The sequence below is a fragment of the Acinetobacter sp. FDAARGOS_559 genome, assembly GCF_003940475.1.
GTDB lineage: Bacteria > Pseudomonadota > Gammaproteobacteria > Pseudomonadales > Moraxellaceae > Acinetobacter > Acinetobacter baumannii.
The window spans coordinates 1,441,788-1,499,458 of record NZ_RKJG01000005.1; the positions used below are offsets into that span (position 1 = coordinate 1,441,788).

A 57,671-nucleotide genomic window follows, 5' to 3' on the forward strand; every position below is an offset into this window, starting at 1 on the left:
GCGGATGAATTTATTGGTTTTCAGCCAGGTGCGCAGTTCATTAAAGAACTGTTTATCATCTGCCAGTTTAAACAGCACTTGTCCTTCGGCCTGAGTACTTTTACCAATACAGTAAGCTTCAGTGTAGAGGTTGTATTCCGTATCCAGTGGAGAAATGATTTCAACTTTCAAATCGCTCTCATACTTGCCATCCAGGCTATGACCATCCAGAAAACGACCAATCTGATAGTCCATCTTGTTGGCTTGATGGCGGTATTTGTTCTGATCGCGCAGTAAATCTTTAAAGATCAGGTTGGCTAACTCTTTATTTTCTTCTGAAGCTGCTAAGTCAGTGGCTTTAATTTTGCGGGTAATGTCCCGCTCTTCATTGGTCAGGAACAGGAACTCATCGCCATTCCTCGTAATCAGGCTCTCTTTTTCTAGACGCTGCAGGCTCTCTTCAATCCGCTTGCGCAATGCCAGCTTATCTTCATCAATTTTCTCAATCGATAAAGTCACCAGGTTATCCAGCGTACCTTTGATGATATCGACATAGCGGATCATGAACAGGGTACGCAGCATCTGCACATCAAAACCATCCAGGGTCTTATTCTGCCCTGCCTGGTCGATGGTACGCTTCACTGCAGTATCCAGGAAGCCTTCGACTGAAGTATAGAAGCGGTGGAAAGGAACCAGGGCACCGACTTCATCGGTGGCAATCGCATTCGCGGCCATCTGGAACGCATCCAGCATGGACCGTTCACCATAGGCCAGATGTGCACCAGTCGCACCGACTTTACGGATTTCTTCAAATACTTTTTGCACCAGCTGGAAATGGTACGGCGCAAAAGGATAGTTATGAATAAAACTGTCTGGCCCCTCATAGTTCTTGAGGGTTGGGCCTGAACGGTCAAAGGTAATCTGATTTTTTAAGATATCGCCCTTTTGCTCAAACACCGATCTGAGCAATGCTTCTGCTTCTGGGGTTTTACGTAATAAACGTTTCTGGATGACTTCATCGGTATTGGAACTTGACAGTGATAAACGGGTTTTAAAACGTCCAGCAATCTTGGAGAAGTCATTGGCTTTTGAAGAAGACATCTCACCTAAAACAGCATCGATGTCTGCCTGCGAGGTGACGATAATCCAAGCGCGGCCTTTACAGATCGTACCCAAGTTTTCAGTAATGGTTTGCAGTGTCAGCATCAAGCGGGTATCACTGCCAATAAACTGCCCCACTTCATCAACCAAGAACAACATGCGTTGCTGGGGTCCTTTGCTGTCCAGGTATTCTTTCACCCACTGACAGAAGTTTTCCACCGAAACACTAAAGGTCTGCTCAGAATCCTCAAACCATTTATGCGCAGCTTCAGCAGATAAGTTGAGGGCTTGAGAAATCGCGGTTTCGACATCATCCTGATAGAACTGATAGCCGTCACGCTCCTCTAGCCAGGACATGCCGCTGGATTCCTCAAACGCCTGTTTAAAGCGCTCATACACACCTTTCTGACTCAGGTGACGTTCCATATGGGCAATATGTGGATGGTCAGCACTAAACCCCTGATATTCGTTAAACACGCGTAAAAACACATTCAGAATCGGATTGCCATCATCATTGGAGCTGGCTTTACTGTCGATGTTAAATAGGATGACATCGGCATGATGGCTAACGGCCTTGCCAATATCCGCACGGATAAACGCATCCCGGATTTTGCTTTCATCAAAGAATTCTGCAGCACTGCGTTCGTTACCTTCCGCGTCACGTGCCACTTTATTGGCCAGAATATACGATAAGGTTTTCAGGAAGTGTGATTTACCTGAACCAAAGAAACCTGAAATCCACACACCGACTCGGTTGGCAATGGAAGGATCGCTCAGGTCTGTGCCATAAGACTGGAAAAAGTCCCGAAAATGCTTTTCCAGCTCATTGGTGACCACGTATTCATCGAGTTCCTGATATACCGTAGTATTGTCATTCTGGTCTGCCTTGACCACCCCGTTTATCGCACGATCTAATGGCTTGTAAAAAAGTTCTTTAATGTTCATCTCAATTCATTCCCCCGAATTCTTATTTCTATTTGCCGTGTTTAAGGCACTAATCTGAATGCTCTGTAGTAATTGTTGCTTGGAATTTTTCCAAATAAACTCATCGCTTGACCGTCGTAATAGCCTGGGTAAAACAGCACCACTGGCTTATGTCCCAGTAACGAATGCAAACTATTCAATAAGTGATGGGCACGTAACAGTGGCCAAACCGACCCTACCCCAGTCATCAACACAATATCTTGCGCATTGGTGGCATATTTACTCACCAGATACGGCGCGAACTTATCCATATGCAGTGGGCCCTTTAAGGCTTTGAGCAGCGCTTCATCGCCTTTGGCTTTTTGCATTTGAATGGCTTTATCGATGAAGTTACGCTCAGCCAGATAATCCACCACGGCTTGCAGCAGGTTGATATTCACCACCTTCAGCTGACTGTGTTTTTTCTCCAGCATCCCGTCTAGAAAATGCAGATATTCGCGCACTTTCAACTCATCTTCAGGTGCATAATCAAAAATCCAGAAGCCAATTTCATTACCCAGTCCTTGACCGGTCAGAAATTCGGTTGAAAGAATTCGCTCTGGAATCTGGTTCAGACGCTCATGTATTGTTTGACTCATTACCGCCCCTCTACAACTAACGCGTCCATACCGACACTTCCATAGATCTTTTAATGCGTTGTTTATAATGTTTTTCCAACAGGCTACGTAGCTCTGCTCTGACGATCACACGCTGCAACTCCAGCTTACGGGTACTTTTTAAGTAACCAGCTTCTGTCAGCATGCGAAAGACCACCTGCCCCATTTTTTTCTTGCTGGACTCTTTCCATTCACAGATATCCAGATCTCGTTGTGTACGTTCCTCCAAAAAGTCGGACCAGATATAACTGTCCAAGTATTGAGCCTGAGAGATATAAGCTTCTCTCATCACCGTTTCCATAAACTCAAGCAGCAACAGGTTGCGTTCCAATGCACCACAAAAAGCCACCTGGGTCGCCAGCTCATCATCGCCATCACGCACAGCTTTCCAGAAATCAGGTTCTAAACGCTCCAGACGCTTGCGAATAGCGGTGGCATTACGTTGCGCCGAAGCCGCAGTTCTTTTTTGCAGAATATTGTCCACCTGAATCGCCTGATGCCATTGCTCTGTTGTGGCTTCACGCAATAACAGATCCGCGATTAACCGACTTTCACGCACCATCAATGAACCACCAATCAGGTCACTGTCATAATGAAATTGCTCTAACATGGCCAATCTCCTATGAGGTCTGATCAAACAGATAAGACGACAGCTTTTCGGTATCTGAACGTTGTAAAACCAGTGGATATTTCAAGGCATCTTCCGCCTCAGCCAGCGTGATTGCGGTCTGATAGCGCTGCAAGGTATAGTGAGCCAGGGCTTTTTTCACCGGAATCTGTAATCTGCCATCTGGCATGCCAAAGTCTTTTTCGACAAGAGCTTTTTGAGCTGCATTCAATTTTGGATTCGGGATCAGCGTCAGTACAACTTCTTCATGCCATTGCTGATCCTGAGCTGGGTCTACTGGCTCAATCGCCATCACAACAGGTGTGCGATCAATTCTGGAGAGTAAAAAGTCCTTAAACTGCTTGCTCTGATGGCAATAGGCGCGGACATGCCAACGGAACCCGGTATACACTAGAGTATGTGGAGAAATCACCCTTTCATGCCAAACCGGATTATTCATGGAGGCATAAATAATTTTTAAAGTGCTTTGTGTTCGGCAGGCACGGAGCACTTCGCGGAGCACTTCTGGGCGAACACTACGATCGGGTAACTGCACCGCTGAAAGGTGGGCTTCTGGAGTGGCTATTAGGGCATGTGATTCACTCACCAAACCTGAAAGCATATTGAGATATTCATTGATATGAGTTGTGGTCAGCACTGGTTGGAAACTGGCTTTAGGTACATAGCCCTTGACAGAAGGATCATGAAACAAGGCATCAGGGTTATATAACGTATTGTAGCGTTTGATATCCGCAGAGGCTTGCTGGCGACTGAGTCCAAACCAGTTCATTAAACGCGTGGTGATTAAACGTCCTTCCCAATACGCCAGTAGCTCAATGGCTCGCATTCTGAGAAATACTTCATACTTATCTGTCGTCATATACAATCAGTCAATAAATAGTGGCTCAAATATACCCCACAACAAATTTACAGTAAACATGTTTTACAGTAAATTCAAATAATCTTTTATATCATCTCAAGATTTAATAATTTGCTTATTAATACTCCCCAAGAGCATCATTATTATAAATCTAAGCCGTAATCGACCACATTTTATTAAAGACAGACAAGATTATCTATTTTAAGATGCAACATTCGTAATTAGCACATTAATAAAGTTTTATTTTGGGATATAGTACGCAAAGAGGCAACACACTGATGTGAATGGAATCAGGAGCAGTGGTGATTTGAAAAAATCGAGCACAAAAAAAGAAATGATCTTGTCAACAGCAATTCAACTGTTCACTAAAGAGAGTTATATCACTGTTGGCGTGGATAGAATTATTGATGAATCTCAGGTTGCCAAAGCGACCTTTTATAAGCATTTCTCATCTAAAGAAAATCTAGTCATTGCCTGCCTACAACGTTTGAAAGATGAGATTCGAGTCAGTGTAGAAGATCGTATCTTTAACCTATCGACACCATTAGCAAAACTATATCAGCTTTATATGTGGTATATCGACTGGATTGATCAAAATGGTGGTAAAGGGTGCCCATTTCATAAAGCACGAATGGATGTAGCTGAGTTATACCCACCTATTTTAATTACGCTAGATGAATATCGGAGCTGGTTATTCCAACAAGTATCATTGCTATTTGAACAATTAGAAGTTAATGATCCCCGAATGTTAACCAACCTATTTATTCACATTTTAGATGGTGTAATCAGTGATTCAGCTATAGATGAAAGCCTACTTCAACCTCAAAAAACATGGGTATATATCAGAACATTAATTGAGCTTGAAATGGAAAATTTTAAATAAGTATTTTGTATAGCATTTCTCCACGCACTGATAGTTTTACACATTGATAACAATTAAAATCCGGATAAAAAATAGACAAAAACTTCACTCTTATAGTAATTTTTAATGTGTTCTGAGATCAGTCAGTTCACAATTAAAAAGGAAGGGATTCTTATGTTCGAAGACTTTTTAGTATCATCAGATACAGCCGCAGTTCTCAGCTTCATTGCATTTCTCATCTTACTTTTCATTGGTTCAAACAATAAAAATATTGGAATTTTCCACAGTGTTTTTAATGTTTATCAATACCTAAAAAACCGAAAAATAGAATATCTGAAGAATCAATTGGCCTCCCCCGTTGTTGAGGAAGAGGATAAAAAAACATATCAGAATGAGTTAAGCGTTGTGACACTACAAAAAGAACTCAATCTCAACGAAAAAGACTTACAGAAGCTGCGCTGTATCAAACGTAAAACCGACAGTGAATTTACTGCAAGACTCTATAAAAACTGTAGTTCGTTGCTTGTATTTGATTATGTTACTAATCAATTCAAACTCGCTAAACCAATTGACCCTAAACGAGCTAAACAACTTGAGAAGATCGGAGTATGTCTTTTCTTTACGTCTGGACTATTCGCCTACGGGTTCTTGCTTTATATGCTCTATATCTACGATATGCCACTCCACAATACGAGAGATATTTTAGCTTGGGCTGGTATCAATTATTTTCTGATGTTTGCAATCGTTTTCATAGGAACTCGGATATTAAAATTCTTTATGAAACAATCAAATGCTTTAAGATTTATTGAATTATCTGAAAGAAATTTGACTCCCCAACAAGAACTGCTACATACGACACAAAAAGAACAAAAATAAAAAGTCGTACCACAAGGTGCAAGAAACCCTAAGACTTCTTGCACCTGATCTAATTCACCGCCCTAACACTCTGTGCCAATCCCTTTTGCAGCGATCTAACATCTGTATGAACACCCTCAGTTTGGCTCTGTTGCTCCTGCTCATCACTGTGATAGAACTCTTTAACCACATCTAATCCCTCCTCACTCTCCACTTCAAACTTGGCATTAGCATAGCCTTGTCGTGCCACCTCATCTAAAGCCTCTTGATAAAATCCAGCCTGCCTGCTTTGCTCATCAATCTGTTTTGCCGTTGTAATCGCTTCTTGTAGACTCGTTCCATCACGCAAAGTTAAATCCACGTAATAGATTGGGGTACGATAACTTTGCGTGGTGCTTTTACCACGCAGGGTAAGTTGCAATGGCAAGCATGAAAGCAGCTTGCCCGAAGCAGCATGGTAATAAGCTAATCGGGCTGCCAAGGTTCGAATACTATTAAAACCTGTAGTTCTAAAGATGAACGTACCGAACTCATCATTGTCATCCAAATTGACATAAAGCCGACCATAAGGTTTGCATAAGCCACCTTGTGCTAATGAACAGAGGCCTGGTGATGGGCAAGGATGCTGTTCAATACCCTGCTGTCCTGATCGTTGACAGGTTTCACCATTACCGATACAGATGGGACGTCCAGTCTGCCGATCGAATAAAGTGTATTCAGCTCGTAGGTTGAGTTCAGGATCATTAAAAATCATGCGAACTGGAATACTACGAAGTTTATTGTTGCTAGACTTCGTTCGCAGGGTTTCATCCAATGGATGTTTCACCCAACCATCTTTACCTTGAATTTGGCTGGTAATGGTAAATTGATCATCTTTTTCAGGGAGTCGTTTGCCGTTCTTTTCGATGACTTTGCCAATACTGATACGCCCCAATATTGGTGGTGTGATAGCTAAACCTTTAATCATATTTGGCCTCATTATGTTCGTTAAATAAAAATCCCATGCTGTTTAACGGCATGGGATCATGGGCGGTATAGGTTGAATAAGCGGTATGATGTAATCCGCTTGCTGTGTTGTTTAAAGTTAACGACCATTCGGATAAATCTGAAAACGCCGTGTCCCTGCTTTAGTTTGTGGAAATTGCTCTAAGTATTCTGGATGCTGTTTCAATAAAGCTTTACTGTTTAAGCCGATTGAATCTTGTGCTTTCTTCCACGTCACTGATCCCTCCATAAATACTACTCGTTCGGCATCTTTCATCAGAATTTGTATCCGATGTTTCAGCTCATCAAATAGTTGTTGATGGGTTTCAATCTTACGTTTTTCCGCCAGTAATTCTCGAAACAGGGTATTCGCTACATTATTATTGGTTAGGTCTTCAGTCAGTAGCGGAGTCTGCTCAGGATAAAGTGCTTGTAAGGCTTTGGCTGCTGACTCGGATGCATCCACGGCTGGAGGAATGTCATTTTCCACACATTGCCAGAAATGCCGTTCCGCATGAATGATGTGTTCAATCACACTCTCGCTTCGTGTCACTTTATAGATTCGGGTTTCATGCCCACAAAACAGTACACAAACATGAGCTGCCTGTTTACCTGTCACAGCCAATTGATGTTGTACCTGACACAATACGTAAAGTGGTACACCATCTCGCCAGAGTTTGGAACCATACTCACCAACGGTTTTGCACTCCAGCACCTGTACTTCATCAGAACCTACAATGGCATAATCAAGATTAGCCAGCATAAAGGCTTTGTCTTCATCAGGATGCTGCAACACCGCATTGACTCGACGAACTTTATTGTTGGTATGCATGCTGTAGTATTCAGCAACTAAGGGTTCTAATTGTTTGCCCCAGTACAGTGGCGCATAGCCTGTGCTTTCATCTTCAATATTTTGTTGCATCCGACCTGTTTTGATCATCCACAGTTCTAGCATCGACATGTGTGGGTTCAATCCACAAGCTGTTGCGGCATCACTGCTACCAATGCCCTGCTTACGGATGTGTAGCCATTGTTCACGGCTCATCTGCTTCGTTTCAGCCAATCGTTTGGCTTTGTTACCACGTCGGCTATGACGTGAATAAGTTTTTGATCCAGCAAGTGGCCCTATAAAAGATTGCTGTTGGTGGGTTATTGCTTGTCCCATAATCTGCTCCTACATTTTTAAAGGCATAAAAAAACCACATCCGAAGATGTGGCAAGAGGAAAAGTTAAATTGAGTTTTGAGCGAAGGTCATCGATAAACTTAGGCTAATTACGTCGGCTTAAATCAAACTGAAGAATATGATGATCTATTCGATAGCCAACCTTGATTTCTTCAGGGGTAGCCAATCGAATAAAGTCAGTGTGATAGATGTGCCGATATCCATCTAAAGCTACATATTGAGGATGAGGGGTTTCATCGACTGTTCTCACCACCATGTCCTTGATTGGGTAACGTAAAACCACCAAATTCCCAATTTTAAATGGGTTATTAAAACAATGATTTGTCATAACATCATCTGCTTGTACTTAAGACACCATGCGTAAAGCTTGTTCCAATCCACGTTGTTTAATGTTGGCTCCGGCACCGAACCATGCTGAATCCATACGGTGATCAGTGGAAATGGCTCGGCGCTCGTGATCTACAAATTCGGTGATACTGCATAACAAACCATAAGCCGTATCTTTAGCTGAAGCCAGCTCTGCCCCACGTCCATGTCCGTTAAACATGGTCATGACTTTAGACATGGCACGGGCATTCGGTTCAGTCTTATTGTCATTACTCGGAGTAAATGGATTGAAGTTACTGTTACGGTTAAAACGAATAATATTGTCTTGATAAGCTGGATTACTGTTGGCATTAAACACCTGATCAAAGAAAGCTGCTGCTTCCTGCTGTGTCACTTTTCGTTGTGCCAGTTGTTTCATTTCATACATGTGTTCATCCCATGCACGAACGGAAATGCCGAGTTGTTGTTTGATTTTGTCTGCATCAAACTTGGTACTATGCGGAACTTTCACGACACCAGAACTACTGTTCTGACCTTTCAAGGCAATGGCTAAGGTGTTATTACACACCACACGAATCGAAGTAAATTGTGCTGTGGTCGCCAATGTGCCATCACAAGCTGTTGCCAATAGAATATAGCCATTGCTGACATCTTTGCCTTTTAATGCAGTTGATTGCCCTGTTTTAGCCAATGCCCAGAATTTCTTTCCGCCTTTGAGTACCCCTGCTGTTTCCAATTCAAAGCCTGATTGTTCCGTGAGGTCTCGGTAAAATTCTAGAATCTGTTTGGGCTGGACTTCCTGATATCGTTGACTCACCACCGATAACGGTGCATGTGTATCAGAACGATACAGAACACGTTGTTCAGAGAAAGGCATGATGATGTTTTGCCCTCGTTCATTTTCTGCCATATAGCTGACATCGGATGATTCGATTCGCCAGTCCATACCCGCCTGTTGTGCCCAAACTTCAATAGGCTGGTTTTGAGTAAGTTGGTTGCCTAAGCCATGCCATGGGGTTTGACCAACATAAGCCATTGTTTCTATTTGATGTGCCATTTTTTAACCTCTACTTTGACAAATGTATTCATTTCCGAAATAAAAAAGCCTGCTATCAAAACAGGCCAGATTGGTATACAGATTGTAGTTCTGTAATAGTTATCGATTAGATAATGTAGATCTGAAAAAATTTAGAACTTTGTACCTCTTATTTGATGTTTAGGGACTAGATTACATCCCCTGTTCGAAGTATGGTTAGCAGTACTATTCTAAGTATTACTAATTACAAACTGGGGATGTAACAAATTGGATTTACAAAGAAAAAAACTTGCCGTTTTAATTGATGCAGATAACTCTTCAGTCAACTCTATTGATCTGATTCTCGAAGAAATTGCCAAATATGGAATAGCAAGTGTTAAACGAGTATATGGTGACTGGAGCAGTGAAACCCTCAATAAATGGCGTGATATTTTATTGCCACATGCCATTACACCTGTTCAACAATTTGCCTATACCGTTGGTAAAGATGCAACGGATATGGGGCTCATTATTGATGCAATGGATTTACTCTATAGTGGTGCTCTAGATGGATTTTGCATTATTTCCAGCGACAGTGACTTTACACCACTCGCGTCACGTATCCGGGAAAGTGGATTAGTTGTCTATGGTGTAGGCCGAAAACAAACTCCCGAGGCATTCCGCAAAGCATGTGACAAATTTATCTATGTTGAAAATCTGATTGAAGAAGATAAAACCTCTACTGAAAATAAGAGTCACACTGAAACCAAAGACTCTGCCAAAGAACCGGTAATCAAACCATCAGAAAAAGAAACGGCTCTGAACATTGATAGAACAACATTGAATCTGATTTATAAAGCGGTTAAAGATAATTCTGATGAAAGTGGATGGGCAAACCTCTCTGTTGTTGGGCAATATATCAATATGGTTCGCCCGGACTTCGATTCACGTAATTATGGACGTGCCAAATTATCTGGCTTGATTAAAATGCTCAATCTATTTGAAACCAAAATAGAAGGTAGCCAAATGTATCTGAAGAAAGCAAAAAATAATAAGCAAACGGGTCAAGTATGCTAATGATCTCAACTCAAGGATTGAATTATTCTATATTGGGCCGATCTGTGCTGTGCTTTTTAGATCATTAGGCTTTAACCAAGTGTATAACCGTTCGATTATCCACTTGGTCATTTTTAGCAACTCTTAAAGCCATATCTACCTTGTTCATACGACAAGGCAAAATGATGCTCACATTCCAAACATTGATATAAGGTTTGTGGTAATGGTGATTCTTTTAGAGTTGAATCAGGTGTCTGTTCATGAACATGATTTAATAGGCAGGCTGCACAGCCAATCGCTCCTCCGACCAAAGCGCCAATCACAAAAATAATGGGGCGTTGTCCCCGAATCATACGAGCACCGGATGCTCCCATTGCGGCATAGTTCACCACATAGTGCAGAAGACTTTGCATCGGTGGTTTAGGGAATGGCCTTCGCTGCGTGGTGGTTTTAGTTGGATTATGTTGATCAACAATTGTAACTTCATCACTACCACAGATCGGGCAACAAATTCTGGACATGGGGTCCTCCTTAAATAATGGGCATAAAAAAACTCCATAGGCTTTAGAGCCTATGGAGTGATAATCAACACGGAATTTAACTGAACCTTTGAAGTATCTAAAATGGGAATGGCTTAAATCAGAACAAAAAGTTCTTATTGAATATCAATACTTTTGATAAAATTAAGAACCTATTTTATTTATTGAAATTAAATTATTAAGGTGCTATAAAACAGTTAGAACAAACTATTTTAAACTGTATACACTTATAAAATCGAAATGTCATTTGTTTGGAAGGTCCAAGATTTTCAGGCCTGTGGCCTTCACCGCCCATCATTTTATCAAACAATAAAATGATGGTTTTTTTTATCAAAGCCTTTCTTATCGTCTAAAGCGAACATTTATCTAATACCTGATAAAATAGGCATAATCGCTAAAATATTTTTACTACTCACTTTATTTAAAAGAGTAAGTTACATTTCCCCGATCTGTCTCAATGTCCACTTTCACGACTGAATCGTAAGAACAATATAGATAGAGATTCTTTGCTTGCCCAATCTGTAGCTGAATTGGAAATTCGATAGGGCGATAAAAGAAACTTGCATAACGGCATTGACAATCATTTACTGCAACACTATTAATTGTGATTGGTTCTGATTCTAATGACCGAATGGTAAGTTGTGGTTGCCCCGAAGTATTGTGAGGCACACTAAGATGAACCTCCATTGAAGGTGGTTGAGTCTGATCACATCCCGATAAAACCAACGATGAAATCATTAAAACTGGCAACATAAATTTCGTAAATGTACCCATGATAATTTTCCTTTTATAAATGTTTCTTCAGTTGACCTGTACAAACCATGCTTGCGTTGCAAGGTTGTACATCTCTCTTAGAAGTAATATGTATTTAAATTTTCTTTATTTTTTATATTTTTAACATGCTCTTCCTGACTAGACACAACCTGTCAACCCACCTCAATACACTCGACTAAACACAGTTAATAATGATTACAACATCATCATGGGGTCAATATGAAAGGCATTGTTCTTGATTTTTCTGTCCAAACCAATACTGGAATTATTTCAGGTGAAGATACGAAGCGTTACCACTTCATTGGTTCAGAATGGAAAGAAACCACATCACCACAACGTGGTCAAATAGTCGACTACGACATTAATGAACAAGGACAGGCAGTTGCAATTTATTTTGAGATAAAGGCAACCTCTACCTTTTCAACTCAAACTACAGAGCAATCATCAAAAAATGAAGATGAGTACAACCCATTTGATTGGTTTGCTAAAGGCTTAAAAAATTATGCTAACTTCAATGGACGCGCAAGACGAAAAGAGTTCTGGTTTTTTAATTTAGGGGTTGTCCTTTGTAATATGTTTGCCATGATTTTAGATGCGATCTTCGGAACAGAATTTTTATTTTATGCCTTAGTTTACTTGGCTACTGTAATACCAACACTTGCTGTAAGTAGCCGTCGATTACATGATATTGGGAAATCAGGTTGGTGGTATTTAATTAGCTTAACCATCATTGGTATATTCTTGCTGATCTACTGGTGGGCAAGTGAAGGTTCTTCGAATCGCAACCAATATGGTGAGCCTGCCAAATAAGAAGTTCATGCCCTTTCTATACGAAAGGGTAGTTTTCATTTTTATATCAAATAATACGCATCATAAATATAAAGCTTTATCTTAGGTTATACCATGACTCAATTCTTGAGCATGAATCGCATTAAATATCATCCAATAGAAAATAAATTTACTATCCTGTTCTTAAGCTTGTTCCACCTATTACAACTTAATGCTCGATGAATCCGAAGATTCAAGGGATCAGGGTGATTGGATGGACGGTTTTGAATTTTTGGGTAAAGATAAAGAAATTTTTTGCATTATTTAATCTACTCACTTTTATCTAATTCACTTAACTGCTTACAGGCAATCAGGTTAAGTTCTATAAACTCACCCCACGTATATTGTCTTTTAAAATGTTGCTCATAATAGGTATCTACCCGACAGACGTCAGGACGTTGTTCATAGATAGTACACAAATGTGTACCTGTATCATGATGACGGCAAATGCCGTCACCACGATCAAGATAGATTGTCAATTCTGACAGAGTAACATGTCGGCAACATGCTCCACATTGGGTACATGGGAATGACTTTTGCACTTAGAACTCAATTGATTCAACTTTGGGGTCATTCATTGCTTGTATAATTTTCTCAGCTTCTTTTAATGGAGAAGCTTTAACAATGGTAGTAATGCTCTCCATTGCTAAATTAACCAAATCCATATTTCCAGATTCAATACCTTTATCTAAACGTTCGAACATTTCATCAATTGAATGACGTCTTTCCTTAAAAGTTTCAGCTAAATATGCTTTTAGAAACTCTGTTTGCTGTTCAATTTTTCCAACATTAACATCTCGCCAAGCCTGTATTGCTTCTCGCTTTGTTGTTTCAGTCTGCACAGTCATCTTATATTCATGATGCGCATCAACAAGCATCTTAAAGGACTGAAAAGCCATATCTGGTGATGGTTTTGGAATAACTGTGACATTTTTTAAATTTTTAGCAGCTTTCATAAGTTCTTGTTTAGCCATTATATATCCCTCCTTAAATTTTTAGAAATCCTTGACAGGTATGTCTGATATTTTTAATAGGAGATCCTTCTTCATCTATAATTCTACAATCCAATAAATCTTTTAAGATTTTAGTATTTACAATCATTTGTTTAAATGCTTGTGGGTCTGAATCGTCATTAACCTTCATAACCTCAAATCTTTGAACCAATTCATTTAATGTATCAGTAACTTCATCTACATTTTGTCGGATCCCTATTAAGGCAACACCTAACATATCTAATTCTGCAACAGCTTTATCAACTTGCGCTGCATAATCTACAGCTTTAGTCAAGGCTTCTTCAGCTTTACTTGCTAACATAAAGCCACCTATTGCCAAAGCAGGACCAGCTACAATACCTCCAAGCGCAATCATTCCACCAGCCATTCCAAAACCACCACTAGCAATAGAACCGCCACCAAGCCAAGCCAAAGTTGCATTTGTTGCTGCGACACCTGAAAGCCCTGAAATAGCTGTACCTGTTGAAGCTGATGCTAAGAATCCAACACTACTGTAAGCCCCTAAACCTGCTAATGCTCCTCCTGTTGTTCCAGCTAATAACCCTGCTTCAAGTCGTAATGAGTTAAGAACCATTGCTTCCATTTCTTTAAGTTCATCTATAGAAATAGAGGATTCAAAATTTTCTAGTTTCCCACTAGCCTCTTTAGATTTTTTTATGACATCAATTGTGTGTTTAATTTGGTGAGTAAAAATATTTAACTTAAGACGTCCTAATTCCTCTAATGCACTATTCGTTTTGTCCTTTTCTTCCTCTAATTCATAAAGTGCTAAGTTATATTTACTCTCTGCCTCATTTCCTATTTCTTTGGCTTCTTTTAGGCTGCCTACGGCTTTAGCTCCTTTAAAAACTCCCGTGGCTCCAAGTGCAGCAGCAGCACCCCATAAAATTACTGGTAATGGCATGATTTTTTCCTCTTTCAATATAGATTTAAGCTTTTATGTTGATTAATGGATATTCGAACTCATTAAAATAAAATTTAATAAAACAGTATTTTTAATTAACTAAAATTCAAATACCCTCTCAATTCCCCTTCCAATTCCTCCTGCAATTCAACAGGATTTACAATCTTTACATGTGGAATCCAATAACGAACTAAAGGTAAAATTTGCTGGTAATGGCTAATTTGACTAGAAATTAATAATCCACCATCTTCCAACTGCTTAATCACCTGCTGCTCGGGTAGCAATGCACGTTGTAAAAAATGCATCGCAACCTCAGCTTGAACAGTTAAAATGACTTCTGTTTTTTCTAAACCGAACCAAATACTGTCTTCATTGTCTAAGTGTTGTAATACATTCGCATCATGCTCAAAGATATGGTCTTGAGATATGCTGATATTGCTAATGCGACTTAACCGATACGTTTTGAGTTCTTCTTGCTCAGTAGCTGCTAAATACCAACTACCATGATGATGAATCACCCGATATGGCAGAACATTTCTGCTCACATTTTTATAAAGAAACTGAATTTGTTTTCTTTGCTGTATAGCAGTATTTAACTGTTTAAAATGTTCTGTAAAAAGTGATGTATCCTCGTAGGAATAACCTTTGGCGATATAAGTCGGTGCCTTATTTTGATCCAATATCCCTCGTAAAAAAGGAACATTCAATTTAGGATATAGTTTGTGCACACCAGATATCTGTGCAAAATGAATAATATCTTGCACACCATAATTACCTAAAGCCATCGGGTTTAAATAAACTCGTTTAGTCACTTCATCCCGCACCAGTGGTAATTCTGTAATTTCCAAACGCTCAAAATCACGCTGTATGGTACGTGGGTGGGTCTTAAATTCTTGCGCCAACTCATGTACGCTCAGTTTTTCACCTGAGTTTAATTTAACAATAATTTTAACTAACCGTTCTGCCAATCGCTCATGTGTTGAAAGGCTGCCTTCCATATTTACCCCTATCCCATCTCACTTCATTTTGTTGTTAGATTTTTGATGACGTCCGTTCCATTTTGATTTTAGAAAGTTCGGGGATCATCTTTTATATAAAAGTATCTAACATGTACTATTTTCACCCATCACATTGACAGGTCATGTCACTTTTTCAACTTTTTTGAATCTTTTTTCAAAACAAATAGCTGTTATTTCTAAAAAAATATCAACTACATCTTTATTCACTCCATTTGTACTCAATTTGAGTAATTTAGTCAATGTATCATAAATAAGTGGCATGACTAGAAGCATTCACACAGATGAGATGGTTGCGCTTCGAAATTGGCTTAGAAACCAGCGAAAAGCACAAAAGATGACTATGCGTACTTTAGCTGAACGCATGGAAAGACCACATTCGTTTGTACAACGGGTCGAAGAAGGTGACCGTCGTTTAGATTTAGTCGAATATGTTTGGTATTGCTCTGCTTTAGGCGTTAACCCACAAACAGGATTAGACTTAGTTATAAAAAGTACGTCATTCACGCATTCCTAAAATAGATATCCCATTAATCTACACAACTCATTAGACAGGTTGTGTCTTTGATAAAATTTTTTCATCACGACATATCCTGTCCTCAGCATTATTTATTCTTCATCCATTACCATTGGAATAGAAGAATATGCAAAAACAGTTATATCGAATTTTTATTATTGTAGGGTGTGTACTCACCACAACATTATCTGGTTGTAAATTGCCAATTCCCTCTGAAGTTAGTGAAGCTTTAGCCAATTTTGGGGCTCGCTTTTCGATACGAGCAATTATTGAAAAATGGGATAAAAGTCAAAATAACGAACTACCGTTTAAGCTAAAATCAGGTGAGTTTTATGAAAAAGTCAAAACTCAACAAGATGAATTTTACGTAGTACATCGTTTAAACAACGTAACTGAACACTATTCACTTGATGGAAAATTAAGATGGTCAAGTGCTACCCCTGGAACACCTCTACCGAACCTCGAAGAAGAAGTTTCAGCCTTGAACTGGAATGATGCTCCCCCCTCTAATCTTGATGTTAACCAACTCTACCCGGAGTTAAATTTTCCAGATTTCAGTGCTCCTGGTTATCGAAAATATACCGACCCTGAATTATTAAGACAGATCGATACTGAATATCATGCCGGCATAAATTTAAGCTCAACCCCCAAAGACCACGGGTTAAAACCAATTTCATCTGCACCCAAAATAATCAAAGGAATATCCACATTCATGCATGATAATGGCCCTAAATTCGTCAATCAGGCATTTGGTCGGCCCAATGTGTCCGATGTAGCTCTTTCATTTGATGGTTGGCTAGAGTTGAATGAAAATAAAATACTTTACCGAGCTGTTATCGATTCCGCTCGCTTTCAATGTACGTGGTATCAGGCTGTAGTAGATACTTTAACTGGGCAGTTAATCTATGAAGAGTTTATGCCTTGCTTTGCGGCAGGCGAAGAAAATTTAGATGCAATCTAAAACATAAGCCATAAGACTATCAGGGGATAGTCTTATGGCTTTATCTATTTTTATAATCTACTTAAATTCAACACCCCATACTCCACTTATGAAATGCATGCGTGAATAGTAGTTTTTACCGCCATACACTACCCATTAGAATGTTTTTAATTCACCAATAAAATGTAATTAACTTAATTTAAAACAAATAGTTAAAAATAAGTGTCCACATGATTCCACATACACCTATTTGCATCAATTAACAGAGTTTGATAGCGTTTTACTTGACTTACAAATAGACTCAAAAAATGGAAGAACTGATCTCTGACCGACTTATCGAACAAATAGATCGATATGAAAAAAATGTTCTTGATTCTTTTTACTACACGTCCAATAAGTTCAATCAACTTAAATTCGAAGAAATAACTTCCCCTACTGAATTCGATAATGGGAATCGATACGATAAAATACTTAAAGTTATACCCAGCTGTCCTCCATTGGACTACACCTACCTTCGGGATGAATTGCTGAAGAATCCATTTCAAATAGCATCAGTTGAAAGCACTTATATTTTTTGTCTATGTAAAGATGCCCGTTCAAAAATACATTCATCTTCCTTGATAGAAGCCAATAACATCATACAACTCATTCAAAAAGTTCATGAAACAACGCATAACATCATTAAAGCAGGCATAGAATACACTGCTATTTCTCCCAATATGACATTTTGTATTGATGAAGAGGAAACTGAACAATCGACTTATCAAGATAAGCTTTATTACCTCCCCCATTTTAAAATCCATTTTCTTCAAGCTTTACTAGATGTTAGTCCTGATGATTTCATTGACCGTAAAACCACTCTCACGAATATACGACAAGAGATAGAATCTATTCTACCAGACTACTACAAACAGATTCTCTATAACGAACTTAAAGAGCGCGTTCTAAAAAGTGGAGACAAATGGAAATCTGTTAGCTTTGCAGCGACACAGCTTGAAAACAAAATAAATGAAAAAATATCTGAGCTGATTGACTCTAATAAAGATCATTTCACAAAAGGAAGGAAAAAACTGATTGAGTTTTATCGTAAAATGATCGAACGTTTAAATACAGAAATAAACGATAATATCTGGCTCCAACAAAATACTAAAGATATTTCAAATGCTCAGATCAAAATAGATAAATTAACCAAAATATTATCAATAGAAGAAGAACTTTGCAACAATATAGATAATTTAAAGTTCTTAAGAAAAAAAGGTTACAGTATCAGAACACTCGAAGAATGGATAAGACAAAATATATCAAAACCTGAATGGGAAAGATTATTTGAAAAATAATAAATTTAATATACAAAATATTACACCATTATTTTAAAAGTAGACTCTTCTCAAAAATCCTATCTTCCTTTCATAACCGCCATTTATCTTAATTGATGAGCTATTGATTGTACTAATTCCATCTACAGCTACAATCAATTTTTTCATAAATTTAATATTAATAAAAAGTCAATATCCATATATTACTTTTTTAAACAATTGTGTGTTTTACTAAAAAATCAATATGTATTTGATTTATCATAAATTATATAAAAATACTACAACCACACAAACCTCCAACATTTTTGTTTTCTTCGCAAAAGAATAGTTCTACGCTACCTACTGAGTTAAAAAGATGAGGGGAAATGACTTGCCTTATTAAGGAAAAATTTTCCTTATTTCTTTGCCGTGAAAGTAAATACCTCAAGAGGAGAAACATTAATTCCGATCAAAACCAACAAACTCTAAGTGTTCGCATCATTTTGAAGAGATTTTTATTAAAAATAATCGCTACAGAAGTGATTTTTTAATAAAAAGGAGAAGATAAATATAGGAATTAAAATCTTATTATTAATTATTAATTATTTAAATTAAATACCAATGGTTATCTAATTAATAATAGATTTATGCGTAATTATTTAATTAACAATCTGAGTGTTATTGCTCAACAAATAACACCAGATAAATAAATATTTATTTAGAGAAATATAGACCATGGTAATCAGAAAAAGGAGACCAAACAAAATAAGAGAACCGGTTATTCCGCATCATTTGCTTGCAGCAATGATACGAGAGAGTCAGCTTATCCTGTCACCCACAGATGATGACACCACCCTGATTTTCAGTGATTACCGGATTGACTACATGTTGTTGTGTGGACAAATGGTTGGAGCCATCAAGAGAAATAGATCACCACCAGTAAAGATTATATCAATTGACGAACCCAGCCCCAAAATCATTTTGAAATACTCGAAATGGTTTAAGCCCTATGTCCCATTCTTTGACATGCTCATCGAATGTGACATATCGGACTTTAAGGATTTTGAGGTCTGTGATGAGATTCAGGCTTTTTTTGAAGCAAAAGATAAACTGCAAACCCAGTATCCACAATTGATCGGTCTCTATGAGGGGGTTTTTACATTAGGGAAGGAAACTTACCTAAAACATAGAATCCAACCGCTCAATCAGTTTATCAAGTTGATTCGTGAAGTTTTAAATAGCCCGAAACATAGGTCTGCAATTGCGAAACGAGAACGAAAAAGTAGAGACGAGTTTCGTTCATTAAAAGAATGGATAGATGCTCACTTTGAAGTGTATAGCAAATTACTGGTCATTCGGATTGATCTGGCATTAAAGCCACCGCAATCCAGTCTGATCAATAACAACTTGGTTGATTTTAACAACATCTTTCATTCTCAGCACAACCTGAGCTACCTCAAGAACAGAGTCAAGAGAATTAGACACAACAAAAGCAACAACAAACTGCTCCAGAAGATTGTTGGCTTTGCATATAAGTTCGAACACGGTGTTCGCAAAGCGATGCACGTGCATGCCATGTTTCTGGTTAACGGCCAGTCCCATGAGCGCGATGAGTATTATGCAAATGAAATCAGCAAGTACTGGATCAAACTAACCCACGGTCTAGGATGTACTTACAACTGCAACCGTGAAAAAAAACAGTATGTAAATTTGGGAATAGGTCCAATGGAATACCACGATATTGAAAAGCGCACGAACCTGCTGATTTGTTTGCAATACATGAGCAAATCAGCTCAGTTCTTTATGTTTAAACCTCTTGCAGAAGTCGCTTATCGAGCAATCCAAAAATCAAAAGCTCCACAAAAGCGATCTAAAGCCGGACGTCCACGTAAACATCCTAATCCAGACATTGTACTGCCTAAAACCAAGAAGTGCAGTAAGAAAGGAGGTAAAAAATGAATCTGCTCAATAAATACGGGCAAGCAATGGCATCCCAAAATGTAAGGATAATGCTACAAGAATCCGTACCAAGATTACCACTACCTATTGACTCACCAACTCCTTCAATTGGTGATTTCTATGCCTATTGCGATTACTTTGCAAAATGCAATACAACCGGAGTAATCAAATACGACCATTACTATGGATATCATCCTAAGGCCAGTTTAACAAAACTCGGCAAGAATATTCATGAGTCCGTGATGTTCGCTTTGTACTCACCCATTGCTTCTTTACATATTCAAGGGCTTATATTGCTGTCACCACTCAGTAGTATTGTTCTACGCAAGATTCAAGAACATGCTCTACCTCAAATCAATTTATATGATCCAACAGCGGAGCCTCGGTTCAATAATTTTATTGCCGATATCCACTATACTGTGATGCAAGGCAATATCCGAAAACAACAGAGAAATTGGGAGACTCGCCAAAAGGTTGCGATTTCTGATTTCAAACTTTGGCTCATGTCCGTATTTAAACAAAGTCCAGGTTTCTTTATCGAAACATATGACATAAAAGAACCTGATGAGATGCATCCAAAATCACCCAAAGATAGTCTTCTTTTTGAAACCCACATTAAGTCCATCGTAAAAGAACACAAATGTCGGCCAGAAGTATTATCAATCATTTCAAAATGGACCATCATGCCGTCTGGTCAGTTAATTTTGAAAATTTTTGTTTTGGTTGAGTGCAACGATTCTGATCACTTATTTAGTGAGCCCAATCAACCATCTGGAAAGCTATATATCCCCCAAAAGAATCAAGGCTTCGTTATTATTGAGCGAGTTCCTTTACCCGAGCAAATTCAACCCAATTTCTTTCATCATGATGCACCCAACTTCGGCAATCATATGCAACGCTTGGAATCTTATTTGTGCCATACGGATTATTACCTAAGAATAGGTGACATGAAACCAACAATGAAAGTCCTTTATACCCGCAATGATGAAAAATTACCTGGCATGCATAAGGAGCGTTCAAAATGATCGAAAAACGTTATCGCGTAAAAGAGCTAGTCAATTACCCTGAACGTCCTGCCAAGGACTATATTGATCGTAGTGGCCGTAGACGTCGTCTTTCTCATAAACCAGCGAGTAAGGGCTTACTGAATATTGCAGAGTCAACTTTTTGGAAAATGATTCGCCGTGGTGACTTCCCCCAACCCATCTATTTAACAGCAAGTATGCCCACTTGGACTGAAAGCCAAATCCAAGGTTGGCTTGAAGCAAAGAATCCTAAAGCAGCATAAAGTAAAACAGCCTGTCTATGACGGGCTGTTTTTAAATAGTGAATTAAATTTTAGATAAACATAAGTTAAATTAAGATTTTCTTAATGCAACAGAACCATAAACGTAATTAATATTTGAAATTAACTATATTTTTTTAAGCATTCTGTATAAGAGCGCATGGCATATTTTTCAATAGCATTCTTTTTTAATTCATCATTTGTATACTCAGGAAATATATAATAGGCATACTGTACAATTCTAAAAACCAACTCGTTATTTTCTCTTTTTGAAGTAGATAACTTTTCTGGTGCTGTTTGTAATTTCTTTATCGTAACTTTATATTCAACCCCACTCTGCCTATAAGATTGAGCGTTATAAGCTATTTTTTTCACTATTTCACAGTATGATTCTGGTTCTACTATGGTGGACTCAGAATAACTAGAATTATTCATATAAACAAGACTTAAACATAATACTATTTTTTTCATTTTCATCCGTATGCACTCCAATCAGGCTCTTTTTCAACAAGTTTCTTGAACTCATATTTTGTTAATTCAATCTTGTTTGATGTATTAGTTAAACTAATGATCAAGTTTTTATTTGAATTGGTTAAAAATGAATACAGAACAGGTAAAAATTTTCCATGAGTGACAGTTAACTCCTTCAAGTTTAGATCAGATATTGTTCCTACGATGTAATCAGGTATCCTTATTAGTTCATCAAAATCTTTATTAACTTTCTTTAAAAAATCAATTTGATATATTTTCTGAGGTCTTAATCGGTAAAGATCAGTTCTTATCATGTCAAAAACAAATGGATAAAAAAGGGAATTTTCTGAATAACTCAAAATATCATCTGTATCAGAGCACCATAAAATCTTACATTCAACTTGAGTTGAATCAACAATCAACTTACTTACACTTGAAATCAGAGATGATACTATTTGAGACTGCTTAAAGATTCTTATTTTTGGTTGTCCGTTCAACAGTTTTAAAACCCGGTTAATGTTCCCAATATTCATCTTAGGATTTGGTTGGACAACAGCATAGTTTATGTGATTACCGTAATGTACTTTCACCCCCTCAAAATACCTTTTAAAATATTCTTTTTCATTAATATTTTCATTTTTATAGTAATTTAAATTTTCATCAACTATTAAAGATATATGAAATGCTGGAAGCCATTCAATGAATTTTATAAATGATATATACTTTTCATTTATATATGTTTTTTTAATATCCAAATTTGTTTTCAGCTTACTGAGGTTACAAATAGTTTGTATCCATCTATAGTCTGAGAAAGGAATAATTGTAGCAGTAATAACAGGTTTCTTAGGAAATCTGGGTTTAAAGCTATAATCACTGAATATCATCCAATAGCAATGCTTACGATTTTGCTGTAAAAAAGCAGGAAAATTCTCAGTTTCTAAATATGCATCAACTAAATACTGTGGAATATTTGATATATAGCTCTCATTTTTTAAATCTATCATTTTAAAAAACCCTTATTCAGATTAATCCCACAAAAGACTATTAAAACATCTTTATCGTTCTGACTACTTTCCTCAATTTCACTTTATCTATTTGGAAAATTACTCTATAGCTTTATGAATATGCATCATTATTTAACATAATAAGCGTTTATATAGAATACATAGAGCCAATTAGTAACCAATTGGCTTCAATTTAGACTTCTTTATAATATTCTGCCAAGTAATTTAGTCAAAAGATCATCACTCTTCTAGCTTTTAGTCACTGTGTTCAAGCAATGATCCCAAATAATCTGCCCATTCCTGCATCATCTCACGACGGTTGTTCAAGAATTTTGTGCGATTATAAGCTGTACCATTATTGTCTTTCACCTTATGGGCCAACTGATGCTCAATGAAATCCACACGTTGCTCCAGAATTTCATCTAGCATTGTTCGTGCCGTTGCTCTCAAACCATGAGCCGTTTGCTTTCCACCATAACCTAGCCGTTTAAGCGCCGTATTCACCGTATTATCTGAAAGAACTGTTTTCCCATCTCGCCCGACAAAAATGTATTCACTGTTCGGGTATAGATCAATAATCGATTCAATTAACTCAAAAGCTTGATCAGACAAAGGAACTATATGCAACTGCCCTGTCTTACTCGCTGTAAATTTAAAACAGCGCTCATCTGGGTAATAATATTCCTTTTTAAGTCGACGTATCTCTCCAGGTCTTTGAAATGTCAGAACTGATATCTTCAAAGCCACTTGTGTCGTAATCAAACACCGTTCATGGGTTTTTGAATAATTCCAGATTTTAACCAGCATCGGAGCTAGGTCTTGTTCTTCTGTTACTGCTGCGAAGTTTCCCCTTTGAGGATTCGGTAATTCAATATCCTCAACTGGGTTGTACTGAACCAACTTCTTTTTACGAGCTGATTTAAAAATTTGATTTAAATCTGACTTTAAACGCTTCGCAACAGATAAAGCACCACGATCGATAATACGTTGAAAAATTTTAACCTCAAGCACTTCTAGCGTCAGTTGCGGAAAAGTCATATCTCCAATATAAGGTAATACATCGTGATTTAAACGACGGATAGTCTCTTCATCCTGCTTACCCTCTAGCTCTCTTTTTTTGAGCCAATCTGCACTCACCACCCGAAAAGTATTTTCAAGTTCTTTGTGCTTTTGACTCTTAGTTTCAAGCCGTACCATTGCAGGATCAAGCCCTTGCTTTATTAACTTTTTATATTCATCACGGATACGACGCGCATTCTCAAGAGTGACTTCAGGATAGGTGCCCAAGGACAAATCATTGCGCTTACCAATATAAGGTCGAGTATAGTTAAAGATCCAGTACTTACTGCCATTCGTATCAATACGCAAATAAAGATTACCACCATCTGGAAGCTTATACATCTTCTCAGAATTGGGTTGGGCTTTTTTAACCTGTAAAGCCGTTAGTTTATTGATTCCACGTGTAGTCATAACGTACAAACAAAAAAAATGCAGTAAGAAAATATCTTACTGCATTTTTTACTACTTTATAACTGCTCATTCACATCGTGTGTCATGAACTGTCATATCGTATATTTCCAACTTTAACCTTATAAATCAAATATTTATATAGCGTTAAACAGTGTCAGAAATATGAATATGGCGGAAGCGGTGAGATTCGAACTCACGGAGGACTCACACCCTCGTCGGTTTTCAAGACCGGTGCATTAAACCGCTCTGCCACGCTTCCAACGAGCGCTATAATATAAACAAAAATGCAAGTTGGCAAATCTTTTATTTAATTTTTAATTCAAACGCTCAAAATAAAAACAAATCTATCTAAATTTCATCATTTTTAGGTTTTTCATAGCGAATTGCATTGATATACCACAGCTTTTTGCCCAAAGGCGTGTGTACTTCTACTTCATCATCGACTTCTTTACTCAAGAGTGCACGTGCCATAGGTGACTCAATTGAAATATGCTGAGGATGGTGATCATAAATTTCATCTACCCCGACGATTCGTAAAGTTTTTTGCTCCCCTTCTTCATTTTCAATGTCGACCCAAGCACCAAAGTAAACTTTGCCTTCTTGCTCAGGTGAGTAATCAACAATTTTCAACTCTTCTAAACGCTTTCCTAAGTAGCGTACTCGTCGATCAATTTTTCTAAGGAGCTGCTTGTTATATTGATAATCTGCATTCTCACTACGGTCACCGAGGCTTGCAGCCCAATTTACTTTTTTCGTAATTTCTGGTCTTTCTTCATGCCAAAGTTGTTTTAATTCAGCAACTAATTTGTCATGGCCTGACCGAGTGATTAAGTTAGATTTCATGATTAAAAACCACTGATTAACAACATAAGGGTTACAAGATGTAGCATTTTATACCCTATTTTCTCACATCAGAAGTGTATAAATTTTCTTCCTTAATAAATTCATGTTGTTATGATGATATATCGGATATTTAATTGTACAAAATTTGACAATACTTTTTATCAATATTATGATGCGCGCATCTTAAATGTTGAGTATTTTTTAACCCACTCAAAAACTATGTAGATTTTCTACACAGTTTGCTTTTTTCATTTCATGTCATTTTGAATGACGTCATGACTGCCCACCCCTTATTGAATTTATCAACTTTTAGAAGTTATGGCAGCTTTTTGTCTGACTTTTAGGGCATAAATTACCTGTAGCGGAGACAACATGCACAGTAATTCAAGTTCTGGGTCGAGGCTTGGCCTTAGCTCTTTATTTTCTTCTCTCCCATTGAAAGTTCTTGCGCTCAGCACTATGTTTTTTCCCTTTCATAGTATCAATGCAGGAAAAACCCTACAGTACAATACTGTAGTTAACACAAACACATTAACAGTGGTTGCTGTAGAAAGCCCAACGACTGTTTTTAAAGAAGACCAGTTTTTACACGGCTTCGGTTATGACTTAGCGCGTAACTATGCACAAAGCTTAAATGTAAAGTTGGACTTCAAAATCGTGACAGATAATGCCACGGCGCTTAAGTGGGTTCAGCAAGGTAAAGCAAATCTTGCCATGACAACCGCAAGCTTAAGTTCAATCGAGAACAAAGGTTTAATGTCTTTTTCTGCAAGTTGTGGTGATATCGTAAATTTGCAAAAAAATGGATTAAATCCGAATCTAAGCTGGGTGTTTAAACAAGCAGATGACCCGCTTACACAAACAGCAAGCGGTTTTGTTTGTCAAAGCAAACAAAATGGCCTAACTCAGCAACTTGCTTCTTTTTATAACCGTAATGTTGTAAAACCAGAAGCTTGGTCTACGATTCAACGTGACTTAAGTGCACGTATACCGATTTACAAAGCAAGCTTTAAACAAAGTGCTGCTCAGTACGATTTAGACTGGCATTTGCTTGCAGCGATTGGTTATCAAGAATCGTACCTAAAGCCAGAGTCTGTTTCACCAACAGGTGTCCGTGGGTTAATGATGTTAACCAATAGTACAGCTCGGGCAATGGGTGTAAGTAACCGTAATGATCCAGCACAGAGTATTCAGGGCGGTGCGAAATATTATGATCTCATGTTAAGTGAGTATGATGATATTCCTTTCCCAGATCGCAACTGGTATGCACTTGTAGCTTACAATATGGGACCGGGTGCGGTGAACCAGATTCAAAAGCGCTTGCAAGCCCAAGGGAAAGACCCAAACCAATGGGTTAATCTCTATAATTATTTGCAGAGTAATAAAACTCGCAATGGTCGATACAAACAAGCGGTTCAGTATGTGACTCGTATACGTGCTTATCTTGAGCACATTAAAACGGCACAAACGCGAATTAATATCTAGTTTTTATCATCTAAAAGTTGATAAATTCATTGTTTGTATAAATAAAAAGCTTACCTCTCGGGTAAGCTTTTTATATGAATTCTTTTTTAGTTTAAGCGGTTTGCTCTAATACTTTTTTGAACAAATCTTTTTGTTCTTGGCTTGGTTTAGCTGTTTGTAAAGCCATTAACTGAGACATATCGCCTTGAACTTTTATTTTACCAGTCATGAATGCCTGCATAGCAGCTGCCATATCAAACTCTAGGAATACTTTACGTAAAGTTTCAGCATCCATGTTTAATGTAGTTTTGGCATTTGAAGACAAACCTTTTTGGATTTTACCCCCATCTAACGCTAATTCGGTATTTCCAGAAGCATCTGTAACTACTAAATTAATTGCCAAATTCGCAAGAGCTGGTGGCAAATTAAGATCACCTGCTTCAGCAGTTAATTTTTCGACAGTCGCAAACCAATCATCAGTTAAAAATGCAGGCATGATTCTTCCTCAAATTTATTTGTTCAATTTCTCTAGTGTTGCCTATCCAGACAACATCGTGTGAAGCACTTCTGCTTGAGCGTTGTTATAGCATGTAATTTTAAGGTTGAGCTATGACTTTTTGTACGGAACATTCATTTTTTAGTATTTTGATACATTAAAGGCACTTGTTTATAAAGTGCCTTCAATTGACTTATTAATTCGTTTTATTCAGCAGCAAAGCTTAAGTTCACTACATCTAAACGTTTTTTCAGTTCTTCCGGATCTTTAAAGTCTAATTCGCGCTGCGAGTCAAGAACTTCGAAATCGAACAAATCACGGTCAGCAAGTTGTGAAGGTGAAACGTTCTGTAACGCACCAAAAATGCTGTGTAAACGTTTTGGATACTGTTTGTCCCATTCACGAAGCATTTCATTGATCATGGCACGTTGTAAGTTCTCTTGTGAACCACAAAGGTTACACGGAATAATCGGGAACTTACGTAACTCTGCATATTTGATAATGTCCTTTTCTTCAACATAAGCCAAAGGACGAATCAAAATATTTTTCTTATCCGATGATAAAAGCTTAGGTGGCATTGCCTTTAAGCTACCGCCATGGAATAAGTTCAAGAAGAAAGTAGCAATGATGTCATCACGGTGATGCCCTAGTGCAACTTTGGTTGCACCAATTTCTTGAGCAAAGCCATAAAGCGAACCACGGCGTAAACGTGAACACACAGCACAGTACGTTTTACCTTCAGGAGTTAAACGTTTGGTAATGCTGTAAGTGTCTTTTTCCAAAATGTAATACGGAATGTTATTTTCTTCCATATAACGTGGTAAGACATCTTCAGGGAAACCAGGCTGCTTTTGGTCAAGGTTAACCGCAACAATATCAAAATTGATTGGTGCAATACGTTTGAACTGCAACAAAATGTCGAGCAAGGTATAACTGTCTTTACCACCAGACACACACACCATGACCTTGTCACCATCTTCAATCATATTGAAGTCACGGATGGCATGTCCAACTTGACGGCGAAGCTTCTTAAGCAAACGATAATAGGCCGAGCTTGTTGGAAGTTCAGGCTTAAAATTAAATCCTTCGTTGGACTCAACTGGCGCGTACATAGACGAGATATACCCATAAATAAAAATACCGCGCAATTTTATATGATTCGGATGAGAATCGCATCAAAAGAATAGTTTCAATTCTTGAAGTCTTCATAATGCTCAGGCATGATGCAAAAGCAGTGCGCTATTTTGACCGATGAGTTCATTTTTTGCGCAAAATGCTTACTTTTTGGACTTTTCCACAGTTTTCCACAAAACCTGTGGATAAAATTGTGGATTTCTTAATACTTGACAAACTGTTTTGACCTTCTGTTAAGGGTTTTATTTAAATTGATCATTTTTTAACCAATGATTTTTTCCCTTATTTTTCAAATAGTTATTCAAGTCAATAGAATCATTTTAAAAATTTTTTTTAATTTTTTTTGATGATCATTCGAGCAAAACTGCTTGATTTTTTCAAAGAGTCAAAATAAAAAAAATTACACAAAACTTCTTTAAGTAATATTTTTTGATAAACTCTTTGACAAGTTTTGAGACCCTAAAATTGTGAATAACATAAAATGAAAAATTCGGTTCAATATCTTTTTTCTTGTTTACTGGGGATGACCACTTTTTCGGTAGGTATAACGCCGACTTCAGCAGGTCAGATGTACATTTACCAAGACAAAAACGGCAGTACTTTACTGACTAACCGTAAAAGTTATGACCATTCACTCAAAAAAGTAAAAGTCACCTACTACCCGGATAGTAATATTCATAGTTATAGCAACTGGGGGACTTCAGAGGCTTCGGTTCTACCAAGCTATAGCAAAAACAAAAATGCTTTTGACCATATTATTAAGCAGGCAGCACAACAGCACGGCGTTTCGGAAGGATTAATCAAAGCCGTTATGCATACCGAGTCTGGCTTTAACGTAAATGCCCGCTCTCCGGTTGGCGCCCAAGGTTTAATGCAGCTTATGCCGGCTACTGCTCGTCGTTTTAACGTATCTAACGCTTATGATCCTCAGCAAAATATCTTCGCTGGTGCTAAATATTTAAGTTGGTTGCTCAAACGTTTTAACGGTAATACGCAAATGGCCCTTGCCGCTTATAATGCAGGAGAAGGAAACGTCGATAAATATGGCGGTATTCCGCCATTCCGTGAAACCCAAGATTATGTTCGCCGAGTCACTAGCCGCTACCAAAACTTATATTCTTCTGGTGTAGGCCTTTCTTCTTTTAGCAATTCGAGTATTTCTGCCCAAGCGATAAACCAGCCAGCCATACCGCACAGTACTTCGACGCAAGTCTCTGCTCAGCCTATAAAGTATTCTTCCTCGCGCCAAATCGTGACATTGCCAGATGGTACATATACAGACGCACCTACGGGAACTTATGTCACCAATAATGCAACTGCTATTGCACATATCCGGATTGAGTAAGCTTAAAAGGCCTCATACCTTACGGTTATTTATTTAGCGGGTTCTATTGTCAAAAAATTGTAATGATCTATTACCCCCACTGTCGTGTTCAGAGGGGCCTTCTAATAACTTGTTTAATTTAAATACATTCTTCGATCGCAAAGAATGTATTGATTCCTTATTTTTTTCTTGAATTTTTCCCCTAAGCGCCGCATATTAGCTGAGTGATTTATAATTTATAAATCAGATAATATTTTATTTATAAGAGGATTTTCTCAATGATGCGGATTGGTTTGTTTTTGCTTACCAACCTCGCGGTACTGGTTGTAGCTGGCATTATTTTGTCACTCTTCGGTGTCGGTAGTTACCATGGCGCGGGTGGCTTAAATCTAGGCAACCTTTTAGTCATCTGTTTTGTGTTCGGTATGGTGGGCTCTTTAGTCTCTCTATTCATGTCCAAATGGATGGCTAAGAAAACTACTGGTACAGAACTGATTGACCCAAATGCTCCTCGTAACCAAGCTGAAAGCTGGTTATTGCAAACAGTCGCTGAACTTTCTCAACGTGCTGGTATTAATATGCCAGAAGTTGGTATCTTCCCTTCATATCAGTCTAATGCCTTTGCAACAGGCTGGAATAAAAATGATGCCTTAGTTGCCGTTTCAAGCGGTCTACTTGAGCGTATGAACAAAGATGAGCTACGTGCTGTACTCGCGCACGAGATCGGCCACGTTGCAAATGGTGACATGGTTACACTCGCACTCATTCAAGGTGTTGTAAACGCCTTCGTTATGTTCTTTGCTCGTGTAGTAGGTGACTTTATTGACCGTAATGTCTTTGGTCGTCAAGACAATGAAGCCCCAGGTATGGGTTATTTCATCATTACAATGGTTCTAGATATCGTGTTTGGTATTCTTGCCTCTGCCATTGTGATGTGGTTCTCTCGTTACCGTGAATACCGTGCAGATGAAGCCGGTGCGCGTTTAGCTGGTAAACAAGCGATGATTTCTGCTTTATTACGTTTGCAAGCTGAAACAGAGTTACCTGACCAAATGCCAAAAGAAATGAAAGCGTTCGCAATTGCGGAAGGTAAAGAACAAGGCTTTAGTTTAGCTGCATTGTTCCAAACTCACCCTACAATTGAACAACGTGTGGCAGCTCTACACCAATTAGATTGCCCATAAAACATTTAATTTAAAAATAAAGCCTCCAAATGGAGGCTTTATTTTTTTGATTACATGGTTTGATAAAGTCCCCAAAGGTAACTTGCACCCCACCACACAGCTAAGCCAATTAATAGCAGTACAAACGCACCTAATAAATCGGGTATGTGCAACCATAACCAACTCACAACAGGGTTACGCCAGAATGCCGACTGTTGTTGCTTCTTTTCGAGCTTTTCATGTAAATACGGATGAATGACATGAATATCACTCTGAATCGCATATTCTTCAAGTATATGCGTATGCACCACATCTAATGCTTTTCGACTGGGACGTATAAAAATATCGAAAATAGTCCCTGCAACTGGAACAAAACCGACTACGGCATCGACTACAGCAAGTTTAATCACTGGAGTGAGCTTATGCTGAGGCACACCTATTTGTTTAGCCTTATAAATGGCATAACACGTCAGTGCGAACCCAGCGACATCACCGGCAATTGGAATAGTACTTAAGGCAGCATCAGCGCCAATACCCTGCTTTGTAAAAGGAATACGGACCGCACTATCCATCATGGTTGCGAACTTGGCAAGATCCCGTTCTAGTGCGATAACCTGCTGCTGTGTTAATTTTTTTTCTTGAGGCATCAAAATCAAATATAAGAAGAAAAGTTAATCTTAATATACTTGATTTGATGCCCGTTTTTAAATTGTTTACTTTTAGGTTGAAGCTTTCGATTTAAACAGTGAACGTAATAATACGTACATGACCGGAATAAAAAACAGAACCAGCACAGTACCAAACATCACGCCACCTAAAATACTAATACCAATCTCTTGACGACTAACCGCACCAGCACCTTGAGCAAACACAAGTGGAATTACGCCTGCACCAAAGGCTAAAGAGGTCATTAGAATCGGTCTTAATCGTAAGCTCGCACCTTCTAAGGCTGCCTGAATGGCATTCTTACCTTTTTCTTGCGCTAAGGCCGCGAACTCAACAATTAAAATGGCGTTTTTACATGACAAACCAATAGTCGTTAATAGCGCAATTTGGAAATACACGTCATTTGGCAAACCAAAAATATAAGAGAAAATCACACTTCCTCCTACACCAAGCGGAATAGATGTCATTACGGCGGCGGGAATACTTAAGCTTTCATATAAAGCAGCTAAACATAAGAAAATAAATCCAGCCGAAATTAAATATAACCACACGGCCTGATTAGTCGACTTCTGTTCTTCAAAAGATAAACCTGTCCACGCTAAACCAATATCTTTTTGTTGGTTAACAAGTTGTTCTACATCTTTCATCGCTTGGCCAGAACTGCTGCCACTCGCAACATCTGCTTGTAGTTGTAAAGCACTATATCCCATATAGCGTTTTACAATTTCCGGCGCCCCGCCCCAGCTAAAGTTGGCAAATGAACTAAAGGGAACCATTTCATTTTGGTCATTACGTACAGACCAGTTATATAAATCTTCCGGTTTAGATCTAAACTCGGCATCACCTTGAATCATGACACGTTTAATACGGCCCCGATCAATAAAGTCATTTACATAAGTTCCGCCCCATGCGCTAGATAAAGTGTTATTAATTGCCGATAGCTGTAGTCCATTTGCTAGTGCCTGTTTCTGGTCAATCTTAATATTAAGATTTGCCTTACTATTGGTTGACTGCTTATCAAAGTTTTCGAAAGTTGAATAATTTTTACTTTGAGCCTGCAATTGGCGGAAGGTACTATCTAGAAAATCTTGCCCTTGCCCATTCAAATCCTGAATCCATAAATCCAGACCATCTGTTTGACCTAAGCCATTAACTGAGGCAGGTAAAGTCACATTAATCTGTGCATTATTAAAATGGCTAAAGTATTTCATGGCACGCTTTTGTATAGCCTCAGCCGAGTTTTCTTTTCCTGTTCGGACATCCCACGGTTTTAGAGCAATAAACCCTTGCGCCAAGTTTTGTCCTGTGCCCGAATAATTTCGTCCATAGCGGATTAAAACCAAATCTACATTTTTATCTTCTTGAGTTAAGAAATATTGGCGGACTTGCTCACCAATTTTCTGGCTTTGAGAAATTGGTGCGCTGTCTACGAGCTTAATTTGAACACTTAAAATTCCTTGGTCTTCTTTAGGAATAAAACCGCTTTTTAAACCGTTATAGAACAGCGTAAAAACGGCAATTAAAGCCACAAAAATCACAATAACTGATTTACTGTAATGAATACTCGTCTGAACAAGCTTGATATATTGATTTTTAAGTTGCTCAATCTTTTGGTTAAACCATACGGCCCAACGCTGAGGTTGAGGGTTTGGTTTTAAAATTAATGCACATAAAGCCGGTGTTAAAATGAGCGCAACAATAAGCGACAACGCCATAGCGGCAACTAAAGTAATAGAAAACTGACGGTAAATCACGCCAATTGAACCGCCTAAAAAGGACATTGGAATAAAAACAGCAGTTAAAACCAATGTAATTCCGACTAAGGCACCACTAATTTCCCCCATCGACTCAATAGCAGCTTCTTTAGGAGATAAGTGCTGTTCATGCATGAGCCGCTCAACGTTTTCCACGACTACGATCGCATCATCGACCAGCAAACCAATCGCGAGTACCAGCGCAAATAACGTTAAGGTGTTAATACTAAAACCAAGCACATATAAGACAGCGAAAGTTCCTAAAATCACAACTGGAACGGTAATACTCGGAATGAGCGTAGCACGCCAGCTTTGTAAGAACAGGAACATGACCAAAATAACCAGAATAATCGCCTCTACCAGAGTCTTTACTACTTCCTTAATTGACTCTTGAACAAAGGGCGTATTATCTCGTGGATAAACGATTTTATAACCCGCTGGTAGTTTCGTTGTAAGCTGATCTAGAGTTTGGTGGATGAGCTTAGAGGTCTGAATTGCATTTGCACCCGAAGATAAAGAAATACCCAAACCTGCGGCAGGATAGCCATTAATAGTGTTAAAAGACTGATAGTTTTCTGCACCTAGCTCAACTCTGGCAATATCTTTTAAATACACATAACTCGCCGTTTTATTCGACTTCACGACAATATTTTTAAAATCCTCAACTGTTTTTAAGCGAGAACCTGCTGTGACTTTTGTATTTAAATATTGACCGTCAATTACGGGTAAGTCACCAATTGCCCCTGCGGCGACCTGAGTATTTTGTGCGGTGATTGCATTCGCTACATCACTTGGCATTAAATTATATTGTTTTAATTTATCCGGATTTAACCAGATACGCATGGCATATTGTGAACCAAATACATCAGTTTCGCCCACCCCTTCAATACGGTTCAGGTTATCTACCACATGCGTAGTTAAATAGTCCGATAGCTCAATGTTTCCTGTTTTACCAGTCGAGTCATATAAGCCAATTACCATAAAAGTGTCACCCAGTGACTTACTTACCGTAACACCTTGGCGTTGAACTTCATCCGGTAAGCGACGTATTACGCCACTAATACTATTTTGTACTTGGACCTGAGCAGTATCCGGATTTGTTCCGTTATCAAAACTTATAGTGATTCGACTACGTCCAGATGAGTCACTTGATGAACTAAAATAGAGTAAGTGATCAATCCCTTGTATTTGCTGTTCTAAAATTTGAGTAACACTTTGCTCAACCGTTTGTGCATCTGCACCACTATAGTTGGCTGACACAGTAATTTTAGGTGGAGCAATGTCTGGATACCGTTCTACAGGCAAATTCATAACCGAAAAAATACCGAAAGCCATAACAATGATCGCCAATACATTGGCAAAAATGGGGCGTTGAATAAAAAATTTAGATAGCATGGCTGCTCGGTATGATGTCGTTAATTAACAGAAGTAAATGCCGCTTCGAGACCTTGTGATGATCAACGAGCGGTATAAAAAAGACAAGTAGAATTAAACAATAAATGTAATTAAGACAAAAACAAAGCGTGATTGAATATTTCCAACAAACCAATAAAAAACCAGTTAACGAGTGTCACTTAAAATTCATGAATTCTTCATGATCATGTCAAACAAAGCCCAGAAACTTGAGTCGTTTCAACTAAAACAATATGAGTAGAATTATGTTTAGAAAAGCACTTTTATGCTTAAGTTTAATTAGCTTGGTTGGTTGTAATGATGACGATAAAACTGAAACGACGCCAACCACGCCAGAATATCAACTTCCTAAAATTTTAGTAGTAGGACACCGTGGCGCTAGCGCTTTACGTCCTGAACATACTTTAGCTTCATATCAAAAAGCGATTGATGACGGCGCAGATTTCATTGAACCTGATCTAGTCTCTACAAAAGATGGCGTATTAGTTGCCCGCCATGAAAATGAGATTGGTGGAACAACCAATGTAAGCACTTTAAGTCAGTTTGCAGACCGTAAAAAAACAAAAAATATTGATGGCGTCGACTTAACCGGTTGGTTCACGGAAGACTTTACTTTAAGTGAATTGCAGCAACTTAAAGCGCGTGAACGTATTCCTGAGTTTCGACCAGCCAACACAGCGTATAATGACCTTTACCCTGTCCCAACTCTAGAACAAATCATTGAGCTTGCCGAAGCTAACTATAAAAAGACGGGGAAAATTATAGGCTTATATATTGAGACGAAACATCCGACTTATTTTAAAAATCAAAATCTGGCAATGGAAGATACTCTTCTAAAAACCTTAGCCAAATATAAATATACACGTGATATTGCACCTGTCTATTTACAGTCTTTTGAAGTTCAGAATCTAAAAGATTTAAAAAGGGAGCTTGACCTTCATAAGACGCTTAAACATGCACAAATTATTCAGCTATACGACTCAAAAACATCTCGACCAGCAGACTTCGTAGAGTCTGGTGACACTAAAACTTATGCTGATTTAGCCACAGCACAAGGGTTAAAAGATGTTGCCAAATATGCAAATGGTGTAGGACCAAGTAAAGGTTACATACTGACCTTTAATAATGATGGCTCATATAAAACTAGTACGTTTATTTCTGATGCACATACGGCTGGCTTAAAAGTACATCCTTATACTTTCCGACCAGAAAACAACTTCTTACCAGCGCCGTTAAAGTGCAGCCCAGATAAACCTGCTGAACGTTGTCCAACTGGTGCGTTAAAAGAGTTTGAAGCCTATTTCAAGGCAGGTGTTGATGGCGTCTTTACAGATGACCCAGCACTCGGTCGTGAAGCTGTCACTAATTTTGAAAAAGCTGCAAAATAACTCAATCTTCATAAAAAAACAGGGCAATGAATGCCCTGTTTTTTTATTTATCAAGACTGTTATTAAAATATAAAGGAATCCACTGATACTGCTCAGCATTCACTTTATACACATGACCAATTCCCGGGAACGGTAAATGCGGGGCAGCTACCCATTGTTGCTTATTTGAAATTTCAGCAAATATTTTTAAACGAGTATTAATTGCCTGCTCTGAATTTACATCAAAATCTACCCCAGTTTTTGGAGCATCAAACTGTAAAGAATGTGAGTGGACAATATCACCAACAAAGACAATTTGTTGCCCTTTACTCTTCAAACGGAAGCTATGATGTCCCGGTGTGTGCCCTTGTGTATTGATTACTTCAAAACCTTGAATAACATCACCATCTTTAAAGGTTTTGAATGCTTTTTTTGCTTGATAAGGTGCAAGTGCAGCTTTTACGTTTTTAACAGTACCTAAATAATTTTCTTTTTTATCCGCTGGTACAGTTTTTTCATTTGCTGGATTTAACCAATAATCTGCTTCACGTTCATGAGCATAGATCGTTGCATTAGGAAATACGGCTTTTCCATTTTGAACAATACCGCACACATGGTCTGGATGTAAGTGGGTCAATAAAACAGTTTTCACATTGGCAAGTTGATAGCCCGCTAATTCAAGATTTTTAGCAATTGAACCTAACTGTGGACCAAAACAACTCGCAGCTCCACTGTCAACAAGCGTCAAACTTTTACCATCATCAACTAAAAAGGCATTTACTGAAGTCTGAATCCCCTTCTCATTTACAGCAGCATATTTCGTTAAAATTTTAGTTTTTTCAGCCGGACTTAAATTTTTAAACAATTTAGGATCTAGATAAATAGTGCCATCGAGCAAGGAAGTTATCCGATAATTACCAAATTGATGATGGTAATATCCGGGTACTTGTTGAGCTGAAGCTGGTTCTGCATAGCTTATATGCAAGCTACCCATGATAAGTCCTAAGGCTACAAATAGTTTTTTCATCTCTTCTTCTCTATGGAGTTATAAAGTCAAAATCTTTAAAAAAGATTTAATATTTTTTTAAGGGCTGCACTATATAATGCATGAAAAGTGTCAAAAATATAAGTGAATGGATAGTTATTCTCCCTATAAAGGTAAAAGTGGCCTAAAGCGCATCTTGAACGCTACCAGTTATTCAATTTCAGGATTTAAAGCTGCTTATCAAAATGAAGCTGCATTTCGGCAAATTGTTTTAATTAATCTTGTACTCATCCCTGTCAGCTTTTTCCTGGATGTAACTCGCGGCGAACATGCTCTGATGATCATTGTCTGTTTATTTGCCATCATTGTTGAGCTCTTCAACTCTGCCATTGAAGCAGTGGTTGACCGAGTTTCACTCGAGAAACACCAACTTTCCAAAAATGCAAAAGATATGGGTAGTGCCGCTCAGTTTGTTGCACTTTCTATTATTGTTGCCACTTGGCTTATTATTTTATTTGGATAAAAAAAATCCATGCTTATAAATAGATAAGCATGGTTGTAACAAAAGAGGAACTTCTAGCTGCTGTTCCTGTTTTAATTTTAGGGTTCTGAACTTAACTTATCCTTAAAATTACTGGAAAAATAAAAAAATCCCTGCGAATGCAGGGATTTTTTTGGGTTAAAGCGTTGATGCGTTATTACATCATTCCGCCCATACCACCCATACCGCCCATATCTGGAGCAGCTGGTTTGTCTTCAGGAATGTCAGTAATCATACATTCTGTAGTTAACATTAAGCCAGCAACAGAAGCAGCGTGCTCAAGTGCAGAACGAGTTACTTTAGCTGGGTCAAGGATACCCATTTCTAACATATCACCATATTCGCCAGTTGCAGCGTTGTAACCGAAGTTACCTTCACCATTCTTAACAGCGTTGATAACTACAGATGGCTCATCACCAGCATTCGCAACGATTTGACGAAGTGGAGCTTCGATCGCACGGCGTAAAATGTTGATACCAGCTGTTTGATCTTCGTTAGCGCCTTTTAAACCTTCAAGAGCATTTACAGCGCGAACAAGAGCAACACCACCACCAGCAACAACACCTTCTTCAACTGCTGCACGAGTTGCGTGAAGTGCGTCGTCTACGCGGTCTTTCTTCTCTTTCATTTCAACTTCAGTTGCTGCACCGATTTTAATTACAGCAACACCGCCTGCTAACTTAGCAACACGTTCTTGTAATTTTTCACGGTCATATTCTGAAGTAGATTCTTCGATTTGAGCACGGATTTGTTGAACACGTTCAGCGATAGCAGCAGCATCACCAGCACCGTCAACAATAACTGTGTTTTCTTTAGAAACAGTAATTTTGTGCGCTGTACCTAAATCTTGAAGAGTTGCTTGTTCTAAAGACATACCAACTTCTTCAGAAATAACTGTTGCGCCAGTCAAGATCGCAATGTCTTGAAGCATTGCTTTACGACGGTCACCGAAACCAGGAGCTTTAACAGCACATACTTTGATGATACCGCGCATGTTGTTTACAACAAGAGTTGCAAGCGCTTCACCTTCAACATCTTCAGCGATGATAAGAAGTGGTTTACCAGTTTTAGCAACTGCTTCTAAAACAGAAATCAATTCACGAATGTTGCTGATTTTTTTATCAACAAGAAGGATGAACGGATTTTCAAGTTCAGCAGTTAAAGTATCTTGTTTGTTTGCAAAGTACGGAGAGATATAACCACGGTCAAACTGCATACCTTCTACAACGTCTAATGCGTCTTCGAAGCCAGAGCCTTCTTCTACAGTGATTACGCCTTCTTTACCTACTTTTTCCATTGCTTGAGCAATAAGTTTACCAACAGTAGTATCAGAGTTAGCAGAGATTGAACCTACTTGTTCAATTGCTTTGAAATCATCAGCTGGTTTAGCAATAGAACGGATATTTTCAACTACAGTTTTTACTGCAATGTCGATACCGCGTTTTAAATCCATTGGGTTCATACCAGCAGTTACTGATTTGATACCTTCATTTAAAATTGCTTGAGCAAGTACAGTTGCAGTTGTTGTACCGTCACCTGCGATGTCGTTAGTTTTGCTTGAAACTTCACGAACAAGTTGAGCACCCATGTTTTCAAACTTGTCTTTTAATGAAATTTCTTTTGCAACAGTTACACCGTCTTTAGTGATGTGCGGCGCGCCGAAAGAGCGGTCGATCACAACATTACGGCCTTTAGGACCTAAAGTCACTTTAACCGCATCTGCAAGTACGTTTACCCCTGCAATCATTTTTGAGCGAGCTGAATCACCAAATTTTACGTCTTTAGCTGACATATTAAACTCCGAATCTTTTTAAATACTGAATCTGATAATGAATTGAGTTATGGATCGATTAGCCTTCTAATACAGCTAAGATGTCTGACTCTTTCATGATTAAGAGTTCTTCACCATTTACTTTAACTGTTGTACCTGCATAAGTACCAAATAACACCTTGTCACCAACTTTAACATCCAAAGCACGTACGCCGTTATCAGTGATTTGACCATTGCCTACTGCAATTACTTCACCTTGAGATGGTTTTTCAGCAGCAGAACCTGGCAATAAAATACCGCCAGCAGTTTTGGTTTCTTCTTCTACGCGACGAATCACAACGCGATCATGTAATGGACGAATGTTGCTCATAATTAACTCCATCAGACTTAGTCTTTTTGATTAATCGTTATTGCTTTAATCCAGAGCAATAACAAAATATTTAGATGTCACTTTTGTGGGGATGAAAAAAATGGCTTCAAGGGGAAATAAGAAAAATTTTTCTCTTTTTTGAATATTTTTTAAACAATCAATTATTTAAGCTCATCTAAACCAAATCAATATGAAGTGAATTCAGCCAACTGTTCATTAAACCAATAATGTTGAATTTTCCCTTCATTTGAAATTGTATTAAAGCAATTTGGATTATGATGATATAAGCGAGTAGAAGTTGCTGTACCTGCATGTATATCAAAAATAGGATGATCTATTTTTAAAGAATAAATCTGAGTTAAATCATATATAGCTGTTTTATGGAGATGCCCATGTAACATTCCAAATAGACCAGTTGTACTCCACTTTTCTAAAGCGATTTTGCCTAGAACCGGACAATCTTTTATTCCATGCTTATTATCAGGCGGCGTATAAAAGGGTTGATGAAAAACAACTAGCTTTATTTTATTTTTAGGTCCCCTGTCTAAACGCTCATAAGTAGCTTGAATTTGTTCAATCGAAATATGCCCACGCGTATGATAACGACGACGTATACTATTCACCCCAACAATATAAAAATGTTCAGTTTCTAAAGTCGGCTCTAATTCACCAAAAAAATATCGATAACGGGTAAATGGAGAAAAAAAACGGTTCCAGACATGATACAAAGGTATATCGTGGTTACCAGGCACCACAAGATAAGGAATATTGAGGCTATCTAAATACTGTCGACATTTAAAAAATTGTTCATATTTGGCGCGTTGAGTAATATCGCCGCTCACAACAATCACTTCAGGCTGTTGCTGAATACAAAAATCTCTTATTGCCTCTAAACACTCTTTTTTTTCTGTCCCAAAGTGTAAATCAGACAGATGTAGTAACATTCGGCACCATAATATTTAAAGCATTTTTTTCTACAGTGAAATTTAAAGGAGGTTTCATCTCTATGATTTCTCCATCTAAGGCCACTGTGAGTTTGGTTTTCTTTGCACATTCAACAATGACATGATCAGCACAAAAACTATATACATCTTGTGCATCTTCAACTTTACCTTGAACCCATTGCCAAAGCATATTTAGTAAACTCAGCTTATCACTTTTTGTAATTACAACTCCAGCGACTCTTCCCTGTGCTGCACATTCTGCAATTCTGAGCTTCATATCACATAGTTGCAATTGGTTATTTCCAAAGAAAATAAGCGGCGCTTTAACTGGATATTTCTTGCCATCTACAGTTATAGAAAGCTTCATTGATTTATTTTCTCTCAATAAAACATCTAAAGCTGAGGTATAGGCATGTAAAGGCAGTCTTCCTAAATATTTATTGTAGAGTTCGCGTTTTTTGATAAAAAGAGGATATAAACCTAAACTGGCATTATTTAGATAAATATGATCATTAATAGCTGCTACATGTACTGACCTAGGTTTACCTGTTGCAATAACCTCTGCTGCCTCTAAAAGGTCTAACGGAATCTCTAAAACTTTAGCAACATAATTAAAAGTCCCTAAAGGCAGAATTCCCATGGGAATAGAAGTATTTTTAAGTTTAGTTGCAACCGCATTTAAAGTACCATCTCCTCCTGCCGCAACAACCACTCCTGTATTTTCATTTTGTGAATGTCGATGAATAACATTATTTATCAAATCATCAAATAATGTATTTTCATTTAATTCAAATACTTGTATTTCAAAACCATATTCTGTAAATACAGTCATGAGCTGCTCATAGACGTCTTCATGTTTTGAAGCATGAAATCCTGATTTTTCGTTATAGATGATTGAAAGAGGTTTCAAAGGCCGCATTTTATTATCGTAAAGTCAGTTCTTTATTCTATTTTGTATATAAAATCGCCTATTAAAAGTCTCTTTATGTAAATTTTGAATGAGCTTCATTTGTATAATCAATAATAATTCTCAAAAAAATTTTTCAAGACTAATTCATTGATTTTAAACAAAATAATTTAGATAAATAACATACATATAACATAAAAATATAAAAGCAAAAACCTTATAAAAACATATAAACATATGATTTTCATTAAAAAATAAAGAAAACTCCAAATATCTGCTAGTTAGTCTTTAGTCTTATTTTTTTTATGATTTTATGCTTTAATACAGCCACTTTTTTATTTGATCTTTCATTGTATCCCAATGAATGACTTGTACGTTGTACATATTTTGAATAGGCCTCACCATGACCACAGTGAACGCACCAGAATTCGTTCGTCATCCTAAGCTTATAGCATGGGTTGAAGAAATTGCAAACTTAACCAAACCAGCAAAAATCGAATGGTGTGACGGAAGCGAAGAAGAGTATCAACGTCTAATCGACTTGATGATCGCTAACGGCACCATGCAGAAATTAAACCAAGAAAAACATCCTGGTTCTTATCTTGCAAATTCTGACCCATCTGACGTTGCGCGTGTTGAAGATCGTACTTACATCTGCTCTCAAAATAAAGAAGATGCTGGTGCGACAAACAACTGGGAAGATCCAGCTGTTATGCGTGAAAAATTAAATGGTTTATTTGAAGGTTCAATGAAAGGCCGTACCATGTACGTTGTTCCTTTCTCTATGGGTCCTTTAGGTAGCCATATTGCTCACATTGGTATCGAATTAACTGACTCTCCTTATGTAGCTGTTAGCATGCGCAAAATGGCACGTATGGGTAAAGCAGTTTATGACGTATTAGGTACAGATGGCGAGTTTGTTCCTTGCGTACATACAGTAGGTGCTCCACTTGCTGAAGGTCAAAAAGATGTTGCTTGGCCTTGTAACCCAGAGAAATATATCGTTCATTACCCAGAAACTCGCGAAATCTGGTCTTTCGGTTCTGGTTACGGCGGTAACGCGTTACTTGGTAAAAAATGTTTAGCTCTTCGTATCGCTTCTGTCATGGGACGCGAACAAGGTTGGTTAGCTGAACACATGCTTATTCTTGGTGTAACTAACCCTCAAGGTGAAAAACACTACATCGCTGCTGCATTCCCGTCTGCTTGTGGTAAAACAAACTTTGCAATGTTAATTCCACCAGCAGGTTATGAAGGTTGGAAAATCGAAACTGTAGGTGACGATATTGCTTGGATTAAACCAGGTGAAGATGGTCGCTTATATGCGATTAACCCTGAAGCTGGTTTCTTCGGTGTAGCACCTGGTACAAATACCAAAACTAACCCGAACTGTATGGCAACTCTTCACAAAGACGTTATCTATACAAACGTAGCAGTAACTGACGATGGTCAAGTATGGTGGGAAGGTCTTTCTAAAGAAGTTCCAGCAAACTTAACTAACTGGAAAGGTCAACCTCACGTAAACGGCGAAAAAGCAGCACATCCAAATGCTCGTTTCACTGTTGCAGCAGGTCAATGTCCATCTATCGATGCTGATTGGGAAAACCCAGCAGGTGTTCCAATTTCTGCATTCATCTTCGGTGGTCGTCGTGCAGATACAGTACCTTTAGTTTCTGAAGCTTTCGACTGGGTTGACGGTGTATATAAAGCGGCAACTATGGGTTCTGAAACTACTGCTGCTGCTGTTGGTCAACAAGGTATTGTTCGCCGTGACCCATTCGCGATGCTTCCATTTGCTGGCTATAACATGGCTGACTACTTTGACCACTGGTTAAACCTTGGTGCGAAAGTAAGTGAAAAAGCTGAAGCTTCTGGCAACAAATTACCAAAAATCTTCAACGTAAACTGGTTCCGTCGTGATGCTGAAGGCAACTTCGTATGGCCTGGTTTCGGTCAAAACATGCGTGTTCTTGAGTGGATCATTGACCGTTGTGAAGGTCGTGCGAACGCTGTTGAAACACCTATCGGTTTTGTTCCAACATATGAAGACTTGAATTGGGAAGGTACTGAGTTCACTAAAGAACAATTTGACCTCATCACAAATCAAGATAAAGACCAGTGGGTTACTGAAATTGAAAGCCACACTGAGTTATTCAATAAACTCGGCGAACGCTTACCTAAGGCATTAAAAGAACGTCAAGCAGCTTTACTTGAAGCTGTAAAAACTGGCTTCTAATTGCTCTATATAAAAAAGGTCGCCATGTGCGACCTTTTTTATTATGCGGCATCATCTTTTAATCGACGTTCTGATAAATAAGCTTCTAAAACTTTTACCTGTTTTTCATCAAATGCCAAACCTAATTTAGATCTGCGCCAAAGTATATCTTCTGCTGTGTGAGCCCATTCATATTCACACAAATATCTGACTTCACACTCAAACAAATCATGGCCAAAATGTTGACCCAATTGTTCTATAGCATTTCGCTCTTTAAGCATATTCCACACTCTTGTGCCATATGCATGAGCCCAACGGTTGGCAAGTGAGTCAGAAATTCCACTTACACGTGTTTTAATCTGATTGATTAAATCCTCTAGGGTTATCCAGTTTTCGGCGCCAGGTAATGCTTCATCTGCAGTCCACTCCTCTGCCATGTCATTAAAAAACGGAGCCAGATGCTCTAAAGCAGCCTCGGCTAACTTTCGGTAAGTTGTAATCTTGCCCCCAAACACTGAGAGCAATGGTGTGGTTTTATCTTCTGCCTGTAGAGCCAAAGTATAATCGCGTGTAATTGCAGATGGATTATCCGACTCATCATCACATAAAGCACGCACCCCCGAGTACTGACTTACAATATCAGCTCGCGTCAACTGCTTTTTAAAATGTGAATTTGTCACTGTCAAAAGGTAATCGATTTCTACATCAGTAATCTCTACTTTTTGTGGGTCACCTGTGTATTCCTGGTCTGTTGTACCAATGAGGGTATATTTTTCTAAATAAGGAATTGCAAAAACGATCCGTCGATCTTCGTTTTGCATAATAAAGGCCTTATGGCAGTCATATAATTTTGGCACAACAATATGACTTCCTTGTATAAGCCTAATTTGATAAGGTGAACTTAAACTTATGTTTTTACTAATAATTTCTTCAACCCAAGGTCCCGCCGCATTTACAATAGCTTTCGCACGTATCTGATAAAACTCAGCTCCGCTTTGTAACTCCAGATGCCACAATTCCTGTTGTCTATAAGCCTTAACACAACGTGTACGTGTAACAACTTTTGCCCCTTTCTCTTTAGCTTGTAGTGCATTTAACACCACAAGACGCGCATCATCTACAGTACAGTCAGAATATTCAAAACCACGTGTTATCGCGGGTTTTAAAGGGCTGTCTTCTTTGAAATAAATGAGATTTGATCCTAATAATTTTTCTCGTTTTCCCAAATGATCATAAAAAAATAGACCTGCTCGAATTAGCCATGCAGGGCGTAAATGGGGTCGATGAGGCATGATAAAACGCATTGGTTTAATAATATGTGGCGCTTTAGCTAGCAATACTTCACGCTCTGCTAATGCTTCTCTGACCAGCCTGAATTCTTTATGTTCTAAATAACGTAGGCCGCCATGAATTAATTTGCTGCTAGCAGATGAGGTATGGCTGGCTAAATCATCTTTTTCACATAAAAATACCGATAATCCGCGCCCTGCTGCATCATTGGCAATACCAACACCATTAATACCGCCACCAATTACGGCAAGATCATATATTTTTGAACAATCATTAGGTTGTACTTTCATTTCTCATGTTCTTTTTATTGTTGATCTTATAAAAATTAAAACATCAAATTGATGAAACAACAATCAAAAAAGTAGAATAATCAATTTTGCATCCTCTAGCATTTAACTATCCATTGACTACCCTACTGTTGAATTCAACTAGTTAAGAAAAAGTTCAATCCTCTGCCCAATTTTGACTACGCTTAACTGCTTTTAGCCAACCTTTATAAATGAGTTCAGCTTGTTCAGAAGGCATTTTCGGTTCAAATACTTTTTCTATGGCAGATTTATTTCTTAACTCATGAAGATCTTGCCAAAAACCAGTGGCCAACCCTGCCAGGAAAGCTGCACCCAATGCTGTAGTTTCTTTCATTATTGGACGCTCTACCGGTGTCGTTAAAATATCGGCCTGAAATTGCATCAAGAAATTATTTTCCGTTACTCCTCCATCAACACGGAGTGTACGAAGCTCTTCTTCTGCATCTTGTTGCATGGCATCTAAAACATCTCGAGTTTGAAAGGCTATAGACTCTAGAGTTGCGCGGATAATATGTTCAATACTAGCCCCACGTGTCAGACCAAAAATTGCGCCGCGTGCTGTCGGGTCCCAATATGGTGCTCCTAATCCGGTAAAAGCAGGTACTACATATACACCATTATTATCCTTTACACGTGTTGCATAAAGCTCGGAATCCTTAGCATTCTTAATAACCTTTAATTCATCACGTAACCACTGTACGCAAGAACCACCGTTAAATACGGCACCCTCTAAAGCATAGTTCACCTCACCACTCGCACCACAGGCAATAGTTGTGAGTAATCCATGCTCTGAACGGACAATCTTTTTACCCGTATTCATGAGTAGAAAACAGCCGGTACCGTAGGTATTTTTAGCCTGTCCCGACTCAACACACATTTGACCAAAAAGCGCAGCCTGCTGATCACCCGCGATTCCGGCAATTGGGATCCCTACTTCTTGTCCACTAATGGTATGTGTATATCCATAAACCTCAGATGAACTACGAACCTCCGGCAACATTGCTCTAGGAATGTCTAAAGCTTGTAAAAGCTTTTCATCCCACTCAAGCTTTTCGATATCAAACAGCATGGTTCGAGATGCATTGGTAAAATCAGTGACATGGACGGCCCCATTAGTTAGTTTCCAAATGAGCCAAGTGTCCACCGTACCGAATAATAACTCTCCCCGCTCAGCACGCTCACGGCTGCCTTCAACATGATCCAAAATCCATTTAATTTTTGTGGCCGAGAAATATGGATCAATGACTAAACCGGTGGTCTTACGGATATATTCTTGCCAACCTGCTTTATACAATTGATTGCATATTTCGGTTGTTTGTCGGCTTTGCCAAACAATCGCATTGTAAATAGGTCTTCCTGTTTTTTTGTCCCAGACAATGGTGGTTTCCCGCTGGTTTGTAATTCCAATTGCCGCAACTTGTTCACTCTTGATGCCAGCTTGAGCCAATGCTTCGACCCATACAGCACTTTGAGTTGCCCAAATTTCCATAGGATCATGCTCAACCCAACCTGGCTGAGGGTAAATCTGGGTAAATTCTCTTTGAGCAATACTGACAACGTTCGCATCATGATCTAAAACAATTGCTCTTGAGCTTGTTGTTCCCTGATCAAAAGCGACAATATATTTTTTCGGGCAATTTGACATCTGAATGTCCCTTTCATTTTCCACACACATCTAGCCCATAATGCAAAAACATCATGCCTAACTGTATTTATTTAAAATTTTCTTTGGAATATATCATTATTTTTAAGTGGCATAGGCTTTCTTCGTCCAAACATTACCCATTCTTTATCAATTTTTTACTGCATGGAAAAAAGTAATAAGAAAAATATTGAAATTAGAAGATAAAAATATGCTGATCGGCTAATTTGAAATCACATAAATATTCAACTTATTCCTTTGCTTAAATAATAAACATTGTTTTACAGACATAAAAAAAATAAAGTGAAATACTCCTGTAGATAATATGTAAAAACGGAATAAATCTTCTCTTTTTTAGCATTCAACCCAAGCGAAACATGGAGCGAATCATGGTTGATCAACCTTCTACCGCAACAACTCCACATTCTAATTTAGATACAAAAACCCGTCTAAAATCAATTTTGGGCGGTTCTGCCGGTAACCTTGTCGAATGGTACGACTGGTATGTATATGCCGCATTTACGCTCTATTTTGCTCATGCATTTTTCCCAAAAGGAAGTCAAACCGCTCAACTTCTTCAAGCTGCAGCTATTTTTGCAGTGGGTTTCCTTATGCGTCCCATTGGCGCATGGATTATGGGGATCTATTCTGACCGTAAAGGACGTAAAGCGGGCCTTACACTTTCCGTTACTTTAATGTGTATCGGTTCGCTACTGATTGCTGTTACACCCTCCTACGAAAGTATTGGTGTATTTGCTCCATTGCTTTTGGTTATTGCACGTTTAATTCAAGGCTTAAGTGTAGGCGGTGAATATGGCGCAAGTGCAACGTATTTAAGTGAAATGGCAGAAAAAGATCGTCGTGGTTTTTTCTCAAGCTTTCAATATGTCACTTTAATTGCAGGACAGCTTACAGCTTTATGCGTACTACTCATCTTGCAAATGATACTCACCGAAGAACAACTGCATGACTGGGGATGGCGTGTTCCGTTTTTTATCGGAGCCCTTTTAGCTATTGTAGTGTTCCGTATTCGTCGTGGCTTATTGGAAACTCAATCCTTTAAAAACGCTCAAGCAGAAACAGATCAGCCGAAATCAGGAATGTTTGCTTTATTTAAACATTATCCTAAAGAGGCCTTCACCGTATTATTCCTAACTGCTGGTGGTACTTTAGCTTTTTATACTTACACCACCTATTTACAGAAATATTTAGTGAATACTTCTGGTTTTACCAAGCCTGAGGCTACTCAAATTACCACTTTAGCCTTATTCATCTTTATGTGCTTACAGCCATTGGCAGGTGCCTTATCAGATCGGATTGGCCGTAAACCGCTTATGATCGCCTTCGGGGTCACAGGTGTTTTATTCACTTATATTTTGTTTGATACACTTGCAAACACGCATAACTACTGGACTGCTTTCTGGCTATGTTTAGGTGGACTGGTTATGGTAACCGGCTACACATCAATTAATGCTGTAGTGAAGGCTGAACTTTTCCCTGCACATATTCGAGCTTTAGGTGTCGCATTACCTTATGCAATTGCGAATACTTTATTTGGTGGTACAGCCGAGTTTTTCGCATTAAGTTTTAAAGAAGCCGGGCACGAATCATGGTTCTTTATTTACGTCAGTATCATGATTTTCATTTCATTGCTGATTTATATCTTCATGAAAGACACCAAGCATCATTCAAAAATTAAAGAACATTAAAATTCTTCAATTAGAGCTAATATCATAAGTGAATGTTAGCTCTAACTTAGTGAATAAGCTCCAACAACGTTTCTATTTTATGAGATACTTCATATAAGAAAATAAGGACGATACTGATGAATAAAAGTATTCTATGTTTGGCATTAAGTAGTATGTTCATTTTAACTGCCTGTCAGACTACGCCTCGACAATATAATGGTTCAACTGGCTACCAGATTGAAAACCAAACAAAAACTTCAGCGACTTTAGCTTACACTTTAGCTGGTCGTAGTAACCAGCAACTTGATGAGCGTAAATTGCAACGTGCTTGTCAAAATGTGTTAGGTGCTCAGAAAGTTTATAAATTATCAATTTTAAGCGTCAATGAAATTCCTAATCCAGCTAAAGACGAGCATTACGGAATTCAACTAGGTGAAACCCGCGCTTCTTTTGGCTTATCAAATACACCTAGCTTAAATAATGGTGAAGATTATGCGACACGCCAAGCACTTGAAGCGCGCCCAAGTACATTAAAAGTCGTTCGTTATACTTGTTCATAACATAAAAAAAGACGCTGTTCTCTTACAGCGTCTTATAAAAACTTACATTTCTAAATTCTTTCGCTTCATCCAGATCTGGCCAAGTTGTTGCACTTCTTTCTTCAATTTTTTCATATTTTGGATGACTAAAGTTTTTAACACGGCTATCTGCTACCCATACTTCTGGTGCAAATTTTAAAAATTCATCTAAGAAAAAGCGATTACATTGGTCATATAACACATCGGCAGCAAGTAAAATATCGACTTGTTCAGCCTTATATAAATCATCCAAATATTCGAGTTCTACATCATTAAGTAAAGCATTTTCACGACAAGCATTTAAACTGACCTGATCAATATCACAGCAGATTACGCGTTTTGCTCCTGCCATTTTTGCAGCAATTGCCACTACACCAGAACCTGCTCCGAAATCTAACACCACTTTATCTTTAACATGGTGCGGCTCTGCAAGTATCCACTGAGCCATCGCCAAGCCTGATGCCCAACAGAAAATCCAATACGGCGTGTCATTCCAGATACGGCGAATAACTTCGTCATCCAATCGATCAGTTGGAAAAACAGGTGGAATCAACCATAAAGAAATTGGAGTTTCTGGCAACTGTTGTGCCATTAATTCACAATGAGGAATGACTTCATGTAAGGCTTGAAGTAAATGTTCAGGGGCTTTGGACAGTTGAAAGGTGCAGCTCATAAATAAGCTCAACAATTTATAATTACTATTTGATCATCTGCATCGCGAGCAAGACTAAAACAGTAGCTTAAAGCATGATAGTGGCTAGTTACTAAAAATACGTTAGTTCAATTCCACTGCTTTAATTAGTGCAACCGTTTTGGTCTTGCGTAGCATTCGCTACTCATCCCGAAAGAAAAGTAACATACGAGCTCCTAACATTTGCGTTAAACGGTAGGATGCCGCCGTGAATAAATTAAATTAACCTAAAGCTTTTTCAGCAGCTTCTACAGTTTGACGAATCAAAGTTGTAATGGTCATTGGACCAACACCACCCGGTACAGGTGTATAAGCAGAAGCAATTTCTTCAATACCTTGTAATTGAATATCGCCTACACCGCCGCCATCACGTGGATGGAAACCAGCGTCTACAACAACTGCACCTTGTTTAATCCAATCTTTTTGAATAAGTTCAGCTTTACCTACAGCACCAACAATAATGTCAGCTTGTTTCACAAACTCAGGTAAGTTTTGTGTACGTGAATGACAAATCGTTACTGTCGCATTTGCTTGCAACAACATCATTGCCATTGGTTTACCTAAAATTGCTGAACGACCAACTACAACCGCGTGTTTGCCAGCAATTTCGATATTGTTTTCTTTAAGAATCGTCATAATGCCAGCAGGAGTCGCTGAACCATATGCAGCTTCACCCATTGCCATACGGCCAAAACCAAGGCAAGTTACGCCGTCTACATCTTTTGCTAAAGAGATCGCATCAAAACATGCGCGCTCATCAATTTGCTCAGGAACTGGATGCTGTAAAAGAATACCGTGAACATCTGGATTGGCATTAAGCTTTTCAATTTCAGCTAATAATTGTTCTGTTGTGGTTTCTTGTGGTAATTCGATTTTTAATGAATCCATACCTACTCGGCGGCAGGCATTCCCTTTCATACGTACATAAGTTGCAGAAGCACCATCATCCCCAACCAAAATAGTCGCTAAAATTGGGGTACGACCTGTTTTCGCTTTTAAAGTTTCAACACGTACCAACAAATTTTCTTCAATTTGCTTTGCTAATGCACGACCGTCTAAAACCAATGCCACAGCACATCTCCAAGGTAGACATGAATTTAATGTGCCAATAATACATGATAATTTCGACAATTTTATTCTAGATGTTGTTTTTATGTGCATCTTCGCTCAAAACAGTATTGTTTTTTTTGTAAAGGTTGCTAATATGTGCATCACCAAATGCAGGCGGGGTGGCAGAGTGGTCATGCAGCGGACTGCAACTCCGTGGACGCCGGTTCGATTCCGACCTCCGCCTCCAAATTTGGTAAAGCCCGGGTGGTGAAATAGGTAGACACAGGGGATTTAAAATCCCCCGCCCTCAAAGCGTGCCGGTTCGAGTCCGGCCCCGGGCACCATCTTCAAGTACTGAATATGGTGTCATAAAGAATCCAGCGTAAGCTGGTTTTTTTATGCCTAAAAAAAGGGTTACCTCAGCAACCCTCTAATTTTCTATAATTTCAAGCAGTCTTTTGACCTTGTTTTAACGGCATCAAATTTAGATCCAATACAATATCGTTTTGTCGGCTTGAATCTATCTGATATTCGGTATTTTTAATTGAATCTACAAATCTCCACTCAGAATGAACTTGCACCTGATCTAGAGTAACCAACAAATATCCTCGTTGATTTAAATTACAATAAACCAATTCATCAATTAATGTAGTAAATGCAAATTCAAACTGTTGAAGCCGAGCCAGTGGAATACTTAAATATTTTTCCAAACCTGGAGACGATACAGAGCTAGTCGCTAATTCAACTCCAACATATTTCCCTTTCTGGCTATATAAATAAGATGCCCATGCATTATGTGTATCCCCGGCTAACACAATGATCTTTTTATTAAACTCTGCCAATTTATCGTACACAAACTCTCGCTCAGCATAGTAACCATCCCAAGCATCGAGATTATATGGCGCAACCGTCATAATTCTTGCTTTTTCTTGGGCTGTTAATGTCGGATCATTTTGTTGTAAACGAAGTTTTAAAGCGACCAACTCGGTAATTTGTGCATTCATCTTAGCAAGCGCCTCAGGCGAAGTTCCTCCTGAAGTAATTTGCCCTAAAGACGCCAACAACTCAGCTGGAATCCACATTTTACTCATTAATACTTGCTGTCCTACTACATTCCATGTTGCTGTAGATTGCTTTAATTTATCGACCAACCAATCTCTTTGCGTATACCCCATCAAAGTACGCACCGGATTAGTTAAATCTGCCTGAAACTTAGCAATATCCAAGCCTGTAGCCGTCATGTAGTCTGTATATGCAAGCTGCTTATCACGCGCAATAATACGCGTATCTAGCATGGTTAACTGAACAAGAGAGCCAAAGTTAAACTGGCGATAAATATTTAAATGATCTGTACTAGAAACTGGACGAATTGGCATCCATTCAAAATAGGCCTGTAGGGCAGCTAATTTACGGTCCGAAAAGGCCCCTTCATTACTTTGATGGTTTTCCGCCCCCTCACGCCAAGCATCATTTGCCAACTCATGGTCATCCCAAATCACAATAAAAGGATGGCGCTGATGAACTGCTTGCAAATCTTTATCTTGATGATAAAGCGCATAACGTTTGCGGTAATCATCTAATTTAATAATTTCTTTATTATTATCGGCAGGTAAATTACGGCCTAACTTGGTTGCATCTTCTGTCGCATAGCCATCTGCCCCATATTCATAAATATAGTCACCCAAGTGAATAATGACATCAACATTCTGTTTTGCCATTTCACGATAAACATAAAAGTAACCCGCAGGATAGTTAGAACAAGAACATACTGCAAAGCTCACTTTATTGGTGGATGTTGGTAATGTTTTCGTCTGCCCAACCGGTGAAACTTTATTACCAAATTTAAAACGGTAGTAGTACACCGTATCTGCTTGTAACCCAGCTGCATCGACTTTCACTGTAAAGTCATCAGCCTTGCTTGTTTCAACCATTCCCGTCTTTAAATTTTGTTTAAACTGATTATCGGTTGAAATTTCCCATACAACTTTTAAGCGCACCCCAGAGTCTGTCGGTGTTACTCGTGTCCACAAAATAACTTTATCTTGTAGTGGGTCCCCGCTTGCCACACCATGAAGAAAATCTGCTTGTATTTCTGGGCTTTCATCATCTGAGCCATCATTACAACCTGTAAAAGCAACAGGTATAGATAAAGCCCCAAAACCGAGTAGACTTTTTTGAATTAATTCTCGGCGTGAAATTTTCTCTGACATAAAATTACCTAAGTTTTAAGCAATGAGTGTCTTAAACTTAAGTAGAGAAGATGAACAACTGATCTCAGTTTGATGAACAAATCATGACATAAATTGGTTAATTTATATAAATACTGATAAGAACTGATTGAAAATAAAGCAAACTCTCTGTTTTTCTCTTGCCAATCGCGCACTTGTCCTCTATTATTGCGCACATGCCCGGGTGGTGAAATAGGTAGACACAGGGGATTTAAAATCCCCCGCCCTCAAAGCGTGCCGGTTCGAGTCCGGCCCCGGGCACCATTTTCAACTATTGAATTTGGTGCCATAAAGAATCCAGCGTAAGCTGGTTTTTTTACGCCTGATGAAAATAATACCATGATCAGAATATTAATATTTATATCCGCTCTACTCTTTTTTATACCCTTTGCAAATGCCGAAGATATATTTAACGGTACAATCTTGTTCAAAAATAATGATTGGCACTTTGTACGCTGCTCTATTACTCAAGATGACTATCTAATTGAAGCTCCTCAAGAGATATTTACTCAATTTAAAGAGCTACAGCAGCAACAAAAAAACTATTGGGTCAGCGTATTGGCAGAAGTAAATGAACAGCAGAATGGAAATTTAATTTTAAAAATTGAGAAAATAGACGAAGTTCATTTAGGCGAGACATGTCATTTATTAGAAGCTCTCAAAAATTCTGAAAATCGAGAGTAATCACCACTCTCGATTCATTACCAACTCTTCCATTTCCAGATCTAAATATCCTGCATCTTGTACCACCATCATCATTGCCTCAGCAATATAATCAGCAGCACTATCATCAAGCGATGAATCTAGATCTTCGAACTGTGGCTTCATTTCATTAATTTCATTTACAGTTTGATGAGCATATCGATAGATATCTTGCTCAGCTAAAGCAGGTTTTTGAACTTTTTTAGCAAATTGCTCAATAAGCTGCTTGAGTTCAGCGACCAAAATATCTGGATAATATTCATCATCAAACATTGGGAGAAGTAAGTCTTCAAACATACAAAAGTTTACACAACAGCAAAAACTTGCCGCTTATAACATATTTTCGTAAAAATCACGAGATATTTACCCGACTCACCCATCCACTCTACTTTAATGAGCACTGAGCAAGTCCAATTTTATAATGTCATTATTTAGGCTTGCTGTATCGCTTTCCAAACTAAAATTGCTTCATGCATTTCCTTTACATCATGTGCTCTTACAATGGATGCTCCCTGCTGAATACTAAGCAAATGCCCAGTTACACTTCCCACAGCACGTTGATCTGCAGGAGCGCCTTGTAAAGCTTCACCTATGAAACGTTTACGAGAAAGGCCAGATAAAATTGGATAACCAAGTTCATTAAGTTTCCAAAATTCCTTTAATAGTTTTAAATTTTGCTGAGCATTTTTCGCAAAGCCAAATCCAGGATCAACAATAATATTGTGCTTTTTTACCCCAGCAGCCAAAGCCTCATCAATACGCTGTTGCAGCTCTTGCATCACATCGAGTGTTACATCAGTGTACTGATCCAACTGATTCATTGTCGTTGGTTCACCGCGCATATGCATAATTACTACAGGTATATCTAATTCTACGGCAGTTTTTAAAGCATTGGAACGTGTTAAGGCACGGACATCATTCCAGATATGTGCCCCTGCTGCTTTTGCTGCGCGAATAACTTCTGGCTGACTTGTGTCGATCGACAAAATAACGTTATGGTGAGATAAAGCTTCAACGACAGGTACCACACGACGCACTTCTTCCTCTACTGCAACTTCTGAAGCACCAGGTCGGGTAGACTCCCCCCCAATATCAATAATAGTCGCGCCTTGCTCAATCATACTAAGTGCATGGTCAACCGCTTGGTCTAATTGGTTATGTTTGCCACCATCACTGAAAGAATCAGGAGTGACATTTAAGATACCCATAACATGGGGCTGAGATAAATCTAATTGAAGCTGTCCACACTGTAAAATCTGCTTTGGTAAAGATATTAACTGCATAAAAAGCTCCGGTTCAAAATCAGCGGCTATTTTAGCAAGTAAGCTTTACATGCTGTCGATTTCTTTTCAGCTTTATCCAAAGTTAAGACAAATAAAAAAGCCACATGACTGTGGCTTTTTTATTAATTAACTTAATTCATCGCTGGTAATGGCGGCGGAGTAGATGGACCATCTTTTGGTGGCTCAAACGCAGATACCGGATTTTCAGCAATATAAACTTTAGGTGGTTGAGGTTCGCGGCCTTCCATGATGTCACGGATTTGGTCACGATCAATAGTTTCCCATTCCATCAACGCTTTAACCATTGCATGGGCGATATCTTTATTATTTTCCAAGATATCACGAGCAACTTTATATTGTTCATCTAAAATACGGCGTACTTCCTGATCAACTTGTTGTTGAGTCGCTTCAGAAATCGTACGGCTACCTACGTTACCGAAGAATCCATTTTGATTTTCATCTTCGTAAACCATCACACCCATTTTGTCAGACATACCGTACTTCGTTACCATCGCACGAGCCATTTTTGTAGCACGTTCGAAGTCATTTGAAGCACCAGTCGATTGTTGCTGAATGAAGACTTCTTCAGCAATACGTCCACCAAACAAAATTGCAATTTCATTTAGCATTTTGTCTTTATAGTGGCTAATCTGATCTTGTTCAGGTAACTGCCAAGTTACACCTAAAGCCCAACCACGCGGCATAATTGTTACCTTATGCACAGGGTCAGTGCCCGGTAAAATCTCAGCAACAATTGCATGTCCAGCTTCATGGTAAGCAGTTGCACGACGCTCTTCTTCACGTAGAACCATTGATTTACGTTCAGGACCCATATAGATCTTGTCTTTTGCATCTTCAAAGTCATGCATATCGACAGTGTTCTTATTACGGCGAGCAGCAAACAAAGCAGCTTCATTTACAAGGTTTGCCAACTGAGCACCAGAGAAACCAGGCGTACCACGAGATAAAACTTTAACATCTACACCAGTAACTGAAGGCAATTTTTTCAAATGTACATTTAGAATTTGTTCACGACCACGAATGTCAGGTAAACCAACCATAACTTGACGGTCGAAACGGCCTGGACGTAATAATGCTTTATCCAATACATCAACACGGTTAGTCGCAGCAATAACGATTACGCCTTCATTACCTTCAAAACCGTCCATCTCTACGAGCATTTGGTTTAAGGTTTGCTCACGTTCATCATGACCACCACCTGTACCTGAACCACGGTGACGACCTACTGCGTCAATCTCATCAATAAAGATGATACATGGCGCATGACGTTTTGCTTGTTCAAACATATCACGGACACGGGACGCACCCACACCCACAAACATCTCAACAAAGTCAGAACCAGAAATGCTAAAGAATGGAACTTTTGCTTCACCAGCAATTGCTTTGGCTAATAACGTTTTACCAGTACCTGGAGGACCAACCATAAGCACGCCACGTGGAATAGTAGCGCCCAAGCGTTTGAATTTTGCAGGATCCTTTAAGAAATCTACAATTTCCACAACTTCTTGTTTCGCTTCATCACAACCGGCAACGTCAGCAAAAGTCACTTTGATTTGGTCTTCAGAAAGCATTTTTGCCTTCGACTTACCAAAACTCATCGGACCATTTTTGCCGCCTGCACCACCACCCATGTTACGCATAAAGAACATGAATAACAAAATGATTAACAGTACAGGGAAACTAGCAATGAGAAGTTGCATCAAAATGCCTTGACGTTGTGGTGCTGTGCCCTCTACAACAACATTTTGCTTGTTTAAGCTTGGCATAAGTTCAGTGTCTTCAACTTGCGGACGAACAGTTTCAAACTGAGATCCGTTAGTTTTTTCACCACTAATATTTAAACCGTCAATCGTGACTTGCTTAATTTGGCCAGCATTCACCGCTGCAACAAAATCTGAATATTTCATTGCAGTTGGCTTATTGCGGTCACTGATATTACTGAAAATTAAAATCAGAACACCAAGTATTATTAGCCACAATACGGCATTCTTGAAGTAATCGCTCAAAGCTTTATTCCCATATCAATCTAATTTGATCATGCCCAAACTTGGCCGATCGTCTTAAAAACAGCAATTGTCTTGCTTGCGGATAACCTAAAAGATACAAAATGCACAATTTTTAGGAGCTTGGCAAGTAAACTTTATTGCAATGCTTTCTTACGCCCTTGTCCAACCAAAAAAACTTCTTTAGATCGTGCCCGAGAAGCTGCTGGTTTTGCTGTTTTTAACACATCAAAACTATCAACGACTTGTTTACGAAACTCATCAAATCCTGCGCCTTGGAACACTTTAACAACAAACTGTCCATTTGGACCCAAGACTTTCTGAGCAAAGTCTAAAGCAAGTTCACACAAATAAATCTGTCGAGGTTGATCAACAGCCCTATTAC

55 protein-coding genes and 4 tRNA genes (2 of these 59 cut by a window edge) are annotated in these 57,671 nt (G+C 38.5%); 22 read left to right on the forward strand and 37 right to left on the reverse strand.

All coding sequences use genetic code 11. The features are described from left to right. The 4 genes in view from brxC to EGS71_RS08365 are tightly spaced (at most 41 nt apart) and all read right to left on the reverse strand, a layout consistent with a single transcriptional unit that may run on beyond the window. A protein-coding gene (brxC, locus tag EGS71_RS08350; RefSeq protein ID WP_002010901.1) for a BREX system P-loop protein BrxC crosses the window boundary here: on the reverse strand, positions 1-2,025 show its 5' portion. Its footprint begins 1,656 nt before the window's first position; the window shows 2,025 of its 3,681 coding nt (coding positions 1-2,025); the start codon lies at positions 2,023-2,025; its stop codon lies beyond the left edge, outside the window. 41 nt (positions 2,026-2,066) lie between these two features. Next, positions 2,067-2,642, reverse strand: a complete 576-nt coding sequence (locus tag EGS71_RS08355; RefSeq protein WP_002010699.1) for a DUF1788 domain-containing protein — start codon at positions 2,640-2,642, stop codon at positions 2,067-2,069. 16 nt (positions 2,643-2,658) lie between these two features. Continuing rightward, on the reverse strand, positions 2,659-3,270 hold the full coding sequence (locus tag EGS71_RS08360; RefSeq protein ID WP_002010701.1) for a DUF1819 family protein: 612 nt from the start codon (positions 3,268-3,270) through the stop codon (positions 2,659-2,661). Between the two features lie 10 nt (positions 3,271-3,280). Next, positions 3,281-4,147 (reverse strand): WYL domain-containing protein, encoded by an 867-nt coding sequence (locus EGS71_RS08365; RefSeq protein ID WP_025464976.1) that lies wholly within the window; start codon positions 4,145-4,147, stop codon positions 3,281-3,283. 334 nt (positions 4,148-4,481) lie between these two features. Between EGS71_RS08365 and EGS71_RS08370 the strand changes: the two genes are divergently transcribed. Next, complete coding sequence (locus EGS71_RS08370; protein WP_046879593.1) at positions 4,482-5,030, forward strand: TetR/AcrR family transcriptional regulator; 549 nt, start codon at positions 4,482-4,484, stop codon at positions 5,028-5,030. A 153-nt stretch (positions 5,031-5,183) separates the two neighbouring features. Further along, positions 5,184-5,885 carry a hypothetical protein gene (locus EGS71_RS08375; RefSeq protein ID WP_031946305.1) on the forward strand — a complete coding sequence of 234 codons (702 nt, stop codon included), beginning with the start codon at positions 5,184-5,186 and terminating at the stop codon, positions 5,883-5,885. A gap of 49 nt (positions 5,886-5,934) precedes the next feature. Here EGS71_RS08375 and EGS71_RS08380 read toward each other — a convergent pair whose 3' ends face one another. The 4 genes from EGS71_RS08380 to EGS71_RS08395 all read right to left on the reverse strand — a co-directional run bounded on the left by EGS71_RS08380 (position 5,935) and on the right by EGS71_RS08395 (position 9,416). Then, complete coding sequence (locus EGS71_RS08380; protein WP_002010875.1) at positions 5,935-6,831, reverse strand: hypothetical protein; 897 nt, start codon at positions 6,829-6,831, stop codon at positions 5,935-5,937. Between the two features lie 117 nt (positions 6,832-6,948). Beyond that, positions 6,949-8,013, reverse strand: a complete 1,065-nt coding sequence (locus EGS71_RS08385) for a YqaJ viral recombinase family protein (RefSeq protein ID WP_002010837.1) — start codon at positions 8,011-8,013, stop codon at positions 6,949-6,951. Positions 8,014-8,117: 104 nt separating this feature from the next. Beyond that, entirely contained in the window at positions 8,118-8,360 is a 243-nt protein-coding gene (locus tag EGS71_RS08390) for a hypothetical protein (protein WP_002010767.1), read from the reverse strand. Between the two features lie 18 nt (positions 8,361-8,378). After that, positions 8,379-9,416 (reverse strand): DUF932 domain-containing protein, encoded by a 1,038-nt coding sequence (locus EGS71_RS08395; RefSeq protein WP_002010631.1) that lies wholly within the window; start codon positions 9,414-9,416, stop codon positions 8,379-8,381. 246 nt (positions 9,417-9,662) lie between these two features. Here EGS71_RS08395 and EGS71_RS08400 point away from each other — a divergent pair, with 246 nt between their 5' ends. After that, complete coding sequence (locus EGS71_RS08400; RefSeq protein ID WP_002010697.1) at positions 9,663-10,451, forward strand: NYN domain-containing protein; 789 nt, start codon at positions 9,663-9,665, stop codon at positions 10,449-10,451. Positions 10,452-10,564: 113 nt separating this feature from the next. On the opposite strand, the gene EGS71_RS08405 is transcribed toward EGS71_RS08400, so the two are convergent. Together EGS71_RS08405 and EGS71_RS08410 are read right to left on the reverse strand one after the other, a co-directional pair. Next, entirely contained in the window at positions 10,565-10,951 is a 387-nt protein-coding gene (locus tag EGS71_RS08405; RefSeq protein WP_002011022.1) for a hypothetical protein, read from the reverse strand. Positions 10,952-11,386: 435 nt separating this feature from the next. After that, complete coding sequence (locus EGS71_RS08410; protein WP_002010938.1) at positions 11,387-11,743, reverse strand: hypothetical protein; 357 nt, start codon at positions 11,741-11,743, stop codon at positions 11,387-11,389. A gap of 219 nt (positions 11,744-11,962) precedes the next feature. Between EGS71_RS08410 and EGS71_RS08415 the strand changes: the two genes are divergently transcribed. Beyond that, positions 11,963-12,553, forward strand: a complete 591-nt coding sequence (locus tag EGS71_RS08415) for a DUF805 domain-containing protein (RefSeq protein WP_002010846.1) — start codon at positions 11,963-11,965, stop codon at positions 12,551-12,553. 287 nt (positions 12,554-12,840) lie between these two features. On the opposite strand, the gene EGS71_RS08420 is transcribed toward EGS71_RS08415, so the two are convergent. From EGS71_RS08420 to EGS71_RS08435, 4 genes are all read right to left on the reverse strand, one after another. Next, positions 12,841-13,113 carry a YkgJ family cysteine cluster protein gene (locus EGS71_RS08420; protein ID WP_001172372.1) on the reverse strand — a complete coding sequence of 91 codons (273 nt, stop codon included), beginning with the start codon at positions 13,111-13,113 and terminating at the stop codon, positions 12,841-12,843. Further along, positions 13,114-13,545: a hypothetical protein gene (locus tag EGS71_RS08425; RefSeq protein WP_002010756.1), complete on the reverse strand. Its 432-nt coding sequence runs from the start codon at positions 13,543-13,545 to the stop codon at positions 13,114-13,116. 13 nt (positions 13,546-13,558) lie between these two features. Next, positions 13,559-14,488 (reverse strand): hypothetical protein, encoded by a 930-nt coding sequence (locus EGS71_RS08430; protein ID WP_001130890.1) that lies wholly within the window; start codon positions 14,486-14,488, stop codon positions 13,559-13,561. 95 nt (positions 14,489-14,583) lie between these two features. Beyond that, entirely contained in the window at positions 14,584-15,486 is a 903-nt protein-coding gene (locus tag EGS71_RS08435; protein WP_002010660.1) for a helix-turn-helix transcriptional regulator, read from the reverse strand. A 280-nt stretch (positions 15,487-15,766) separates the two neighbouring features. On the opposite strand from EGS71_RS08435, the gene EGS71_RS08440 reads away from it, so the two are divergent. From EGS71_RS08440 to EGS71_RS08465, 6 genes are all read left to right on the forward strand, one after another. Further along, the gene (locus tag EGS71_RS08440) at positions 15,767-16,021 is read left to right on the forward strand and encodes a helix-turn-helix domain-containing protein (protein WP_000198572.1); all 255 of its coding nucleotides are present in this window, start codon (positions 15,767-15,769) and stop codon (positions 16,019-16,021) included. A gap of 127 nt (positions 16,022-16,148) precedes the next feature. Further along, entirely contained in the window at positions 16,149-16,982 is an 834-nt protein-coding gene (locus EGS71_RS08445) for a hypothetical protein (protein WP_002011005.1), read from the forward strand. A 287-nt stretch (positions 16,983-17,269) separates the two neighbouring features. Then, entirely contained in the window at positions 17,270-18,298 is a 1,029-nt protein-coding gene (locus EGS71_RS08450; protein WP_002010765.1) for a hypothetical protein, read from the forward strand. A gap of 693 nt (positions 18,299-18,991) precedes the next feature. Next, the gene (locus tag EGS71_RS08455; RefSeq protein ID WP_002010550.1) at positions 18,992-20,215 is read left to right on the forward strand and encodes a YagK/YfjJ domain-containing protein; all 1,224 of its coding nucleotides are present in this window, start codon (positions 18,992-18,994) and stop codon (positions 20,213-20,215) included. Beyond that, complete coding sequence (locus tag EGS71_RS08460) at positions 20,212-21,240, forward strand: hypothetical protein (RefSeq protein WP_002010798.1); 1,029 nt, start codon at positions 20,212-20,214, stop codon at positions 21,238-21,240. Before EGS71_RS08455 ends, EGS71_RS08460 begins: the two co-directional genes overlap by 4 nt. Further along, on the forward strand, positions 21,237-21,503 hold the full coding sequence (locus EGS71_RS08465; RefSeq protein WP_002010738.1) for a helix-turn-helix transcriptional regulator: 267 nt from the start codon (positions 21,237-21,239) through the stop codon (positions 21,501-21,503). Before EGS71_RS08460 ends, EGS71_RS08465 begins: the two co-directional genes overlap by 4 nt. A gap of 120 nt (positions 21,504-21,623) precedes the next feature. On the opposite strand, the gene EGS71_RS08470 is transcribed toward EGS71_RS08465, so the two are convergent. The 5 genes from EGS71_RS08470 to greB form a co-directional block, all read right to left on the reverse strand. Further along, positions 21,624-21,977, reverse strand: a complete 354-nt coding sequence (locus EGS71_RS08470) for a hypothetical protein (protein WP_000782440.1) — start codon at positions 21,975-21,977, stop codon at positions 21,624-21,626. Further along, on the reverse strand, positions 21,974-22,975 hold the full coding sequence (locus EGS71_RS08475; RefSeq protein ID WP_002011020.1) for a hypothetical protein: 1,002 nt from the start codon (positions 22,973-22,975) through the stop codon (positions 21,974-21,976). The genes EGS71_RS08470 and EGS71_RS08475 overlap by 4 nt, the downstream gene beginning before the upstream one ends. A gap of 255 nt (positions 22,976-23,230) precedes the next feature. Next, a complete protein-coding gene (locus EGS71_RS08480; protein WP_002010657.1) occupies positions 23,231-24,445 on the reverse strand; it encodes a tyrosine-type recombinase/integrase in 1,215 nt (404 codons plus the stop codon). Positions 24,446-24,614: 169 nt separating this feature from the next. Then, positions 24,615-24,704, reverse strand: a tRNA-Ser gene (locus tag EGS71_RS08485). Between the two features lie 89 nt (positions 24,705-24,793). Further along, positions 24,794-25,288 carry a transcription elongation factor GreB gene (gene greB / locus EGS71_RS08490; RefSeq protein WP_000841361.1) on the reverse strand — a complete coding sequence of 165 codons (495 nt, stop codon included), beginning with the start codon at positions 25,286-25,288 and terminating at the stop codon, positions 24,794-24,796. A 372-nt stretch (positions 25,289-25,660) separates the two neighbouring features. Between greB and EGS71_RS08495 the strand changes: the two genes are divergently transcribed. Continuing rightward, positions 25,661-26,773: a transglycosylase SLT domain-containing protein gene (locus EGS71_RS08495; protein ID WP_001984613.1), complete on the forward strand. Its 1,113-nt coding sequence runs from the start codon at positions 25,661-25,663 to the stop codon at positions 26,771-26,773. Between the two features lie 91 nt (positions 26,774-26,864). Here the strand turns inward: EGS71_RS08495 and EGS71_RS08500 are convergent, their stop codons facing one another. Together EGS71_RS08500 and ttcA are read right to left on the reverse strand one after the other, a co-directional pair. Further along, the gene (locus EGS71_RS08500; protein ID WP_001110719.1) at positions 26,865-27,248 is read right to left on the reverse strand and encodes an SCP2 sterol-binding domain-containing protein; all 384 of its coding nucleotides are present in this window, start codon (positions 27,246-27,248) and stop codon (positions 26,865-26,867) included. A 206-nt stretch (positions 27,249-27,454) separates the two neighbouring features. Continuing rightward, the gene (ttcA, locus tag EGS71_RS08505; protein WP_000271249.1) at positions 27,455-28,360 is read right to left on the reverse strand and encodes a tRNA 2-thiocytidine(32) synthetase TtcA; all 906 of its coding nucleotides are present in this window, start codon (positions 28,358-28,360) and stop codon (positions 27,455-27,457) included. 503 nt (positions 28,361-28,863) lie between these two features. On the opposite strand from ttcA, the gene EGS71_RS08515 reads away from it, so the two are divergent. After that, positions 28,864-29,727: a lytic transglycosylase domain-containing protein gene (locus EGS71_RS08515; protein WP_000798650.1), complete on the forward strand. Its 864-nt coding sequence runs from the start codon at positions 28,864-28,866 to the stop codon at positions 29,725-29,727. A gap of 257 nt (positions 29,728-29,984) precedes the next feature. Next, positions 29,985-30,890: a protease HtpX gene (htpX, locus tag EGS71_RS08520; protein ID WP_000984535.1), complete on the forward strand. Its 906-nt coding sequence runs from the start codon at positions 29,985-29,987 to the stop codon at positions 30,888-30,890. Positions 30,891-30,940: 50 nt separating this feature from the next. On the opposite strand, the gene EGS71_RS08525 is transcribed toward htpX, so the two are convergent. Together EGS71_RS08525 and EGS71_RS08530 are read right to left on the reverse strand one after the other, a co-directional pair. Continuing rightward, positions 30,941-31,516: a DUF4112 domain-containing protein gene (locus EGS71_RS08525; RefSeq protein WP_001135452.1), complete on the reverse strand. Its 576-nt coding sequence runs from the start codon at positions 31,514-31,516 to the stop codon at positions 30,941-30,943. Positions 31,517-31,588: 72 nt separating this feature from the next. Next, a complete protein-coding gene (locus EGS71_RS08530) occupies positions 31,589-34,684 on the reverse strand; it encodes a multidrug efflux RND transporter permease subunit (RefSeq protein WP_000949247.1) in 3,096 nt (1,031 codons plus the stop codon). A 263-nt stretch (positions 34,685-34,947) separates the two neighbouring features. On the opposite strand from EGS71_RS08530, the gene EGS71_RS08535 reads away from it, so the two are divergent. Continuing rightward, entirely contained in the window at positions 34,948-36,090 is a 1,143-nt protein-coding gene (locus tag EGS71_RS08535) for a glycerophosphodiester phosphodiesterase (RefSeq protein WP_000488511.1), read from the forward strand. A gap of 43 nt (positions 36,091-36,133) precedes the next feature. Here EGS71_RS08535 and EGS71_RS08540 read toward each other — a convergent pair whose 3' ends face one another. Next, positions 36,134-37,096 (reverse strand): MBL fold metallo-hydrolase, encoded by a 963-nt coding sequence (locus tag EGS71_RS08540; RefSeq protein WP_000732904.1) that lies wholly within the window; start codon positions 37,094-37,096, stop codon positions 36,134-36,136. A 106-nt stretch (positions 37,097-37,202) separates the two neighbouring features. On the opposite strand from EGS71_RS08540, the gene EGS71_RS08545 reads away from it, so the two are divergent. Continuing rightward, a complete protein-coding gene (locus EGS71_RS08545) occupies positions 37,203-37,577 on the forward strand; it encodes a diacylglycerol kinase (RefSeq protein WP_000379022.1) in 375 nt (124 codons plus the stop codon). 175 nt (positions 37,578-37,752) lie between these two features. Here the strand turns inward: EGS71_RS08545 and groL are convergent, their stop codons facing one another. The 4 genes from groL to EGS71_RS08565 form a co-directional block, all read right to left on the reverse strand. Then, positions 37,753-39,387 (reverse strand): chaperonin GroEL, encoded by a 1,635-nt coding sequence (gene groL, locus EGS71_RS08550; RefSeq protein ID WP_001274623.1) that lies wholly within the window; start codon positions 39,385-39,387, stop codon positions 37,753-37,755. Positions 39,388-39,445: 58 nt separating this feature from the next. Then, the gene (locus tag EGS71_RS08555; protein ID WP_000065579.1) at positions 39,446-39,736 is read right to left on the reverse strand and encodes a co-chaperone GroES; all 291 of its coding nucleotides are present in this window, start codon (positions 39,734-39,736) and stop codon (positions 39,446-39,448) included. Positions 39,737-39,921: 185 nt separating this feature from the next. Then, positions 39,922-40,680, reverse strand: coding sequence for a metallophosphoesterase family protein (locus EGS71_RS08560; RefSeq protein ID WP_000924307.1), 759 nt, complete (start codon positions 40,678-40,680; stop codon positions 39,922-39,924). Next, entirely contained in the window at positions 40,661-41,599 is a 939-nt protein-coding gene (locus EGS71_RS08565; RefSeq protein WP_001247645.1) for a diacylglycerol/lipid kinase family protein, read from the reverse strand. The genes EGS71_RS08560 and EGS71_RS08565 overlap by 20 nt, the downstream gene beginning before the upstream one ends. Before the next feature lie 391 nt (positions 41,600-41,990). Here EGS71_RS08565 and EGS71_RS08570 point away from each other — a divergent pair, with 391 nt between their 5' ends. Then, a complete protein-coding gene (locus EGS71_RS08570) occupies positions 41,991-43,823 on the forward strand; it encodes a phosphoenolpyruvate carboxykinase (GTP) (protein ID WP_000214355.1) in 1,833 nt (610 codons plus the stop codon). Positions 43,824-43,864: 41 nt separating this feature from the next. Here the strand turns inward: EGS71_RS08570 and glpD are convergent, their stop codons facing one another. Both glpD and glpK read right to left on the reverse strand, forming a co-directional pair. Then, on the reverse strand, positions 43,865-45,382 hold the full coding sequence (glpD, locus tag EGS71_RS08575; RefSeq protein ID WP_000868045.1) for a glycerol-3-phosphate dehydrogenase: 1,518 nt from the start codon (positions 45,380-45,382) through the stop codon (positions 43,865-43,867). A 154-nt stretch (positions 45,383-45,536) separates the two neighbouring features. Further along, positions 45,537-47,045, reverse strand: coding sequence for a glycerol kinase GlpK (gene glpK, locus EGS71_RS08580; RefSeq protein ID WP_000063780.1), 1,509 nt, complete (start codon positions 47,043-47,045; stop codon positions 45,537-45,539). Positions 47,046-47,419: 374 nt separating this feature from the next. Between glpK and EGS71_RS08585 the strand changes: the two genes are divergently transcribed. Both EGS71_RS08585 and EGS71_RS08590 read left to right on the forward strand, forming a co-directional pair. Then, positions 47,420-48,751 carry an MFS transporter gene (locus EGS71_RS08585; RefSeq protein WP_001984607.1) on the forward strand — a complete coding sequence of 444 codons (1,332 nt, stop codon included), beginning with the start codon at positions 47,420-47,422 and terminating at the stop codon, positions 48,749-48,751. A gap of 116 nt (positions 48,752-48,867) precedes the next feature. Beyond that, positions 48,868-49,290 carry a hypothetical protein gene (locus EGS71_RS08590; RefSeq protein WP_001043189.1) on the forward strand — a complete coding sequence of 141 codons (423 nt, stop codon included), beginning with the start codon at positions 48,868-48,870 and terminating at the stop codon, positions 49,288-49,290. A 22-nt stretch (positions 49,291-49,312) separates the two neighbouring features. On the opposite strand, the gene EGS71_RS08595 is transcribed toward EGS71_RS08590, so the two are convergent. After that, a complete protein-coding gene (locus EGS71_RS08595; protein WP_001278006.1) occupies positions 49,313-49,981 on the reverse strand; it encodes a class I SAM-dependent methyltransferase in 669 nt (222 codons plus the stop codon). A 240-nt stretch (positions 49,982-50,221) separates the two neighbouring features. Then, on the reverse strand, positions 50,222-51,070 hold the full coding sequence (gene folD / locus EGS71_RS08600) for a bifunctional methylenetetrahydrofolate dehydrogenase/methenyltetrahydrofolate cyclohydrolase FolD (protein ID WP_001229854.1): 849 nt from the start codon (positions 51,068-51,070) through the stop codon (positions 50,222-50,224). 152 nt (positions 51,071-51,222) lie between these two features. On the opposite strand from folD, the gene EGS71_RS08605 reads away from it, so the two are divergent. Then, positions 51,223-51,296, forward strand: a tRNA-Cys gene (locus EGS71_RS08605). 11 nt (positions 51,297-51,307) lie between these two features. Next, positions 51,308-51,393, forward strand: a tRNA-Leu gene (locus tag EGS71_RS08610). A 102-nt stretch (positions 51,394-51,495) separates the two neighbouring features. Here the strand turns inward: EGS71_RS08610 and EGS71_RS08615 are convergent. Then, positions 51,496-53,259 carry an alkaline phosphatase D family protein gene (locus tag EGS71_RS08615; RefSeq protein WP_001290922.1) on the reverse strand — a complete coding sequence of 588 codons (1,764 nt, stop codon included), beginning with the start codon at positions 53,257-53,259 and terminating at the stop codon, positions 51,496-51,498. A gap of 196 nt (positions 53,260-53,455) precedes the next feature. On the opposite strand from EGS71_RS08615, the gene EGS71_RS08620 reads away from it, so the two are divergent. Both EGS71_RS08620 and EGS71_RS08625 read left to right on the forward strand, forming a co-directional pair. Beyond that, a tRNA-Leu gene (locus EGS71_RS08620) sits at positions 53,456-53,541 on the forward strand. Between the two features lie 75 nt (positions 53,542-53,616). After that, the gene (locus tag EGS71_RS08625; RefSeq protein ID WP_000619320.1) at positions 53,617-53,961 is read left to right on the forward strand and encodes a hypothetical protein; all 345 of its coding nucleotides are present in this window, start codon (positions 53,617-53,619) and stop codon (positions 53,959-53,961) included. Here the strand turns inward: EGS71_RS08625 and EGS71_RS08630 are convergent, their stop codons facing one another. From EGS71_RS08630 to rlmE, 4 genes are all read right to left on the reverse strand, one after another. Then, positions 53,962-54,276, reverse strand: a complete 315-nt coding sequence (locus EGS71_RS08630) for a DUF5713 family protein (RefSeq protein ID WP_000461267.1) — start codon at positions 54,274-54,276, stop codon at positions 53,962-53,964. Between the two features lie 134 nt (positions 54,277-54,410). Then, entirely contained in the window at positions 54,411-55,262 is an 852-nt protein-coding gene (folP, locus tag EGS71_RS08635; RefSeq protein WP_001176032.1) for a dihydropteroate synthase, read from the reverse strand. 131 nt (positions 55,263-55,393) lie between these two features. Next, positions 55,394-57,289, reverse strand: coding sequence for an ATP-dependent zinc metalloprotease FtsH (gene ftsH, locus EGS71_RS08640; RefSeq protein ID WP_001286662.1), 1,896 nt, complete (start codon positions 57,287-57,289; stop codon positions 55,394-55,396). Positions 57,290-57,423: 134 nt separating this feature from the next. Then, positions 57,424-57,671: the 3' end of a 23S rRNA (uridine(2552)-2'-O)-methyltransferase RlmE gene (gene rlmE, locus EGS71_RS08645; RefSeq protein ID WP_000235573.1), read on the reverse strand. Its footprint extends 403 nt past the window's final position; 248 of the gene's 651 nt are visible here — the last part of the coding sequence; the start codon falls outside the window, past its right edge; its stop codon occupies positions 57,424-57,426.

Excerpts from the sequence above, each read along its gene's own strand:
- glpD (WP_000868045.1), bottom strand. The coding sequence starts at position 45,382 with ATGAAAGTACAACCTAATGATTGTTCAAAAATATATGATCTTGCCGTA.
- EGS71_RS08615 (WP_001290922.1), bottom strand. The coding sequence starts at position 53,259 with ATGTCAGAGAAAATTTCACGCCGAGAATTAATTCAAAAAAGTCTACTC.
- EGS71_RS08415 (WP_002010846.1), top strand. The coding sequence starts at position 11,963 with ATGAAAGGCATTGTTCTTGATTTTTCTGTCCAAACCAATACTGGAATT.
- EGS71_RS08595 (WP_001278006.1), bottom strand. The coding sequence starts at position 49,981 with ATGAGCTGCACCTTTCAACTGTCCAAAGCCCCTGAACATTTACTTCAA.
- EGS71_RS08555 (WP_000065579.1), bottom strand. The coding sequence starts at position 39,736 with ATGAGCAACATTCGTCCATTACATGATCGCGTTGTGATTCGTCGCGTA.
- EGS71_RS08450 (WP_002010765.1), top strand. The coding sequence starts at position 17,270 with ATGGAAGAACTGATCTCTGACCGACTTATCGAACAAATAGATCGATAT.
- EGS71_RS08590 (WP_001043189.1), top strand. The coding sequence starts at position 48,868 with ATGAATAAAAGTATTCTATGTTTGGCATTAAGTAGTATGTTCATTTTA.
- EGS71_RS08405 (WP_002011022.1), bottom strand. The coding sequence starts at position 10,951 with ATGTCCAGAATTTGTTGCCCGATCTGTGGTAGTGATGAAGTTACAATT.
- EGS71_RS08625 (WP_000619320.1), top strand. The coding sequence starts at position 53,617 with ATGATCAGAATATTAATATTTATATCCGCTCTACTCTTTTTTATACCC.
- EGS71_RS08500 (WP_001110719.1), bottom strand. The coding sequence starts at position 27,248 with ATGCCTGCATTTTTAACTGATGATTGGTTTGCGACTGTCGAAAAATTA.
- EGS71_RS08355 (WP_002010699.1), bottom strand. The coding sequence starts at position 2,642 with ATGAGTCAAACAATACATGAGCGTCTGAACCAGATTCCAGAGCGAATT.
- EGS71_RS08425 (WP_002010756.1), bottom strand. The coding sequence starts at position 13,545 with ATGGCTAAACAAGAACTTATGAAAGCTGCTAAAAATTTAAAAAATGTC.
- EGS71_RS08390 (WP_002010767.1), bottom strand. The coding sequence starts at position 8,360 with ATGACAAATCATTGTTTTAATAACCCATTTAAAATTGGGAATTTGGTG.
- EGS71_RS08535 (WP_000488511.1), top strand. The coding sequence starts at position 34,948 with ATGTTTAGAAAAGCACTTTTATGCTTAAGTTTAATTAGCTTGGTTGGT.
- EGS71_RS08455 (WP_002010550.1), top strand. The coding sequence starts at position 18,992 with ATGGTAATCAGAAAAAGGAGACCAAACAAAATAAGAGAACCGGTTATT.
- EGS71_RS08435 (WP_002010660.1), bottom strand. The coding sequence starts at position 15,486 with ATGGAAGGCAGCCTTTCAACACATGAGCGATTGGCAGAACGGTTAGTT.
- EGS71_RS08565 (WP_001247645.1), bottom strand. The coding sequence starts at position 41,599 with ATGCGGCCTTTGAAACCTCTTTCAATCATCTATAACGAAAAATCAGGA.
- EGS71_RS08540 (WP_000732904.1), bottom strand. The coding sequence starts at position 37,096 with ATGAAAAAACTATTTGTAGCCTTAGGACTTATCATGGGTAGCTTGCAT.
- EGS71_RS08430 (WP_001130890.1), bottom strand. The coding sequence starts at position 14,488 with ATGCCATTACCAGTAATTTTATGGGGTGCTGCTGCTGCACTTGGAGCC.
- EGS71_RS08475 (WP_002011020.1), bottom strand. The coding sequence starts at position 22,975 with ATGATAGATTTAAAAAATGAGAGCTATATATCAAATATTCCACAGTAT.
- EGS71_RS08525 (WP_001135452.1), bottom strand. The coding sequence starts at position 31,516 with ATGCCTCAAGAAAAAAAATTAACACAGCAGCAGGTTATCGCACTAGAA.
- EGS71_RS08465 (WP_002010738.1), top strand. The coding sequence starts at position 21,237 with ATGATCGAAAAACGTTATCGCGTAAAAGAGCTAGTCAATTACCCTGAA.
- htpX (WP_000984535.1), top strand. The coding sequence starts at position 29,985 with ATGATGCGGATTGGTTTGTTTTTGCTTACCAACCTCGCGGTACTGGTT.
- EGS71_RS08470 (WP_000782440.1), bottom strand. The coding sequence starts at position 21,977 with ATGAAAATGAAAAAAATAGTATTATGTTTAAGTCTTGTTTATATGAAT.
- EGS71_RS08365 (WP_025464976.1), bottom strand. The coding sequence starts at position 4,147 with ATGACGACAGATAAGTATGAAGTATTTCTCAGAATGCGAGCCATTGAG.
- EGS71_RS08440 (WP_000198572.1), top strand. The coding sequence starts at position 15,767 with ATGACTAGAAGCATTCACACAGATGAGATGGTTGCGCTTCGAAATTGG.
- EGS71_RS08570 (WP_000214355.1), top strand. The coding sequence starts at position 41,991 with ATGACCACAGTGAACGCACCAGAATTCGTTCGTCATCCTAAGCTTATA.
- EGS71_RS08360 (WP_002010701.1), bottom strand. The coding sequence starts at position 3,270 with ATGTTAGAGCAATTTCATTATGACAGTGACCTGATTGGTGGTTCATTG.
- EGS71_RS08385 (WP_002010837.1), bottom strand. The coding sequence starts at position 8,013 with ATGGGACAAGCAATAACCCACCAACAGCAATCTTTTATAGGGCCACTT.
- EGS71_RS08445 (WP_002011005.1), top strand. The coding sequence starts at position 16,149 with ATGCAAAAACAGTTATATCGAATTTTTATTATTGTAGGGTGTGTACTC.
- EGS71_RS08515 (WP_000798650.1), top strand. The coding sequence starts at position 28,864 with ATGAAAAATTCGGTTCAATATCTTTTTTCTTGTTTACTGGGGATGACC.
- EGS71_RS08530 (WP_000949247.1), bottom strand. The coding sequence starts at position 34,684 with ATGCTATCTAAATTTTTTATTCAACGCCCCATTTTTGCCAATGTATTG.
- EGS71_RS08375 (WP_031946305.1), top strand. The coding sequence starts at position 5,184 with ATGTTCGAAGACTTTTTAGTATCATCAGATACAGCCGCAGTTCTCAGC.
- folP (WP_001176032.1), bottom strand. The coding sequence starts at position 55,262 with ATGCAGTTAATATCTTTACCAAAGCAGATTTTACAGTGTGGACAGCTT.
- EGS71_RS08545 (WP_000379022.1), top strand. The coding sequence starts at position 37,203 with ATGGATAGTTATTCTCCCTATAAAGGTAAAAGTGGCCTAAAGCGCATC.
- EGS71_RS08460 (WP_002010798.1), top strand. The coding sequence starts at position 20,212 with ATGAATCTGCTCAATAAATACGGGCAAGCAATGGCATCCCAAAATGTA.
- EGS71_RS08380 (WP_002010875.1), bottom strand. The coding sequence starts at position 6,831 with ATGATTAAAGGTTTAGCTATCACACCACCAATATTGGGGCGTATCAGT.
- ttcA (WP_000271249.1), bottom strand. The coding sequence starts at position 28,360 with ATGTACGCGCCAGTTGAGTCCAACGAAGGATTTAATTTTAAGCCTGAA.
- EGS71_RS08560 (WP_000924307.1), bottom strand. The coding sequence starts at position 40,680 with ATGTTACTACATCTGTCTGATTTACACTTTGGGACAGAAAAAAAAGAG.
- greB (WP_000841361.1), bottom strand. The coding sequence starts at position 25,288 with ATGAAATCTAACTTAATCACTCGGTCAGGCCATGACAAATTAGTTGCT.
- EGS71_RS08370 (WP_046879593.1), top strand. The coding sequence starts at position 4,482 with ATGATCTTGTCAACAGCAATTCAACTGTTCACTAAAGAGAGTTATATC.
- EGS71_RS08585 (WP_001984607.1), top strand. The coding sequence starts at position 47,420 with ATGGAGCGAATCATGGTTGATCAACCTTCTACCGCAACAACTCCACAT.
- groL (WP_001274623.1), bottom strand. The coding sequence starts at position 39,387 with ATGTCAGCTAAAGACGTAAAATTTGGTGATTCAGCTCGCTCAAAAATG.
- EGS71_RS08630 (WP_000461267.1), bottom strand. The coding sequence starts at position 54,276 with ATGTTTGAAGACTTACTTCTCCCAATGTTTGATGATGAATATTATCCA.
- EGS71_RS08495 (WP_001984613.1), top strand. The coding sequence starts at position 25,661 with ATGCACAGTAATTCAAGTTCTGGGTCGAGGCTTGGCCTTAGCTCTTTA.
- EGS71_RS08395 (WP_002010631.1), bottom strand. The coding sequence starts at position 9,416 with ATGGCACATCAAATAGAAACAATGGCTTATGTTGGTCAAACCCCATGG.
- glpK (WP_000063780.1), bottom strand. The coding sequence starts at position 47,045 with ATGTCAAATTGCCCGAAAAAATATATTGTCGCTTTTGATCAGGGAACA.
- EGS71_RS08480 (WP_002010657.1), bottom strand. The coding sequence starts at position 24,445 with ATGACTACACGTGGAATCAATAAACTAACGGCTTTACAGGTTAAAAAA.
- EGS71_RS08410 (WP_002010938.1), bottom strand. The coding sequence starts at position 11,743 with ATGGGTACATTTACGAAATTTATGTTGCCAGTTTTAATGATTTCATCG.